The organism is Streptomyces sp. PA03-3a (genome assembly GCF_033792735.1).
Lineage (GTDB): Bacteria > Actinomycetota > Actinomycetes > Streptomycetales > Streptomycetaceae > Actinacidiphila.
This window is the reverse complement of sequence record NZ_JARAVM010000002.1, coordinates 343,339-395,024: the sequence shown is the minus strand read 5'-3', so window position 1 is coordinate 395,024 and position 51,686 is coordinate 343,339. Positions and strand designations below refer to the sequence as shown.

Annotated in this window: 44 protein-coding genes and 1 pseudogene; 32 read left to right on the top strand and 13 right to left on the bottom strand. The window is 72.2% G+C overall.

From position 1 onward, the window contains the following. Positions 1-861: serine/threonine kinase C-terminal domain-containing protein (locus PV342_RS03925; protein WP_500315798.1), on the top strand; the 861-nt coding region annotated here is incomplete at its 5' end. 4 nt (positions 862-865) lie between these two features. On the opposite strand, the gene PV342_RS03920 is transcribed toward PV342_RS03925, so the two are convergent. After that, on the bottom strand, positions 866-1,876 hold the full coding sequence (locus PV342_RS03920; protein ID WP_500315797.1) for a hypothetical protein: 1,011 nt from the start codon (positions 1,874-1,876) through the stop codon (positions 866-868). Positions 1,877-2,506: 630 nt separating this feature from the next. On the opposite strand from PV342_RS03920, the gene PV342_RS03915 reads away from it, so the two are divergent. Beyond that, positions 2,507-3,457 carry a helix-turn-helix transcriptional regulator gene (locus PV342_RS03915; RefSeq protein ID WP_500315796.1) on the top strand — a complete coding sequence of 317 codons (951 nt, stop codon included), beginning with the start codon at positions 2,507-2,509 and terminating at the stop codon, positions 3,455-3,457. Beyond that, positions 3,454-4,230: a GNAT family N-acetyltransferase gene (locus PV342_RS03910; RefSeq protein WP_386987433.1), complete on the top strand. Its 777-nt coding sequence runs from the start codon at positions 3,454-3,456 to the stop codon at positions 4,228-4,230. The genes PV342_RS03915 and PV342_RS03910 overlap by 4 nt, the downstream gene beginning before the upstream one ends. 105 nt (positions 4,231-4,335) lie before the next feature. On the opposite strand, the gene PV342_RS03905 is transcribed toward PV342_RS03910, so the two are convergent. Further along, complete coding sequence (locus PV342_RS03905) at positions 4,336-5,763, bottom strand: MFS transporter (RefSeq protein ID WP_500315802.1); 1,428 nt, start codon at positions 5,761-5,763, stop codon at positions 4,336-4,338. Positions 5,764-6,084: 321 nt separating this feature from the next. On the opposite strand from PV342_RS03905, the gene PV342_RS03900 reads away from it, so the two are divergent. Beyond that, a complete protein-coding gene (locus PV342_RS03900; protein WP_026251519.1) occupies positions 6,085-6,693 on the top strand; it encodes a YdbC family protein in 609 nt (202 codons plus the stop codon). Between the two features lie 42 nt (positions 6,694-6,735). Here PV342_RS03900 and PV342_RS03895 read toward each other — a convergent pair whose 3' ends face one another. Next, the gene (locus PV342_RS03895) at positions 6,736-7,527 is read right to left on the bottom strand and encodes a VOC family protein (protein ID WP_361008803.1); all 792 of its coding nucleotides are present in this window, start codon (positions 7,525-7,527) and stop codon (positions 6,736-6,738) included. Positions 7,528-7,678: 151 nt separating this feature from the next. Here PV342_RS03895 and PV342_RS03890 point away from each other — a divergent pair, with 151 nt between their 5' ends. From PV342_RS03890 to PV342_RS03880, 3 genes are all read left to right on the top strand, one after another. Then, positions 7,679-8,344: a phosphoglycerate mutase family protein gene (locus tag PV342_RS03890; protein ID WP_329185317.1), complete on the top strand. Its 666-nt coding sequence runs from the start codon at positions 7,679-7,681 to the stop codon at positions 8,342-8,344. A gap of 55 nt (positions 8,345-8,399) precedes the next feature. After that, the gene (locus PV342_RS03885; RefSeq protein WP_500315795.1) at positions 8,400-9,302 is read left to right on the top strand and encodes an ADP-ribosylglycohydrolase family protein; all 903 of its coding nucleotides are present in this window, start codon (positions 8,400-8,402) and stop codon (positions 9,300-9,302) included. A gap of 385 nt (positions 9,303-9,687) precedes the next feature. Continuing rightward, positions 9,688-11,181 (top strand): DUF4153 domain-containing protein, encoded by a 1,494-nt coding sequence (locus tag PV342_RS03880; protein WP_500315794.1) that lies wholly within the window; start codon positions 9,688-9,690, stop codon positions 11,179-11,181. 58 nt (positions 11,182-11,239) lie between these two features. Here the strand turns inward: PV342_RS03880 and PV342_RS03875 are convergent, their stop codons facing one another. Then, positions 11,240-12,787, bottom strand: coding sequence for an MFS transporter (locus tag PV342_RS03875; RefSeq protein WP_386987420.1), 1,548 nt, complete (start codon positions 12,785-12,787; stop codon positions 11,240-11,242). 110 nt (positions 12,788-12,897) lie between these two features. On the opposite strand from PV342_RS03875, the gene PV342_RS03870 reads away from it, so the two are divergent. From PV342_RS03870 to PV342_RS03860, 3 genes are all read left to right on the top strand, one after another. Continuing rightward, complete coding sequence (locus PV342_RS03870) at positions 12,898-13,491, top strand: TetR/AcrR family transcriptional regulator (protein WP_089223097.1); 594 nt, start codon at positions 12,898-12,900, stop codon at positions 13,489-13,491. A 106-nt stretch (positions 13,492-13,597) separates the two neighbouring features. Continuing rightward, the gene (rnhB, locus tag PV342_RS03865) at positions 13,598-14,293 is read left to right on the top strand and encodes a ribonuclease HII (protein WP_361008812.1); all 696 of its coding nucleotides are present in this window, start codon (positions 13,598-13,600) and stop codon (positions 14,291-14,293) included. A 59-nt stretch (positions 14,294-14,352) separates the two neighbouring features. Continuing rightward, positions 14,353-15,006: a hypothetical protein gene (locus PV342_RS03860; protein ID WP_391579677.1), complete on the top strand. Its 654-nt coding sequence runs from the start codon at positions 14,353-14,355 to the stop codon at positions 15,004-15,006. Here the strand turns inward: PV342_RS03860 and PV342_RS03855 are convergent, their stop codons facing one another. After that, positions 15,007-15,606 carry a hypothetical protein gene (locus tag PV342_RS03855; RefSeq protein WP_018561896.1) on the bottom strand — a complete coding sequence of 200 codons (600 nt, stop codon included), beginning with the start codon at positions 15,604-15,606 and terminating at the stop codon, positions 15,007-15,009. A gap of 197 nt (positions 15,607-15,803) precedes the next feature. Then, positions 15,804-17,963 (bottom strand): RecQ family ATP-dependent DNA helicase, encoded by a 2,160-nt coding sequence (locus tag PV342_RS03850; protein WP_400795501.1) that lies wholly within the window; start codon positions 17,961-17,963, stop codon positions 15,804-15,806. A gap of 154 nt (positions 17,964-18,117) precedes the next feature. Between PV342_RS03850 and PV342_RS03845 the strand changes: the two genes are divergently transcribed. Continuing rightward, positions 18,118-19,359, top strand: coding sequence for a DUF4192 domain-containing protein (locus PV342_RS03845; RefSeq protein ID WP_500315793.1), 1,242 nt, complete (start codon positions 18,118-18,120; stop codon positions 19,357-19,359). Here PV342_RS03845 and PV342_RS03840 read toward each other — a convergent pair. Further along, on the bottom strand, positions 19,271-20,581 hold the full coding sequence (locus PV342_RS03840) for an alpha/beta fold hydrolase (RefSeq protein ID WP_361008822.1): 1,311 nt from the start codon (positions 20,579-20,581) through the stop codon (positions 19,271-19,273). The two genes, PV342_RS03845 and PV342_RS03840, sit on opposite strands and share 89 nt — an antisense overlap. A 132-nt stretch (positions 20,582-20,713) precedes the next feature. Here PV342_RS03840 and PV342_RS03835 point away from each other — a divergent pair, with 132 nt between their 5' ends. The 6 genes from PV342_RS03835 to PV342_RS03810 all read left to right on the top strand — a co-directional run bounded on the left by PV342_RS03835 (position 20,714) and on the right by PV342_RS03810 (position 29,073). Then, positions 20,714-22,693 (top strand): glycogen debranching N-terminal domain-containing protein, encoded by a 1,980-nt coding sequence (locus PV342_RS03835; RefSeq protein ID WP_500315792.1) that lies wholly within the window; start codon positions 20,714-20,716, stop codon positions 22,691-22,693. 107 nt (positions 22,694-22,800) lie between these two features. Then, complete coding sequence (locus PV342_RS03830) at positions 22,801-23,529, top strand: NUDIX hydrolase (RefSeq protein WP_089223089.1); 729 nt, start codon at positions 22,801-22,803, stop codon at positions 23,527-23,529. Between the two features lie 29 nt (positions 23,530-23,558). Beyond that, complete coding sequence (locus tag PV342_RS03825) at positions 23,559-25,187, top strand: ATP-binding cassette domain-containing protein (RefSeq protein ID WP_500315791.1); 1,629 nt, start codon at positions 23,559-23,561, stop codon at positions 25,185-25,187. A gap of 92 nt (positions 25,188-25,279) precedes the next feature. Further along, positions 25,280-26,182 (top strand): FadR/GntR family transcriptional regulator, encoded by a 903-nt coding sequence (locus PV342_RS03820; protein WP_078620084.1) that lies wholly within the window; start codon positions 25,280-25,282, stop codon positions 26,180-26,182. 323 nt (positions 26,183-26,505) lie between these two features. After that, positions 26,506-28,071, top strand: coding sequence for an RNA polymerase sigma factor (locus PV342_RS03815; protein ID WP_400795520.1), 1,566 nt, complete (start codon positions 26,506-26,508; stop codon positions 28,069-28,071). Positions 28,072-28,212: 141 nt separating this feature from the next. Then, positions 28,213-29,073 carry a S1 family serine peptidase gene (locus PV342_RS03810; protein WP_400795523.1) on the top strand — a complete coding sequence of 287 codons (861 nt, stop codon included), beginning with the start codon at positions 28,213-28,215 and terminating at the stop codon, positions 29,071-29,073. A 75-nt stretch (positions 29,074-29,148) separates the two neighbouring features. On the opposite strand, the gene PV342_RS03805 is transcribed toward PV342_RS03810, so the two are convergent. Then, complete coding sequence (locus PV342_RS03805) at positions 29,149-29,379, bottom strand: DUF7455 domain-containing protein (protein ID WP_400795526.1); 231 nt, start codon at positions 29,377-29,379, stop codon at positions 29,149-29,151. A gap of 423 nt (positions 29,380-29,802) precedes the next feature. Here PV342_RS03805 and PV342_RS03800 point away from each other — a divergent pair, with 423 nt between their 5' ends. The 7 genes and pseudogenes from PV342_RS03800 to PV342_RS03770 all read left to right on the top strand — a co-directional run bounded on the left by PV342_RS03800 (position 29,803) and on the right by PV342_RS03770 (position 35,826). Continuing rightward, on the top strand, positions 29,803-31,932 hold the full coding sequence (locus PV342_RS03800) for a DNA gyrase/topoisomerase IV subunit B (protein ID WP_400795528.1): 2,130 nt from the start codon (positions 29,803-29,805) through the stop codon (positions 31,930-31,932). Positions 31,933-32,124: 192 nt separating this feature from the next. After that, positions 32,125-32,574 carry a DUF485 domain-containing protein gene (locus tag PV342_RS03795; RefSeq protein WP_018561884.1) on the top strand — a complete coding sequence of 150 codons (450 nt, stop codon included), beginning with the start codon at positions 32,125-32,127 and terminating at the stop codon, positions 32,572-32,574. Then, complete coding sequence (locus tag PV342_RS03790) at positions 32,571-34,178, top strand: monocarboxylic acid transporter (RefSeq protein WP_386987391.1); 1,608 nt, start codon at positions 32,571-32,573, stop codon at positions 34,176-34,178. Before PV342_RS03795 ends, PV342_RS03790 begins: the two co-directional genes overlap by 4 nt. Before the next feature lie 398 nt (positions 34,179-34,576). Continuing rightward, the gene (locus PV342_RS03785; protein ID WP_500315790.1) at positions 34,577-35,059 is read left to right on the top strand and encodes a thiamine pyrophosphate-dependent enzyme; all 483 of its coding nucleotides are present in this window, start codon (positions 34,577-34,579) and stop codon (positions 35,057-35,059) included. 90 nt (positions 35,060-35,149) lie between these two features. Beyond that, positions 35,150-35,197: pseudogene (locus PV342_RS03780) on the top strand (hypothetical protein); the annotation flags it as partial. After that, on the top strand, positions 35,198-35,635 hold the full coding sequence (locus PV342_RS03775; RefSeq protein ID WP_500315789.1) for an IclR family transcriptional regulator: 438 nt from the start codon (positions 35,198-35,200) through the stop codon (positions 35,633-35,635). Between the two features lie 23 nt (positions 35,636-35,658). After that, positions 35,659-35,826, top strand: a complete 168-nt coding sequence (locus PV342_RS03770; protein ID WP_500315788.1) for a hypothetical protein — start codon at positions 35,659-35,661, stop codon at positions 35,824-35,826. Positions 35,827-35,832: 6 nt separating this feature from the next. On the opposite strand, the gene PV342_RS03765 is transcribed toward PV342_RS03770, so the two are convergent. After that, the gene (locus PV342_RS03765) at positions 35,833-36,525 is read right to left on the bottom strand and encodes a response regulator (RefSeq protein ID WP_018561880.1); all 693 of its coding nucleotides are present in this window, start codon (positions 36,523-36,525) and stop codon (positions 35,833-35,835) included. Then, positions 36,522-38,159, bottom strand: a complete 1,638-nt coding sequence (locus tag PV342_RS03760; RefSeq protein WP_386987374.1) for an ATP-binding protein — start codon at positions 38,157-38,159, stop codon at positions 36,522-36,524. The genes PV342_RS03765 and PV342_RS03760 overlap by 4 nt, the downstream gene beginning before the upstream one ends. 231 nt (positions 38,160-38,390) lie before the next feature. Here PV342_RS03760 and PV342_RS03755 point away from each other — a divergent pair, with 231 nt between their 5' ends. Genes PV342_RS03755 through PV342_RS03745 form a run of 3 tightly spaced genes read left to right on the top strand, consistent with a single transcriptional unit; the run spans position 38,391 to position 41,179 of the window. Next, entirely contained in the window at positions 38,391-39,206 is an 816-nt protein-coding gene (locus PV342_RS03755; protein ID WP_500315787.1) for an ABC transporter ATP-binding protein, read from the top strand. After that, on the top strand, positions 39,196-40,101 hold the full coding sequence (locus PV342_RS03750) for an ABC transporter permease (protein WP_386987368.1): 906 nt from the start codon (positions 39,196-39,198) through the stop codon (positions 40,099-40,101). The genes PV342_RS03755 and PV342_RS03750 overlap by 11 nt, the downstream gene beginning before the upstream one ends. Positions 40,102-40,147: 46 nt before the next feature. Further along, positions 40,148-41,179 (top strand): ABC transporter substrate-binding protein, encoded by a 1,032-nt coding sequence (locus PV342_RS03745; protein WP_386987365.1) that lies wholly within the window; start codon positions 40,148-40,150, stop codon positions 41,177-41,179. On the opposite strand, the gene PV342_RS03740 is transcribed toward PV342_RS03745, so the two are convergent. Beyond that, positions 41,146-42,051 carry a ferredoxin family protein gene (locus PV342_RS03740; RefSeq protein WP_386987363.1) on the bottom strand — a complete coding sequence of 302 codons (906 nt, stop codon included), beginning with the start codon at positions 42,049-42,051 and terminating at the stop codon, positions 41,146-41,148. The two genes, PV342_RS03745 and PV342_RS03740, sit on opposite strands and share 34 nt — an antisense overlap. A gap of 112 nt (positions 42,052-42,163) precedes the next feature. After that, positions 42,164-42,559 carry a VOC family protein gene (locus PV342_RS03735; RefSeq protein WP_500315786.1) on the bottom strand — a complete coding sequence of 132 codons (396 nt, stop codon included), beginning with the start codon at positions 42,557-42,559 and terminating at the stop codon, positions 42,164-42,166. Positions 42,560-42,803: 244 nt separating this feature from the next. On the opposite strand from PV342_RS03735, the gene PV342_RS03730 reads away from it, so the two are divergent. The 5 genes from PV342_RS03730 (at position 42,804) to PV342_RS03710 (ending at position 49,043) form a co-directional block, all read left to right on the top strand. Continuing rightward, entirely contained in the window at positions 42,804-43,811 is a 1,008-nt protein-coding gene (locus tag PV342_RS03730) for a LacI family DNA-binding transcriptional regulator (RefSeq protein WP_386987358.1), read from the top strand. 249 nt (positions 43,812-44,060) lie between these two features. Next, positions 44,061-45,473 carry an extracellular solute-binding protein gene (locus tag PV342_RS03725; RefSeq protein ID WP_400795552.1) on the top strand — a complete coding sequence of 471 codons (1,413 nt, stop codon included), beginning with the start codon at positions 44,061-44,063 and terminating at the stop codon, positions 45,471-45,473. Between the two features lie 35 nt (positions 45,474-45,508). Continuing rightward, positions 45,509-46,432: a carbohydrate ABC transporter permease gene (locus PV342_RS03720; RefSeq protein ID WP_500315785.1), complete on the top strand. Its 924-nt coding sequence runs from the start codon at positions 45,509-45,511 to the stop codon at positions 46,430-46,432. A gap of 14 nt (positions 46,433-46,446) precedes the next feature. Beyond that, positions 46,447-47,325, top strand: coding sequence for a carbohydrate ABC transporter permease (locus PV342_RS03715; RefSeq protein WP_400795558.1), 879 nt, complete (start codon positions 46,447-46,449; stop codon positions 47,323-47,325). Between the two features lie 98 nt (positions 47,326-47,423). Then, on the top strand, positions 47,424-49,043 hold the full coding sequence (locus tag PV342_RS03710; RefSeq protein WP_386987350.1) for a glycoside hydrolase family 13 protein: 1,620 nt from the start codon (positions 47,424-47,426) through the stop codon (positions 49,041-49,043). Between the two features lie 99 nt (positions 49,044-49,142). Here PV342_RS03710 and PV342_RS03705 read toward each other — a convergent pair whose 3' ends face one another. Then, on the bottom strand, positions 49,143-51,593 hold the full coding sequence (locus tag PV342_RS03705; RefSeq protein WP_400795561.1) for a DNA gyrase/topoisomerase IV subunit A: 2,451 nt from the start codon (positions 51,591-51,593) through the stop codon (positions 49,143-49,145). Positions 51,594-51,686 lie beyond the last annotated feature (93 nt).

Genomic DNA, 51,686 nt, shown 5'->3' with positions numbered 1-51,686 from the left:
CGGGAGCCGCGGGGGCGGCTGTCGGCGGAGGAGGCCGAGCGGTTGCTGCGGGCCGGTGCCGCCGAGACCGAGACCGAGAGCGTCCCCCGCGACAGCCTCGCCTCCCTTGCCGGGCCGGCCCCCGCCGCGCGGTCGCGGGCCGGCGGTCCCGTGACCTCTCCCGTTCACGTGCCTGCCCCTCTCTCCCCGCCGCACGCCCGCCGGCGCCGTGCCTCGTTGTGGGCGGCCGCCCTCCTGGTGCCCGTCCTCGCCGGTGGCGGTTACTACGCGGTGCCGCTCCTCGGCGAGCCGCGCCACGGTGCGGCGGGCCAGTCCCCGTCCTCGTCCGGGGTGACCACGCCGCACCCGTCCGCCGCCTCCGCCTCGGCCGTGCCCTCCGCGTCGCCGACGCCCTTGTACACGCCGCCCCCGGTCCCCGACGGCTACCACCTCGCCGCGGAGCGGGAACGCGGCTTCTCCGTTCCCGTGCCGGACGGCTGGAAGCGCCAGGTGAGCGACGACGGGCGGCAGTTCGTCTACGTCGACCCCACGGGACTGGTGGGCCTGCGGGTCGCCGCGCTCGACTTCGCGGGACCCAGCCCGCTCCGGCACTTCGAGGACGTCGAGGCGCAGATGGTCCCGGACCTGGAGGGCTACGAGCGGCTGCGGATGCAGAGCACCCGCTGGCGCGGGCGGCCCGCCGCGATATGGGAGTTCACGTTCAAGGGGACGGCCCGCGACTTCCGGGCCGTCGACCTCGGCTTCGGGCGGCCCGGCGAGCAGGAGTTCACGGTCTACCTCTCCGCACCGTCCGACCGCTGGGGGTCCTACCGGGCGGTCTTCGACAACGCCGTCGCCGGGTTCCGGCCGGACGCGCGCTGAGTCGTCACCCGTCGCGGGACCCGTCGTCGTGCCCCGGGGCGACGCCGACCGGGTCCCCCGCGGACGGCACCGAGGGCACGGCGCCGTCCGCGAAACGGACGCCCGGACGGCGATCGCGGCGGACGTCCCCGGCGACGAGGGCGACCACGGCCGCCGAACCCACGAACTCCAGCAGGTCCTGGAAGGTGTCCAGCGGGGTCTGGGCTACCGCGCCCACCGCGTACGCCCACAGCTCCGTGAACGCCGACGGCATCATGAACAGCGCCAGGCCCACGGAGAACCCGGTCGCGACGGGGCGGCGCCGGGCGGCGAACAGCATCCCGGCCCCGCACAGCACCGTCAGGCAGGCCCACTGGTACGGGGCGGAGACGCCGAGGACCGCCCGTCCCGTGCCCTTGCCGACGAGCAGGTCGCCGAGCGTGCCGGGGCCGACCTGGAACGCCGTCACCGCGTTCCTGCCGATGTAGAAGACGTTCAGCACCGCGAGCAGCAGCCCCGAGGCGGTCGCCGTGACCTTCACCGGGCGGGTCCCGCCGCCGGACGCCGCCTCCGCGGCGGCGGCCTCGTACTCCATCCGCCGCGCCAGGAACAGCAGCGCGGCGAGGACGACGGCGAGCACCGCCGCGAGGACGGCGGTGCCGCCGACGGCCTTCACCGAAGGGCCTTCCAGGGTGCCGAACCAGGGGTCGGAGGGGGAGTCGAGGAGGACGTACCAGATCGCGGGCAGGCGGAAACCGAGCGTCGCCGCGCACGCGGCGAGAAGCAGCCCGCCGGCGCCACGGGTCCGGTGGAGCGCCGCCAGGCCGGCCGCTAGTTGCAGTGCCGCCAGCCCCAGGTCCAGGGAGGTCGTCGCCGCCAGGCCGGGTGCGTCACCGGTCGTCCACGCCGACCACGCGCCGGGCAGACCGCGAGCGGCGATGTCGTACAGGAGCCAGGACGCCGTCTGGACGAACAGCGCGAGGCTGAGCACGGCCAGGGCGACGCGCACCCGGTGGATCGACACAGCCGGATTCATCGCGTGCTGTCCCCTTCGACGTCAACCTGAACCAGGCGCTGATGCAAGCATTCTGAGGGATCCTCAGGCAAGTTCCGGTCGTGATTCCGTCGAATTGGCGCTCTCTTTCCATCCCGGGCACGGAATTTCCATCCCGGGAGGGCGGGTGCCCGGTTCCCGTGTGTTCCTTCGGCCGCGGAATCGCCGTCGGGCCGGACCGGCGGTGATGGAATCCGGGCGCCGCCCTTCTCGTACGGGACCTGGCACGGCCGTACTATTCGGGGGGCGTCGCATGGGCCATGATGTCGTGGGCCGCGCCGCGCCGCGCCGTGCCTTGCGTCGCCCCGATCGGGCCGCGGGCGCGGGCACGTGCGTCTCGGGCGCGGCGATCGCGGCCGTGGACGGACCCGGTGGGCAACGAGGCCCGGCTGATTCGTCGACCGCGATGGAACGTGGCATTTCATTCGGGATTCCGATGACCGACCGCGGGTGGTCCGCGCATTACCGATCCGGAATCGGATAACGTTGTCATCCGGGTGGCGGCCTCGGCGCGGACACCCGGTCGAGAGGGCGCAGGTGAAAGATCAGCGATTGGCGGGTGCGGTGGACTGCGCGCAGCATCGCGAGGGTTCCATAGATTACCGGGCCGACATGAGCTTGACGGCCGAGCAGGCCCAGGCCTCCGAACGGCATTTCCTGGACTGGGAGCGCGGCCCGTTCTCGCACCTCATTCGCCTTTCCGTCCCGCATTTCGCCGTCACCCGCGGTTTCCGCTTCGTCGCGAGCGGCCACCTCATCGACGGACTGCTCTCCGCCCAGGTCTACTGCGATTCACTGACCGGGGTGTCGGGGAACAACCTCGACCGCGACCCGATCGTCGCCGACCTGGTGACCTCGGGCTGGATCGAGTTCCAGGACGGGAAGACGAGGCATTCCGTCGGGCCCGGGCAGATATGCATCCGCGACACGAAGGCCTCCTGGGAGTTCTCGTGCGCGCCGGCGACGACCGCGCACGTCATATCCGTCCCCCGGGACCTCGTGATCCCCCGGATCGGGTCGCCCAGGGCGCTGGGCCAGGCGTACGTGTCGCACGCCGAGGTTCCCGAGGTCCGCTTCTTCCTCAACTTCCTGGAGGCGGTCAGGAGGAGCAGCGGCGAGCTGGAGAGGTCGGCGGCCGCGCGGAAGATGGCCCGTGACGCCTGTGCGACGTTGTTCTCCCGCATCATCTCCGAACGGCCGGGTTCGGGGCTGGGTGACCATCCGCAGGCCGTCGTGGCCGCCGCCAGGAACGTCATAGAGCGGAACCTCGAAAGCGGCGACCTGTCGCCCCCGATGGTCGCCCGCAGCGTCGGGGTGTCCCTGCGGACGCTGCACCGGTGCTTCTCGGCGTCGAACGACTCCGTCATGTCGTTCGCCCGGCGGCGCCGTCTGCAGCAGGCGCACGACGAGCTGGTGGCCCGCGGCAGCACGGCCGGAATGTCCGAGGTCGCGGCACGCTGGCACTTCTCGGACGCCAGCCACTTCATCAGGCACTTCAAATCCGTGTACGGGGCCACGCCGGCCGCCTATCTCAAGAACCAAAGGAAGGTCGGTTCCCCATGACCGATGCGCAAAACCCGCTGGGGCGGATCGCGACCGCCTACGCCGATCTCGTGGAAGGCCTGGCGACGGTCGCCACCGGACGTACCCGAAGGGGCCGGGGCGGCGCCGTGCTGGCCGTGTCCGGGGCGCCGGTCGCCTCGCTGAACGGCGTGTTCAGCCCCAGCCCCGAACCACTCGCGGACGACATCGCCGCGCTGGCGGAGTCCGAGCCGTGGGAGGTCCCGTGGAGCATCCAGGTCCGCGGGGTACCGGGACGCAGTGTCACGGACGAGGCGGCACGGCACGGTCTGACCCGCCTCGACCGCAGTCCGCTCATGGTCAGGCACCCCGACCGGGGGATGCCGGCCGAACCGGCCGACGACTCGCTGAAGGTGCGCCCGGTGAGCCCTGCCGAACTCGGCCTGTACGCGGCGGTCATGGCGGAGGGCTTCCAGGTGCCGCAGGAGGTGTTCGGGCTGTTCGCCGATCCGGCCATGGGCGGCCTGGAGGGGGTCACGTTCTACGTGGCGGAGGTGGAGGGCGTTCCGGTCGGGACGGGCATGACTGCGGTGCGCGGCGACCTCAACGGCATCTTCAACGTCTCCACGCTCCCCGGTCACCGGCGGCGCGGCCACGGGAGGGCGGTCACCATGGAGCTGGTGCGTGCGGGGCATGCCGCGGGCGCCCCCACGGCGTACCTCTACGCGAGCGCGATGGGCGAGCCCGTGTACGCGTCGGCCGGCTTCCGCACCGAGGAGTACCTGTCGGTGTTCTCGGCCCCTGCGCAGGAGTGACGGGCGGCGTCGTTCGCGCAGCCCTGTGAGGGGCGGGAACGAAAGCCCGGCGGCCGTGAAGGGACGACCGGCCGGACCCGCGGGGGCGGGCCCGGCCGCCCGCCGTCAGGCCTGCGCTGGGGCGTCCCGCCCGCGCCGCGGTCGCAGTATCACCAGCGCGAGCACGAAGGCCACCGCCAGGAGGACCGCGCCGGTGCCGAAGGCGAGGCGGAAGCCGCCCGTGAGGGCGGCCGCCGCGTCGTGCCCGTCGGCGACGAGGGTGCGGGTGCGGGAGCCGGCGAGGGTGGACAGGACGGCAACGCCGAGGGCGCCGCCCACCTGCTGGGTGGTGGTGAACAGGCCCGAGGCGACGCCCGCGTCCTCCGGGCCCGCGCCGGACATGCCGAGCACCGTCAGAGCCGAGACGGCGAGGCCGAAGCCGGACGCCAGCAGCATCGTGGGCAGCAGGTCGGCGGCGTAGCCGGCGTGCACCGGCAGCCGGGTGAGCAGGCCGAGCGCGGCCACCAGCAGGGCGAGCCCGCAGAGCAGGACGCGTCGCTCGCCGAAGCGCGCGCCCAGCCGGGCGGAGAGCAGCAGTGAGACGGTGCCGATGCTCAGCGCGGCGGGCAGCATCGCCAGTCCCGTCGCGGCGGCACCGTAGCCCCGGACGTTCTGCAGGTAGAGCGCCATCAGGATCTGGAAGCCGAAGAGGGCCGAGACCATCAGCATCTGGACGAGGTTGGCCCCGGAGACCTCGCGTGAGCGGAACATGCGCAGTGGCAGCAGTGGGGACGCCGCGGTCGCCTGGCGCAGCACGAACGCCGCGAGGAGCGCGAGGGTCAGGGCCGCGAGGAGGACGGTGCGCGTAGAGGCCCAGCCCTGGCCGCCTGTCTGGACGATCGCGTAGACCCCGGTCATCAGGCCGGTGGTGACCAGGAGCGCGCCGAGGGCGTCGGCGCCCCGGGCCGGGGGACGCGCCGGGTCGGGCTCCAGCACGCGCACGGCCAGCAGCACGGCCGCCAGCCCGATGGGCAGGTTGATGAAGAAGATCCAGTGCCAGCTGACGGCCTGGCTGAGGATTCCGCCGAGCACCTGGCCGATCGAGGCCCCGGCGGCGCCGACGAAGCTGAACGCACCGATGGCCCGGCCGCGTTCGCGGGGTTCGGGGAAGAGCGTGACCAGCAGGCCGAGACTGACGGCGGAGGTCATCGCGCCGCCGATGCCCTGGAGGAAGCGGGCGCCGATGAGCACGGCCTGGCCGGTGGCGACGCCGCAGAGGAGCGAGGCACCGGTGAAGACGGCCAGCCCTGCGACGAACATCCGCTTGCGCCCGAGAAGGTCGCCGAGTCGTCCGGACAGCAGGAGCAGCCCGCCGAAGGCGATCATGTACGCGTTGACGGTCCAGGTCAGGTCGGCCGGGGAGAAGCGCAGGTCGCGCTGGATGGCGGGGAGCGCCACGGTGACGATGCTGCCGTCCAGGATGATCATCAGCATTCCGGCGCACAGGACGGCGAGAGCCGGCCCGCGGGAGCGGCGGGCCGGGGTGGCCGGCATGGGCGCGGCCGTCGATGAGAGCTGCGGGTGCTGAAGGTGCCGCGGGCGTAAGGACATGGCGTCGTCTCCTGGTCGTCGGGGAGCCAGGTAAGACGCTAGCAGATGGTTTTGTTGAGGACTATTTGTTTCGGCCCTTCTTTTCGGTGTCCGGTGAGGACGGCCGAGCCGTGTACGCGGGCAGGGCGCCGGTGCCGGTGGCGAGGCCCTCGACGAGCGGGCGCGGTTCCGAGGAGTTCCTGTCGTGATCGATTTGTCTCCCGTTCAGGCGAGTTGGCACTTCGATAGAGCGGAAGGCCCGTCGGCGGGCCATAGGATGGCGCGGTGCTGGTGAAGTGGATTCGCTGCGGAATCGTCGATCGCGCCGGATTCGAGCGTGGGCAGCGGAAATGGGCCAACGGGCTCATGGGGGAGCCCGGGTTCCGGGGGCAGGGCGGCGGCTGGAGCCGCAGCCAGCCGGGTGTCGCGCACCTCTTCGCGTTCTGGGAGGACCGCGACTACTACGACGCCTTCATGGCCGGCCCCCATGACCGCCTCGCGGCCGCCCAGGCCGGAACCTACGAGAGCCTCGGCGTCAAGCTCTTCGAGCACCGCCTCGACGTCAAGGTCGGCTTCCGGCCCCGCTTCGCCGACAGCGACCTGCTGCGCCTGGCGCACTGCAAGGTGCGGCCGGACCGCGTCGAGCACTTCGTGCTGATGCAGGAGAAGGTGTGGAACCCGGCCATGGCCGGCTCCCCGGGCATGCTGCGCGGGGTCTTCGCGCAGGGACCCGAGTCCGACTTCCTGGTGCTGTCGATATGGGACTCGGCCTCCGAGCACGCCAAGTACCGGGACGGTTCCATCCTGCGGCTGTCCGAACGGGCCGAGCTCGACGCCGACGTGCTCACCGTCGCCGGTGACGTCGTCGACCTGGAGCAGTCCTGGTCGATATGACGGCACGGTGACCGGGGACGCGCCCGGTAGCCGTCCGGCGCATCAGCCCGACGCGCCCTGTGCGGGGCGGGTGATCACCGAGAAGTACGCGCCGTGCGGATCGTCGAGGACGGCGACCCGTCCGACGTGCTCGAGGTCGAACGGCGGCACGGAGACGCTCCCCCCGAGCTCGGTGGCCCGCGCGGCGGCCGCGTCGGTGTCGGCGACGGAGAAGTAGTGCATCCAGTGCTGGGGTATCTCCTGCGGCCAGGCGTCGTTCATCAGCAGGATGCCGCCGAACCTCCGGCCCGTGCCCTCCACCTCGAGCTCGGTGTAGGAGCTGTCCCCGGCGAACGGGTGGGTCTCGCCCGTCCAGCCGAAGACGTTCCGGTAGAAGGCGCGGGAGCCGTCCACGTCCCGGGTGTTGAGTTCGATCCAGCACAGCGCGCCCGGCTCGTCGAGCAGGCCCGCGCCGCCGAACCGGCCCGGCTGCCACGCGGCGAACTCCGCCCCGTGCGGGTCCGTGAACTGAGCGAAGCTGCCCTGGTCGAAGACGGCCATCGGCGGCACGGACACCGAGCCGCCCGCCGCCTCGACCGCCTTGGCGGTGTCCGCCACGTCGCTCGTGGCCATGTAGGTGATCCACCGGGGCCGGTCCCCCTCGGCCATCACCGGGCCGACGGCCGCCACCTGCTCGCCGCGCAGGCTGAAGAAGGTGTACCCGCCGGCCTCCGGCGGGCCCGCCTCGGAGTCCCAGCCGAACAGACCGCCGTAGAACGCGCGCGAGGCCTCGATGTCGGGACTGCTGAGATCGGTCCAGCAGGGTGTGCCGGGGACGAACGACGTGGTCTTCATGGCGGCCTCCAACCGTGGCGCGCGAAGGCGCCCCCCTCTTCATGCTGAGTCTGAGGTGCGCCACTGACAATCGGAGCGGGGGACGCCCGGCCTGTGGACGCGGCGGGCGCCCGCCGCGACCTCGCTCGCGCGCACGAATTACAGTGAGGCCATGGCCCGACCGCGTCGCATAGTGCTCATCAGGCACGGAGAGTCACAGGGCAATGCCGACGATACGATCTACGAGCGGGTGCCCGACCACGCGCTGACCCTCACGGGCAGGGGCGAGGAGCAGGCCCGCGCGGCCGGCCGGGAGCTGCGGGAGCTGTTCGGCGAAGAGCGGGTGCAGGCCTTCGTCTCGCCATATCGCCGGACGCATCAGACCTTCCACCTGCTCGGCCTGGAGCCCTGCCGTACCCGGGCCAAGGAGGAGCCCCGGCTGCGCGAGCAGGACTGGGGGAACTACCAGGACGCCGAGGACGTGCAGCGGCAGCGCAAGGCCAGGGACGCCTACGGCCACTTCTTCTACCGCTTCGCCCAGGGCGAGTCCGGGGCGGACGTCTACGACCGCGTCGGGTCCTTCCTGGAGACGCTCTACCGCGCCTTCGACAAGCCCGAGTTCCCGCCGAACGTGCTGCTGGTCACGCACGGGCTCACCATGCGGCTGTTCTGCATGCGGTGGTTCCACTGGACCGTCGACGAGTTCGAGTGCCTGTCGAACCCCGACAACGGCGAGACGCGGATGCTGCTCGCGGAGCCCGACGGCCGGTACCGGCTCGACCGGCCCTTCTCCCGCTGGCGGACCACCGACTCCGACCTGGCGCGATATCACGGGTGAGATTGCGCACAGGACGATTGACCCGGGTGGCACCGGATGTCAGAGTTCTCCCGCCATGACCGCTGACCCGCATGACCTTCCACGCCGCCGCGCACTGTCCAGCCTGCGCGGTCTCGCCCTGGGCGACGCCCTCGGCTCCCAGTTCTTCGTGCCGGCGCACTACCCGGCACTGCAGGGCCGCGCGCTGCCACCGGGAACCTGGCAGTGGACGGACGACACCGAGATGGCGTGCTCGGTCGTCGCGATCCTGGACTCGCACGGCTCGATCGACCAGGACGCCCTGGCCGCCTCCTTCGCGGCGCACCACGACTTCGACCGCGGTTACGGCCCCGGCGTCAACCGCATGCTGCGGCTGATCCGGCAGGAGGGCGCCGACTGGCGCACCCTCGCGGCCGAGATGTTCAACGGCCAGGGCTCGTGGGGCAACGGCGCCGCGATGCGCGTGGCGCCCCTGGGCGCCTGGTACGCGGGCGAGCCGGAGAAGGCGGCCGAGCAGGCCGAGCTGTCGGCGTACACCACCCACCAGCATCGCGAGGCCGTCGTCGGCGCGATGGCCGTCGCGGCCGCCGCCGCGCTCGCCGCGGACCCGGCGGGCCCCGGTGACCCGGCGGACCTCGTCACCCGCGTCGTGGCGCTGCTGCCGCGCAGCGCCGTGCACGCCGGGCTGCGCCGCGCCGTGGACATGCTCGACTACGACGACGTCGCCACCGTCGCGGCCGTGCTCGGCAACGGCCGGCGCACCAGCGCCCACGACACCGTCCCCTTCGCCCTGTGGTCGGCCGCCAGGGGCCTCGGCGACTATGAGGGCGCCTTCTGGACCACCGCCCGCGCGGGCGGCGACGTGGACACCACCTGCGCCATCGTCGGCGGAATCATCGCCGCCGGGGCCGGCGGCGAGCCTCCGCGCGCGTGGCAGGAGCGCTGCGAGCCGCTGCCGGAGTGGCTGCCCGGCCGCTGAGCCGCGCCCGTCGCCCCCGCCCGTGGGCTCGGCAACCCTCTCCATTGTCACGGCCCTGTCACAGACTGGGCCGGCGGGCCCGCCTCGCGTTCGCCGGGACGGCCGGCGCGCCTAGCCTGTCGGCCACGCCGTCCGGCTGATCTTCGCCGGACGCGCAGTCGAGTACCGGTCCCGCGCGCAGCCCCGGCCGCCGCACGACCGGCGGGGAGGGGTTCTCATGTCCGACACGCCGTCCGACGCCGCACCGGCGGCGCAGGCGCCCGCGCAGGCACATTCGCAGGCGCATCCGCAGGCGCCGCCGCGGAAGCACGGTCCACCCGTCCACCCGGCAGCGCCCTACACGCGTCAATGGACGCCCCCGCCGCCGCCTCCACCGCCGGCGTGGGTGACCGCGAGCCGGCCGCGGACCCCGCGCACCGTGCGGCCCGCCGTGCTCTGGACGGCGCTGCTCACCGGTGTGCTGACCGCGGCCCTGCTCCGCGGCGGCCTGGGGATCAACCTGCTGCTGGTCACCGTTCCGGCCGCCGTCGCGGCCGCCGTCGCCGCCCTCGACCACGGCCGGCGGCTCCGGCCCTGGTCCGCGGTCTGGGCGGTGGCCGGTCTGACGCTGCTGCTGATCCCGGCCCTGAGGGACGCGTGGTGGCCGTCGTTCCTGGCCGTCGTCGCGGCCGCCTTCCTGGGCTCGCTGGCCCTGCACGGCGGCCGCCGCTGGCCGGGCGTCCTGCTCGGTGGCGCGGGACTGTGGTTCGCTCCGGTGCCCGCGATCGGCTGGGCGCTGCGCGGGCTGCGCGAGCGGGCAGGCCGCGACCGCGGTCGGGTGCTGCCGATGCTGAAGACCGTCGGCGTGACCGTCGTGCTCCTGGTCGTCTTCGGCGCGCTTTTCGCAGGGGCCGACGCGGCGTTCGCGGATCTGCTGGCCGACCTCATGCCCGACGTGACCGTCACCGACGCACCGCTGCGCGTCCTGCTCCTCGTCGTCGGCACGCTCTTCGCTCTCTGCGCGGCGTGGACCGCCGCGGCGCCGCGCCGCTGGGACCGGATCAAGGTCAAGCCGGGGCGCGCCCGGCGGCGCGCCGAGTGGGCGCTGCCGCTGGTCGTCCTCGCGGTCCTGTTCGCCGCCTTCAACGCCGTCCAGCTCGCCGTGCTGTTCGGCGGTTACGAGAAGGTGCTCGCCAAGACGGGGCTGACCTACGCGGAATACGCCCGGCAGGGCTTCTGGCAGTTGCTCGTCGTCACCCTGCTCACCGTGGTGGTGATCGGCCTCGCCCTGCGGTGGGCGCCGCGCGGCTCCGACCGGGACGTGCTGCTCGTGCGCTCCGTCCTGGGCGCGATCTGCGTGCTGACCCTGGTCGTGGTCGCCTCCGCGCTGCGCCGCATGGACCTGTACGTCGACGCCTACGGGCTGACGCGGCTGCGGATCTCGGTGGCGGGGGTGGAGCTGTGGCTCGGGCTGCTGATCGTCCTCATCATGGCGGCCGGGGTGTTCGGCGCGCGCCGGCTGCCGCGCGCGGTGGTGGTGAGCGCGGCGGCGTCCGTCCTCGCCTTCGGGCTGGTCTCGCCCGACTCGCTCATCGCCGGCCAGCAGGTGAGCCGCTTCGGCAGCACCGGCAAGATCGACCTGGCGTATCTGCGGAACCTCTCCGCGGACGCCGTCCCGGAGCTGGACGAACTGCCGGAGCCGCAGCGCTCCTGCGCCCTGGAGAAGATCGTGGAGCACCTCTACGAGGACGGCACCGAGGCCTGGTACACCACCAGCCTGGGCGAGGTCCGGGCGAGGGCCCTGCTCGACGACCGTCCGCCGCGGACCGGCAACCGGCCGTGTGACGCGGCGGGGCTGGGGGGCTTCTACGACGAGTGGCGCGACCCCGTCTTCCCGTGACACGCGCGCCGTGTGCCGCCGTCCCGGCCTCCCCTCGGGCCGGGCGGCGGCGCCGGCGTCAGGCCGCGGGCGTGCCCGCGTTGCCGCTGAGCGCCTCCAGGTCGCTCTTGCGGACCCGGATCACGAACAACGCCGTGACCAGCGCCAGCGCGACCAGCCCCACGGCCGCGTAGAAGGCGGTCGAGATGCCGTGCGCCAGGACCTCGTGGCCCCACGGCGGCGGCAGTTCGTGGGTCTGCCGGAAGGCGGCCTGCTGCTCCGGCGTGGAGTGCGCGAGGAAGTCCGGGAGCAGACCGGTGGCCTTGTCGCGGCTCGCGGTGCCGAACACCGTCACCAGGATGGACAGTCCGAGCGAGCCGCCCACCTGCTGCATCGCGTTGAGCAGCCCGGACGCGGCCCCGGCCTCGTGCTGGGCGACGCCGGAGACGGCCGTCAGGGTCAGCGTGACGAAGTTCAGGCCCATGCCGAAGCCGAAGAGCAGCATCGGGCCGAGGACCCCGCCCACGTAGCTGCTGCCGGGGTCGACCTGGGTCAGCCACGCCATCCCGGAACCGGTCAGCGCGGAGCCGGCGACGAGGAACGGCTTCGGTCCGAGCACCGGCAGGAAGCGGGTCGACAGCCCGGCGCCGGTGACGATCGCCGCGGTGACCGGCAGGAAGGCGAAGCCCGCCGCGATGGGGCTGTAACCCAGCACGTTCTGAACGAAGATGACGATAAAGAAGAACATGCCGAACATGGCCGCGGCCAGGCTCAGCATCATCACATAGGTGCCCGAGCGGTTGCGGTCGGCGAACATCCGCAGCGGGGTGATCGGCTCCCGGGCCCGCCGCTCGATGACCACGAAGGCGCCGAGCAGCACGACGGCGGCGGCGAACGAGGGCAGGGTCAGCGCGTCCCGCCACCCGGAGTGGGCGGCGCGGATGAAGCCGTAGACGAGCGAGGCCATGCCGAGCGTCGAGGTGACGGCTCCGGCGATGTCGAACCGCCCCGGGTGCCGCTCCGACTCGCTGATGAAGCGGGGCGCCAGGAAGGCGATCAGCAGGCCGATGGGCACGTTGACGAAGAACACCCAGCGCCAGTCGAGCCAGTCGGTGAGCATGCCGCCCGCCAGCAGCCCCACGGCGCCGCCGCCCGCGGACACCGCGGCGAACACACCGAAGGCCCGGTTGCGTGCCGGGCCCTCGGGGAAGTTGGTGGTGATGAGTGCCAGCGAGGTCGGCGAGGCTATCGCGCCCCCGACGCCTTGCAGGGAGCGCGCGGCGAGCAGTTGCCACGGCTCCTGGGCGAAGCCCCCCAGCAGCGAGGCGAGGGAGAACAGCAGGATGCCGAAGACGAACACCCTGCGCCGTCCCAGGATGTCGCCCGCGCGCCCGCCGAGCAGCAGCAGGCCGCCGAAGGTGAGCGTGTAGGCGTTGAGCACCCAGGACAGGTCGGTGGTGGAGAAGGAGAGCGCGTCCTGGATGTGCGGGAGCGCGATGTTCACAATGGTGGCGTCCAGCACGACCATGAGCTGGCAGGCCGCGATCACCGCGAGTGCGATGCCGGGCCTGCCGTCGCGTCGCGCGGCTCCGGGCTTTCGTGGTGAGGTGAGTTGTCCGGTCGTCACGAGGTCCCCCAGTCGGTGACTTAGTGAACGATGGCGTTCACTGTGTACGACAGTAGGGTGATGGTTGTAGTGAACGCAAGCGTTCACTAGAGAGTGAATGAGAAGGTGGCATGGCCATGTCGCAGGGAGCGGGGACCCGTCGTCGCGGGCCCGTTCTGGAGCGGGCGATCCTCGGGGCCGCCCTGGAGCAGCTGAGCACGGTGGGCTGGCGAGGGCTGACCATGGAGGGCGTCGCCGCCGGTGCCCAGACCGGCAAGGCCGCCGTCTACCGCCGCTGGCCGTCCAAGCAGGCTCTGGTCGCGGACGCCCTGCAGACGGCCTTCCCCGAGGTCCCCGACGTCCCGGACCTGGGCGGGCTGCGGGAGGACCTGGTCTTCCTCGTACTGCGGATGCGCGAGGCGATGTACTCGCGCGGGGGGCTCGCCCTGCGCTCGGTGATCGACGAGTGCGACCAGGAGGCCGCCCACTGCTTCGTGCGGCTGATCATGGAGGGGGTCGTCGAGCCCACCAAGCAGCGCATCCTGGACGTGGTCCGGCGCGGCATCGGACGCGGCGAGGTGCGGCCCGACGCCACCGGCGACATCGTCGCCGACGTCGTGCCCGCGCTGATGATGTACCGGTCGAAGATCGGCGGCCGGGAGATCACCGAGGAGGACCTCATCGAGGTCGTCGACCAGGTGATGCTGCCCCTGCTGCGCCCCTGACGCGGCCGCCGGGACCGGCCCCCGGCCGTCACCGGCGCCGCCCCCCACCGGCTTCCCGGCCCTGCTCCGAGGCGGCCCAACGCGGGAGCGTAGGCTAAGCCCTGCCATGGTCCACGAACCCCCAACCCACACCGTCGAACGCTCGCTGCGCGCGACCCTCGGCGCCAAGGTCATCGCGGGTGTCGATGAGGTCGGACGGGGCGCCTGGGCCGGGCCCGTCACAGTGTGCGCCGCCGTCACCGGCCTGCGACGGCCCCCCGACGGGCTCACCGACTCCAAACTGCTCACCGTCAAGCGCCGCAACGAACTCGCCGCCGTGCTCAGCGGATGGGTGAACTCCTTCGCGCTCGGCCACGCCTCCCCGGAGGAGATCGACGAGCTCGGGATGACCGCCGCGCTGCGGCTGGCCGCCACACGCGCCCTGGACGTCCTGCCCGTGCGGCCCGACGCGGTGATACTCGACGGCAAGCACGACTACCTCGGGGGTCCCTGGCGCGTGCGCACGGTCATCAAGGGCGACCGCTCCTGCGTGGCAGTGGCGGCCGCCTCCGTGATCGCCAAGGTCCGGCGGGACGCGATGATGGCGGAACTGGGCGTGGACTATGCTCCGTTCGGCTTCGAGGCCAATGCCGGGTACCCTTCGCCGGTGCACCGGGCGGCACTGGAGGAGCTGGGGCCCACCCCCCTCCACCGGCTGTCCTGGGCATATCTCGATACGCTGCCGCGTTGGCAGCACTTGAAGAAGGTCCGGGAGACCGTGGAGGCGGGGGAGACGGGTGAGCAACTCGGGTTCGATTTCTGAGCCGAGTTGTGACCTACCCGCCGCTGCGTTGTTCCGGCGCATTTGATAGACATCAGCACATGCCTCTCACCCCCGAGGAGCCTCAGATTCACGAGAGTGTCCCGGGTCCCCGCGTAGCCCCGGCCGCCGGCCGGCCCGCGCCGACCCCCCGCCCCGTACCGGGCTCCGGCCCCCGCCCCGCGCCTCCGCGTCCCGCGCCGCCGCGTGGCGCTCCGGCGGCGAACGCCCGTCCCGGCCGTCCTGGTCCGGCCCGCGGGTCCGTCGTACCCCCGCAGCAGCGTTCGCCGCGGGACTCCGAGGCCGCGGCCTCCGTCTCCGCCGACCCGTCGGCGCAGATCCAGCTCATCCCCGCTTCGGTGGACGGCGCCCTGGACGCCGCCGACGAGGCCGTCGACCTGCTGCTGGACAGCGGGCGCGCTCCCGGTGAGGTCCTGGTGCTCACCACCGGCGAGCAGCACCCCTGGGCGGCGCACGAGCTGAGCTTCGGCGAGGCGTCCTACTGGGCCCAGCACGACGCCGGCGACGACGTGTTCTACGCCGCCCACGACGCCGACCGCGCCACGGGCCGGCCCGTCGTGGTCGTGGCCGTCAACGGCGGCTCCGACGAGACCGTGGCGCGTGTCCTGCCCTCCGCGATGGCGAAGGCCGGGAAGCTGCTGGTCCTCTGCGGCGACCAGCAGCGGATCAACGCGCTGCTCGGCGTCAACGCCTGATCAACGCGCCGCCGCGCGGCGCAGGGGCGGCGTCCCGCTGGGACGCAGGCTCGCTGCGCCGCGGCTCGTGGCCGCCGACCAGGAGGTGGCGTTCGGGGTACGTCCGGTACGGTCCTCGCCCTGCACCCGCCAGCCCTCGTCGGTCACGGTGATGTACGACCCGGGGCGCAGCCCGTACAGCGAGCAGGCGTCCCGCAGCCCCCACATCCAGGCCCCGTCCACCTCGGTCCAGCCCGCTCCGCCGTCCCGGCAGACGAGCAGGACCGCGGTGCGCACCGGTCTGCGCCGCCGAAGGTCGTCCGCCGTGATCCGGCGCAGGTGGGCGAGGATGGCGTTGCGCCGCTCCCAGCCGTCGACGACGTGGGGACGCTGCGCGAACGACGCGCTGGCCGTCAGCCGTTCGTCGGGGGAGTAGACCGCGACCACGGCGGTGCCGGGCGCCGGAAGGTGCCGCGTGTGGAGGTCGGTGACCACCTCGCGCGGGTTGATCAGCAGGGGGATGCCCGCGGCGGTCCATTCGGCAGGCTCGAGGGTGCGATGGCGTCCGGCGCGGCGGGAGGCATTCACGGATGCGGTTTCCGGAGCGAAGCCGATGGCCACGGTCCTCCCTTCGGGTATGCGTCCGCGACCGGGCGTGCGAGGGCATGCCGGTCGTGGGGCTCCAAGAGCCGATGCGGGGATCCAGACTCAATTGTTCCTGTCGCACACGCGGGCGGCAACGGTCATTTTGCCGACCTGTCTGTTATCTGGCCCTCCGCCGCTTAGATCCCTTCCCCGTCTCACATGGTGACTACGCGTCAGCCCTGCAACGCCAGGACCAGGGGAAACACTGCGGTAACCCCGGCACGGCGCAACAACCGCGCTGCTACGGCCACGGTCCACCCCGTCTCGGTGAAGTCGTCGACCAGCAGGACGGGTCCCTCGGCCGCGGCCAGGGCTTCGGAGAGGGCGGGTGGAAGGGCGAACGCCCCGTGCAGCGCCCGCAGTCGCTGTGCGCTGTTGCTGCGCGGGACCCGCGAGGGCTCCAGGTCACCGCTGTGCGCCACCTCCCCGAGCAGCGGCATGCGGCCGATCTCGGCGATGCGCGCGCCGAGTGACGCGATGAGCTGCGGCCGGGTGTGCGAGGCGATGGTGACGACGCCGGCCGGCCGCTGCGGGGCGTCGGGCTCGCCGCTCGCCCAGCCGCCCGGGCCCCTCGCCCAGTCGGCCAGCACCTGCACCACCGCCTGCGCCACGTCGTCCGGCACGGGCCCGTCCGCGGCGTTCTCCGCGAACAGCGGGCGGAGCCGGTTGCCCCAGCCGATGTCGGAGAGCCGTCCGAGGGCCCGTCCTGTCGCTGCCTGTTCGCCCGGCGGGATCTTCCCCTTCAGGTCGATGCCGATCGCGGGCAGGCCCGTCGGCCACATCCGGCGGGGCTCGACCTCGACCCCGGGGCGTCCGAGGGCGGCCCGCGCCGCCTCCAGGGCCTCGCGGGAGACCTCCGCGGTGAACCGGGCCCCGGCGCAGTTGTCGCAGCGGCCGCAGGGGGCGGCCTCCTCGTCGTCGAGCTGGCGGCGCAGGTACTCCATGCGGCACATCGAGGTCGTGGCGTACTCGCGCATCGCCTGCTGCTCGGCCTTGCGCTGCCGGTCCACCCACGCGTACCGCTCGGTGTCGTATGTCCAGGGCCGGCCCGTCGCCGTCCAGCCGCCCCGCACCCGGTGCACCGCGCCGTCCACGTCGAGGACCTTGAGCATGGTCTCCAACCGGTTGCGGCGCAGGTCCACCCGGGTTTCGAGCGCGGGGACCGACATCGGGCCCTCGGCGGCGGCCAGGGTCTCCAGGGTGCGCCGCACCTGTTCCTCACGCGGGAAGGCGAGCGAGGCGAAGTAGCGCCAGATCGCCTCGTCCTCGGGCCCGGGGAGCAGCAGCACCTCCGCGTGGTCGACACCGCGTCCGGCGCGGCCCACCTGCTGGTAGTAGGCGATGGGGGAGGAGGGCGAGCCCAGGTGCACCACGAAGCCCAGGTCCGGCTTGTCGAAGCCCATGCCGAGCGCCGAGGTGGCGACCAGCGCCTTGACCTCGTTGTTCAGCAGTGCGGCTTCCGCGGCCCGGCGGTCGGCGTCCTCGGTGCGCCCCGAGTAGGCGGCGACCCGGTGCCCGCGCTGCCGAAGGAAGGCGGTGACCTCCTCCGCGGCCGCCACCGTCAGGGTGTAGACGATGCCCGAGCCTGGGAGGTCGCCGATGTGGTCGGCGAGCCAGGCGAGCCGGTGGGCGGCGTCGGGCATGCGCAGCACGCCGAGGGACAGGCTCTCGCGCTCCAGCGGCCCGCGCAGCACCAGGGCGCCCTCGTGGTCGCCGGTCCCCAGTTGCTCGGCGACGTCGGCCGTCACGCGCGCGTTGGCGGTGGCGGTCGTGGCCAGTACGGGAACGCCCGGGGTGAGATCGGCGAGCATCGTCCGCAACCGGCGGTAGTCGGGCCGGAAGTCGTGGCCCCAGTCGGAGATGCAGTGGGCCTCGTCGACGACGAGCAGACCCGTGGTGGCGGCGAGTTTGGGCAGCACCTGGTCCCGGAAGTCGGGGTTGTTGAGCCTCTCCGGGCTCACCAGCAGGACGTCCACCTCTCCTGAGGCGACCTCGGCCTGCACCGTGTCCCATTCCTCGGGGTTGGCCGAGTTGATGGTGCGGGCGCGGATGCCGGCGCGGTCGGCGGCGTCGATCTGGTTCCGCATCAGCGCCAGCAACGGGGAGACGATCACCGTGGGACCGCTGCCGCGCTCGCGGAGCAGCGCGGTGGCCACGAAGTACACGGCCGACTTGCCCCAGCCCGTGCGCTGGACCACCAGGGCCCGGCGGCCGTGTGCGACCAGCGCCTCGACGGCACGCCACTGGTCCTCGCGCAGGCGGGCGGTGCCCGTCGGGTCCCCGACGAGCCGGCTGAGGATCGTGTCGGCGGCTGTGCGCAGTGCGGTGGTCATGCCCCCATGCAACCCGATGGCACCGACACCGCGCCAACCGCGCGGAGGCGGCCTGTGGATAACTCACCCCAGGTAATTGCGATGATATGCGCGAGTTATCCACAGGTTTTGGAGGGGTCTGGTGGAGATCCGCGGCGTACGGGACCTTCGGATCATGACTCAGCACATCGAATCCCCCCGCCCCTCGGACGACCCCAAGGTCACGCTGCGCAGCCCCGCCGAACTCGCCGCCGCGCTCCCGTACCTGTGCGGCTTCCACCCCGACGACAGCATTCTCATGATCGCGCTGCACGGCGAGCGCGGCCGTTTCGGCGGCCGGGCCCGGCTCGGCATCCCACGGGACGCCGCGGAGTGGCCCGGCGCCGCACAGCAGTTGGCGGAGTGCCTGGTGAACGGAAGCGAGCAGCGCGGCGCACGGCCGGACGCGATCGTGCTCTTCCTCGTCCAGGAACCCGCCCCCGGAGAAGACCCCCACCAGGTCGCGGAACGCCTGCGCCCGCTGGCTCAGCGGCTGCGGATCGCCTGCGGCACGCTAGACGTCCCCGTCGTCGAGGCGCTGTGCGTCTCCTCCGGCCGCTGGTGGTCCTACTGCTGCCCGGATTCGGAGCGGTTCCCGCGCGAGGGCATCGGGATCACGCAGTCCGGCGATTCCGTGATGACCGCGGCGGCCGCCTACGCGGGCCTGCGGATCACCGGCTCCCTCAAGGAGACGGAGGAGCGCCTCACCCCGCCGCCGCCCGGCACACCGGCGTCCGCGGCCCGCGCGGACGCCCTGGACGCGGCGGCCGCCGCCCTTGTGCCGCGCATGCTGGAGCGGGACGACTCCGACGAGGTGCGGCGCACCACCCTGCGCCTGCTGCGTGAGGCGCTCGAGCGCTTCCGGGCCGCCACACCCGTGGGGGAGGGGCCGGAGGCCGACAGCGATGACGACGCGCTGCTGGACGACGACGAGGCCGCCTCGATGATCCTCGGGCTGCAGGACCGCGCCACCCGCGACGAGGCGGCCGAGTGGATGGACCCGCCGCACACCGACCCCGCGGTGCGCCTGTGGCGGGCGCTCGCCCGGCGCTGCGTCGAGCCGTACCACGAGCACGCCGCCGCGCCCCTGACGCTCGCCGGCTGGGTCGCCTGGTCCGCCGGGGACGAGGCGACGGCACGCGTTGCCTTCGGCCGCGCCCTGCACCTCGCCCCCGACTACACCTTCGCCCGGCTGCTCCACGCCGCCGTCAACAACGGTCTCTCGCCGGAGCCGCTCCGCCGCTACCTGCGGCGGCAGAGCGTCGCACGTGCCCGCAGGGCGGCGCTGTTCACAGCTCGCCGCGGGCCAGCCGGATCAGCCGGTCGAGGACCCGGCCGCCGCTCACCCGGAGTCCGTCGTGCTCGTACTCGTCGGTGACCCAGGTGCGCAGGCCCCGGACGGAACGTGCGGTGGCGAGCGAATCGGCCGTGTCCACGTACATGTCGTCGTGGTAGACGGCCGCCGCCACCGGCACCTCGTTCCGCGCCAACTGACCCGGGTCGTACAGGTCGGGCCACTCCTCGTGCTGCGCCAGGTGGTGCGCCGTCTCGCGCAGCGGCGCCAGGGCCGGGTCCAGGGCGAACATCCAGGGGTAGATCATCTCGCCGGTCAGCAGCACCGGCGCGTCGTCCGCCAGCGGCTTGTCGACGTCGAACTGCGGGAACTCGGCCCGTACCGACTCGGCGGCCCAGCCGGTGGCCCTCGGCGAGACCGAGCGCTGGCCGTAGATCGACTCGTGGAGCACCGCGTAGAGCGGGTTGCCCGCGAACGACAGATGCCCCTGGACCTCGGCGAGGAAGGAGTCGGACAGCTGGAGGCCGGATCCCCCGGTCACGAAGGCGTCCTCGAGCAGGTAGTGCAGTGTGTGCGAGCCGGTTCCCGTGCCCAGCAGCATCCCGGTGACCTGGAAGGCCTCCGCGGTCAGCAGGCCGCCGCCCGGGAGCCTGACCTCGCGCTCGCGCAGGTGCCGCACGACCGCGCGGACCGTCTCGACGTCCTCGGGGTAACGCGCGTAGTGCGCCGCCGTCTTCCGCTCCACGCGGGGGTAGGCGGCCCGGTAGACGTCCTCGGCGGTGCTGCGCAGGCCGGCGAGCCCGCCGGTCACGAAGGCCTCGCGGACGCCCTCGGGGGCGAAGGACAGGTAAGTGAGCGTGCAGAAGCCGCCGTAGCTCTGGCCGAGCAGGCTCCACTGTCCGTCCTCGCCGAGCAGTTCACGGCGGATGAGCTCGCAGTCGCGGACGATCGAGTCGGCCCGGAAGTGCTCCAGATACCGGGCCTGGGCCGAGGCGTCCCCGCGCAGCGGCAGGGTCTGGCGGTTCGCAGGGGTGGAACGGCCGGTGCCCCGCTGGTCGAGCAGCAGCACGCGGTAGTCGTCCAGCGCCCGGGTGAGCCAGCCGTCGCGGCCCAGCGGCCGCGGCGACCGGCCGCCCGGCCCGCCCTGCAGGAAGAGCAGCCAGGGCAGCGGATCTCGTTCCCGCCCGGCGGCCACGACCTCCCGTGCGTACACCTCGATCCGCTCACCGCCCGGGTCCGCGTGGTCGAGCGGCACCTGGAAGGTGTGGTCGGTGATGACGGTTCCCGGCTGGCGGTAGACGGCCATGGCTCTCTTTCCGGTGATTCGGACAGCTTCCCGATCAGGAACGGTAGATGGCGCGTGACCCCAGTGCCCACACGGCCGTTCTCGTGGGTAGTGGCGCCAGCGCCCGAGCGACCGATTCGACGTGGAGGTGGCATGAGCCCGCAGCCGGTCAACTGGCCGCCCCGGCAGGACCGGGGGCCGCAGCCGGTGCACGACGCCGTGATGTGCGTCGCGGCCCCGGCCCTCGCGGTCTCGCCGGAGCACGGACAACTGGACGGAAGCGGCCTCGGCGGCTTCTACCAGGGCGGCCGCCGGGTACTGGCCCGCTGCGAGCTGCGCATCGCGGGGGTGCCTCCGGTCCCTGTGCAGGGCGGGCTGGTCACGGCGGGCCGGGCGCGGTTCACCTCCGTCGCCCGGGCCCCCGGCGACACGGCACCCGATCCGGCCCTCACCGTCGAGAGGCTCCGGACCGCCGGGGGCACCGAGCGCATCACGGTCCACAACACCGGATCCCGCGCCCTGCGCATCCCGTTCGAGGTGGCCCTGGCGACCGACCTCGCCGAACTGCCGGCCATCGCGGCCGGATCCTCCGGGCCGGAGCTGCAGCCCAGCGTGTGCGACGCGGGGCTGCTGTGGTCGGCGGAGGGCCTGCGGGCCCGGGTCACCGCCGTGCCGGCACCCGAGAGCGCGCTGGCCTCCGCCGGGTTGCTCTGCTGGGAGCTGGCGCTGCCCGCCGGGGCAACGCGAACGATCGAGCTGCGCGCGACGCTGGAGCCCGCCGTGGCCGGCGTGAACGGAGGGTCCGCCCCGGCGGTCCCCGTGCCCTGGTCGGCCCCGGAGATCCGCGGCGGCGACGGCCGGGCGGAGGCGCTGCTGCGGGCCGCCCTCGACGATCTGCGGGCGCTGCTGCTGCGCGACCCGGAGCACCCCCTGGACGTCCATGTGGCGGCCGGCGCCCCGTGGCGGCTCGGCCCCGCCCCGGCGGATGCCCTGTGGGCGGCCCGCATGCTGCTGCCGCTGGGCACCCGCCTCGCGGCCGGCACGCTGCGGGCGTTCGCCCGGCGCCAGGACCCGGAGACCGGCGGCCTGCCGGGCCCACTGCGCCATGCCGGTCCGCATCTGCCGCCCACCTGCTCCGGAGTGGAGGCTGGGCTGCTCTTCGTCACGCTGCTCGCCGAGGCACGCCGGTGGGGGCTTCCGGAACGGGAGACCGAACCACTGCTGCCGACCGTCGAGCGCAGTCTGTGGTGGCTGCGGTCCGTCGCGGGCGAGGGCGGCTACGTCCCCGACCCCGCGCCGGGCGGTCCCCTGCGCTGCGACGTACAGGCCCACGCCCACCGGGCCATGATGCACGGCGCCGATCTGCTCCAGGCCCACGGACGCCCGGGCGCACAGGAGTGGCGGGACCGGGCCGAGGCGCTGCGCCGCAGGTTCCGGGAGGACTTCTGGCTGGACGACCCGGCCGGCGGGAGCCCGGCCGCCGCGCTGACCCCTGACGGCAGACCCGTGCCCCATCTGGGATCGGCCGCCGCCCACCTGCTCGACACCGGCCTGCTGGGCGGCTGCGAGTTCGCCCCCGGCCTGCTGGACAAGGTGCAGACGGAACAGCTCGCCCGTCTCCTCGCCGCCCCGGAGCTCGACTCGGGATGGGGGCTGCGAACCCTGTCCGCCAGGGCGCCCGGCTACAACCCCTTCGGCCACCGCGGTGGAGCGGTACGGGTCCACGAGACGGCCGTCGCGGTCGCGGGGCTGACGGCGGCCGGCCACGAGCGCGAGGCCGTGGCGCTGCTGCTCGGCGTGCTGGACGCGGCAGGTGCGTTCGGACACCGGCTGCCCGAGATGTACGCGGGGGAGCAGCGGGAAGACTCCCGCCGTCCCGCCCCGCACCCGACGGCGTCACGGCCCGCCGCGGTGGCCGCCGCGGGAGCCGTCCACATGCTGCTGGCCCTCGCCGGGATCCGCCCCGACGCCCCCGAACGCCTGGTGGCCGTGCGCCCGCCGGCCGCCTCTCCGCTCGGAGATCTCGACATCGCCGGGCTGCGGGTGGCTGAAGAGCCCTTCGCCCTGCGGATCGGCGCGTCCGGTACGGCGGTGATCGAGGAGGCGGCTCCCGGGCTCCAGCTCGGCGCCTGAAGCGGCGGGCGGCAGCGGCCGGCGGGTGGCGCCGTGACGTCGAACAACAGGCCGACAGCGCGTTGCGTCATCCCGTCAACCTGCTGTTTATCGTCAGGCAGACGACTATGATCGCGGGCATGGCGCCCTACGACCCGTCAGCTTTCCCGCCCTTCGCCGTCACTGTCGATCTCGTCGTGCTCACAGTGCGCAGCCACGCCCTGTGTGCCCTCGCGGTCCGCCGCGGTGAACCGCCCTACCAGGGCCGGTGGGCGCTGCCCGGCGGCTTCGTGCGCGGCGACGAGGACCTCTCAGGGGCGGCCGCCCGAGAACTCGAGGAGGAGACCGGACTGCGCGCGGGCAGCGGAGTCCACCTCGAGCAGCTGGCCACCTACGGCGACCCCAAGCGCGACCCGCGTATGCGGGTGGTGAGCGTCGCCCACCTCGTGCTCGCCCCGGACCTGCCCGCGCCCCGCGCCGGGGGCGACGCGCGCAGTGCCCGCTGGGCCCCGGTCGAGGAGCTGCTGCGCAACGGCGAGGAGGGCGCCCTCGCCTTCGACCACGCGCGCATCCTGGCCGACGGCGTGGAGCGTGCCCGTTCCAAGCTCGAGTACTCGGCGCTGGCCACGGCCTTCTGCCCGCCCGAGTTCACCGTCGGCGAGCTGCGCCGGGTCTACGAGGCGGTGTGGGGTGTCGCCCTGGACCCGCGCAACTTCCATCGCAAGGTGACGGGGACGGTCGGCTTCCTCGTCCCCACCGGTGGCACGACGACCCGTCAGGGAGGCCGTCCCGCACAGCTGTTCCGCGCGGGTGGTGCAACCATCCTGAATCCACCCATGTTGCGACCAGAGGTGTAAATTCTGGGCTAATTGCGCGTTATGGTGCAATGGTGATCCAGGCCATCGGATTGACCAGTGCGTCCCGGGGTGAAGAGCCCCCTTCCGTCGACGACCTCTCCTTCGACGCCCGCCCCGGCGAGATCACCGTCCTGCTCGGCGACGGCGGCGCAGGCAAGTCCACCGTTCTGAGGCTGATGCTCGAACTCGAACCGGGCCGCGGCATCACGCTCTTCGGCGGGCGTCCCCTGCACCGCCACACCCATCCCGCCGGCGCGGTGGGCGTGCTCCTCGGCGACGTCCCCGGCCATCCCTCCCGGACGGCGCGCGGTCACCTGCGCATGCTCGCCGCCGCGGCCGGGGCCCCGGCCGAACGCGCAGACCAGGTCCTGGAGATCGTGGGCCTGCGCGAGACGGCAGGACGCCGCCTGTCGACCTTCTCCCTCGGCATGGACCGCCGCCTGGGCGTCGCCGCGGCGCTGCTCGGGGACCCGCCCGCGCTGCTCCTGGACGACCCCGCCCAGGGGCTTTCCCCGCACGACACCGCGTGGTTGTACGGCCTGCTGAAGGCGTATGCGGCGCGCGGCGGCGCCGTCGTCGTCACCTGCGCCGACCCCAAGGCGGCGGGCCGGCTCGGTGATCGCGTCGTCACCCTGGACAAGGGCCGGCTCGTCGCCGACCAGTCCGCCCACGAGTTCGGCCGGCGCCGTCTGCGGCCGTACGTGGCCGTCCATTCCCCGCAGGCCGAACGCCTGGGTCTGCTGCTGACCGACGACGGGACGGAGATCACCCACGAGAGCGGCAGCCGCATCCGCGTGCACGGCGCGACCACCGCCCAGGTCGGTGAAGCCGCCTTCCGGAACGGCATCCTCCTGCACCGCCTCGCGGACGAGGTCGCCGACACCGGCGTCCCGGAGACCCCGCACGGCGAGCGGCCCACCGTGCCCCTGGCGGCCGAGCGCGCGGCCGTGCCGCCCGCCGGCCCCGCCCGGCCCGTCCGCTACGAACTGCGCCGCCTCACGGGCGTCCGCGGCCCCTGGCTGATCGCGTTCGTCTCCGTCCTGGTGTCGGGCCTGGCCACCCTGGTGCTGCTGCGCACCGGGCACCACGCCTTCTCCCTGCGCCTGCTGACCGGCTGGTCGCACTCCCTGCCCCTGCCGGCTGCCGCGTTGGGCGGCGCGCTCCTGGGCGCCCTCGCCTACGGCCAGGAGTTCCGCTACCCCGCGCTGGCCCCCGCGCAGGCACCCGTGCCCCGCCAACTGCGTCTGCTGCTCGTCAAGCTCGTCGTCAACGGGGCCGCGGCGGTGCTGATCGCCCTCCTGGGGGCGGCTCTCGGCCTCGTCGCGCTGCGCCTCGAACTCGGGCCGGGCGGCCTGCCCTCGCCGTTCGCGCTGGCCTCCACCACGGCGGCCTCGGCGGCCCTCGCGCTCGTCTGCTGCTGGGCCGGGGTGCTGGCGGCCGGGGTGTTCCGGACCACGGCGCTCGGTCTGGCCGGCGTCCTCGCGGTCCCGCTGCTGGTGGCCCCGGTGGTGCGGCGCGCGGCTTCGGCGCCGGCGATCGACGTGGCCCGGCTGGCGACCCAACCGGTCCGCTATTCCTTCGTTTTGTCGCTCTTCGCTCTGTTGTGTGCCTATCTGGCAACGGTCTTGCGCCGGAGAAACCCCATTTCCTTCCGATAAAGCGTCAATTATCAGGTGATGAGTGCTCACCCTTTCGTGTGCTTTTCAGGAAAGCCCTCAAGGCTTCCCGCGCCATCGCCGACAAATGATGCGTGAGTACCCTTGCGCACACCATGATGACCGCGGCCCGCCCCGCCGACCCGAGTCTCGGCGGCGGGGACATCGACCGCTATCCGTACGCCGACGCACCCGCCGGCCTCGACCGCCCGGGCGGCGCACCGTCCTGGGACGGCGGCGAAACCGACATGGGCCGGGTCGGCCGTCGCCCCGCCGGGAGCCGTGGCCGCGGGCTGCACGGCCAACTCGTCCAGCAACTCGGCCAGATGATCGTCTCCGGCGATCTCGGGGCCGACCGCCCGCTCGTCCCCGAGGAGATCGGCCAGCGTTTCGAGGTCTCCCGCACCGTCGTCCGCGAGTCGCTGCGGGTGCTGGAGGCCAAGGGCCTCGTCAGCGCCCGGCCCAACGTCGGCACCCGGGTCCGCCCGGTCAGCGACTGGAACCTGCTCGACCCCGACATCATCGAATGGCGGGCCTTCGGCCCGCAGCGCGACGACCAGCGTCGCGAGCTGTTCGAACTGCGCTGGACGATCGAGCCCCTCGCCGCCCGCCTCGCGGCGGGTCACGGCCGCGAGGACGTCCAGCAGCGGCTCATCGACATGACCGACATCATGACCCACGCCGTGGGCCAGGGTGACGGCCTCACCTTCTCCCGGGCGGACGCGGAGTTCCACGCCCTGCTGCTGCAGGTCGCGGGCAACCGGATGCTGGAGCACCTGTCCGGCATCGTCACCTCCGCCCTGCAGGTCTCCGGCGGCCCCGTCACCGGCTGCGAGCGCCCCGGTGAGCACTCGGTGGCCCTGCACACGCGGGTCGTCGAGGCGCTGGCCGCCTCCGACGGTGCCGAGGCGGAGACCGCGATGCGTCAGCTCCTCGCCGTCCACGCGGACACCGGCGGCTCGCCGGACCACGTCGTCCCCGCCCCGCGCGAGCACTGACCGGTCCCGCACGGCACGAGACGGCACCGACTTCCGCCGCCGGCCCACACCCTCCGGGCCCGGCGGCGGAGCCGTCCGCGATGTTTGGCGCACGCTCCCGACCGGGCATGGTCGAGGCGTGCACGGGGAGTGTCCCGCTATCGACGGTTTGGCGCCGAGCTGGGGTGTGACTCGGACCACGTACGGCCGGGCGTAACGCTCTCGGCGGCAGCGCGATGAGCTTAGAGGTGGCGGCCGTGCGAGGAATATCCGCGACGAACATGACGCTGAGTTGCCGAGCGGGTCCCACCGTAGTCGTTTTCCATCGTTCCGAGAGGTTGTTCGTGTCGGCCAGCACATCCCGTACGCTCCCGCCGGAGATCGCCGAGTCCGAGTCTCTGATGGCGCTCATCGAGCGGGGTAAGGCTCAGGGTCAGATCGCCGGCGACGACGTGCGCCGAGCCTTCGAAGCGGACCAGATCCCGGCAACCCAGTGGAAGAACGTTCTGCGCAGCCTCAACCAGGTCCTCGACGAGGAGGGTGTGACGCTGATGGTGAGTGCCGCCGAGGCGCCCAAGCGCACCCGTAAGAGCGTCGCAGCCAAGAGCCCGGCGAAGCGTACTGCCACCAAGACCGTCGCCACCAAGGCCGCCCCGGTCAAGAAGACCGTCGCCGCCAAGGCCACCGCGGCCCCCGCCCCCAGCGGGGCGGAGCCCGTGGCGGAGTCGGAGGACGAGGTCGTGGCACCCGCGAAGAAGGCCGTCGCCAAGAAGACTGCGGCGAAGAAGACCACCGCGACCGCCAAGAAGACCGCCGCCAAGAAGACCACCGCCACCAAGGGCAAGAAGGACGACGAACTCGCCGAGGGCGAGGAGCTCCTCGAGGACGCCGCCCCCGGCAAGGACGAGGACGTCCCCGCCGCCGAGACCGAGGCGGAGAGCTTTGTGCTGTCCGACGAGGACGAGGACGACGCGCCCGCGCAGCAGGTCGCCGCGGCCGGCGCCACCGCCGACCCGGTGAAGGACTACCTCAAGCAGATCGGCAAGGTCCCGCTGCTCAACGCCGAGCAGGAGGTGGAGCTCGCCAAGCGCATCGAGGCAGGTCTGTTCGCCGAGGACAAGCTGGCCCAGGCCGACAAGCTCGCCCCCAAGCTCAAGCGCGAGCTGGAGATCATCGCCGAGGACGGCCGCTGGGCCAAGAACCACCTCCTGGAGGCCAACCTCCGTCTGGTGGTCTCGCTGGCCAAGCGCTACACCGGCCGCGGCATGCTCTTCCTGGACCTGATCCAGGAGGGCAACCTCGGTCTGATCCGTGCCGTCGAGAAGTTCGACTACACCAAGGGCTTCAAGTTCTCGACGTACGCGACCTGGTGGATCCGCCAGGCGATCACCCGCGCGATGGCCGACCAGGCCCGCACCATCCGCATCCCGGTGCACATGGTCGAGGTCATCAACAAGCTGGCCCGCGTCCAGCGCCAGATGCTCCAGGACCTGGGCCGCGAGCCCACCCCGGAGGAGCTGGCCAAGGAACTCGACATGACCCCCGAGAAGGTCATCGAGGTCCAGAAGTACGGCCGCGAGCCCATCTCGCTGCACACCCCGCTCGGCGAGGACGGCGACAGCGAGTTCGGTGACCTCATCGAGGACTCCGAGGCGGTCGTGCCCGCCGACGCGGTCAGCTTCACGCTGCTGCAGGAGCAGCTGCACTCGGTGCTCGACACGCTCAGTGAGCGCGAGGCGGGCGTGGTCTCCATGCGCTTCGGCCTCACCGACGGCCAGCCGAAGACGCTGGACGAGATCGGCAAGGTGTACGGGGTCACCCGTGAGCGCATCCGCCAGATCGAGTCCAAGACCATGTCCAAGCTGCGTCACCCGTCGCGTTCCCAGGTGCTCCGCGACTACCTGGACTGATCGGCAGGACGCCCCGACGGGCCCGCGACCGCCACGGCGGCCGCGGGCCCGTCGGCGTTTCCGGACAGTTCTCCGGATGCGGCCCTGGTCCCGTCAGGTCACTGTGGGTGCTCAGGGCATTCCGGACGGTGAGGAGAATGCATGCGTTCCTCGACCCGCACGCTGATCGGCGGGCTCATAGCCGGGTCCGCGCTCGCGCTGTCGCTACCGGCTTCCGCCACCGCCGTCGCGGTGGAGTACGCCCCCGGCGCCCCGGGCGCCGACAACGGTGTCATAGGGGGCACGCCGGTCACCACGGAGCAGTACCCGTGGGCGGTGGTCCTGTCGAGCCGGTCCCGGTACGGAACGGGCCGCTCGGGGCAGTTCTGCGGTGGAGCGCTGGTCGGGCCGAACACCGTGGTCAGCGCGGCGCACTGCTTCAGTCCGACCGCACTGGGCGGGGACTGGAACCAGGTGCCCGACCTGCGCATCATCGCCGGGCGGACGGATCTCGCCGGCTCCGCCGGCAAGGAGGTGGCGGTTCGCAAGGTCTGGGTCAACCCCGCCTACGACCCCACGACGAACAGCGGCGACGTGGCCGTCGTCACGACCGCGGAGCCGTTTCCCGCGGGAAGCGCGATACGCATGGCGGCACCGGGGGACGTGAACTCCTACGAGGCGGGCACGCCGGCGCAGGTGTTCGGCTGGGGGGACACGGCGGGTCTGGGGACCTACTCGAACGTCCTGATGGCCGCGAACGTCTCGGTGCTCGCCGACTCGGTCTGTGAGCAGGCGTATCCGGGCAGTACGGAAGGCAAGTACCAGAAGAACGGCATGGTCTGTGCCGGCGACCTCGCCGGCGGGCACGACTCGTGCCAGGGGGACAGCGGCGGTCCGCTGGTGGCGGAGGGGCGGCTGATAGGGCTGGTGTCATGGGGCGCGGGATGCGCCCAGGCGGGACATCCCGGTGTGTACACCCGGGTCTCGGCGGTCGCGGGACTGGTCGGCCAGCACGCTTCGTGACGCGCGGCGGACAAGCCGACGGGCGGCCTCCCCTGCGGGAGGCCGCCCGTCGTGAGCTCGTCGCAGTGCTACGCGTCAGCGTTGGTCATCGGCCACGACGGTCGGGGTGGCGGTGAGCCGACCGGTCTCGTCCTGTATTTCCGCAGCGATCTTCTTCAATTCGGGCTCGAACTTACGCCCGTGGTGCGCGCAGAAGAGCAGCTCGCCGCCACTGATGAGTACGACGCGCAGGTAGGCCTGGGCGCCGCAACGGTCGCAGCGGTCCGCCGCCGTCAGCGGGCTCGCGGGGGTCAGAACTGTAGTCACGTCGCCTCTTCTCTAGCTCGACGAGCTGTCGTACCAGGGTCAACATCCAACCAGGCCCAAACTGTTCCCGCGCAGGTCTTTTCCTTGGAAACTGTCGTTGTAGCGGCCGGATGCTACCGATTGGCGGCGAATGATCCTCTGGCGTCTTATCTGTCGGCTTCGGGTCGTTCTGGCAGATCTGGTCAGATTGTTCGGTTGTGTCCCCCCGGCCCTGCGGCCGGTTGTTGAGGAGGACGTGCCCCGAGCCTAAATGGTTCATGCCTCCAGGGGAACGTGACATGTGTATCACTCAAACGAGGGATCGAACACGCCTTCGAAATCGGGCTAGCATGGTGCCCATATCGGGTCGCGGCGAAACGGCCGTGCGTGACCTCGGTACCCTCTCACCGATACGGCTGAAGAACTTCATGAGGAGACGTTCGCGTGACCGCCGAAACATCCGTGCCGTCCACCGCGTTGCTGACCGGTGCAGATCGTGACGGCTCCAACTACACCGCGCGACACTTGCTGGTGCTCGAGGGCCTCGAAGCGGTCCGCAAGCGCCCCGGCATGTACATCGGTTCCACCGACAGTCGCGGCCTCATGCACTGTCTGTGGGAGATCATCGACAACTCGGTGGACGAGGCCCTGGGCGGGCACTGCGACCACATCGAGGTCGTCCTCCACGACGACGCCTCCGTCGAGGTGCGGGACAACGGCCGCGGCATCCCCGTCGACGTCGAGCCCAAGACCGGCCTGTCCGGCGTCGAAGTCGTCATGACCAAGCTGCACGCCGGCGGCAAGTTCGGCGGCGGCTCCTACGCGGCCTCCGGCGGTCTGCACGGTGTCGGCGCCTCCGTCGTCAACGCGCTCTCCGCCCGGCTGGACGTCGAGGTGGACCGCGGCGGCCACACGCACGCGATCAGCTTCCGCCGCGGCGTTCCCGGCCGCTTCGCCAAGGCCGGCGCCGAGGCGCCGTTCGAGCCGGGCAACGGGCTGGACAAGGTCAAGAAGGTGCCGCGGGCCCGCACCGGCACCCGCGTCCGCTACTGGGCGGATCGTCAGATCTTCCTCAAGGACGCCAAGCTCGCCCTGGAGACGCTGCACCAGCGCGCCCGTCAGACCGCGTTCCTGGTGCCCGGTCTGACGATCGTCGTCCGCGACGAGCGGCCAGACAACGGCTCCGAGGACGGGAAGCCGGTCGAGGAGACCTTCCACTTCGACGGCGGCATCAGCGAGTTCGCCGAGTACCTCACCCCTGACAAGCCGATCTGCGACGTGCTGCGGCTGACCGGCACCGGCACCTTCAAGGAGACTGTCCCGGTCCTCGACGACCGCGGCCACATGACCCCCACCGAGGTCACCCGTGAGCTCGGTGTCGACGTCGCCCTGCGCTGGGGCACCGGCTACGACAGCACGCTGCGCTCCTTCGTGAACATCATCGCCACCCCCAAGGGCGGCACCCATGTGCGCGGGTTCGAGGGCGCCGTCACCAGGACGTTCAACGAGGTGCTGCGCGCCACCAAGCTGCTGCGCGTCGCCGAGGACGACATCGTCAAGGACGACGCCCTGGAGGGGCTGACGGCGGTCGTCACGGTCCGGCTCGCCGAACCGCAGTTCGAGGGCCAGACCAAGGAGGTGCTGGGCACCTCGGCGGCCAACCGCATCGTGGCCAACGTGGTGTCCCGCGAGCTCAAGGCGTTCCTCACCTCCACCAAGCGGGACGACAAGCAGCAGGCCCGCGCCGTCCTGGAGAAGGCCGTCGCCGCGGCCCGCACCCGGATCGCCGCCCGGCAGCACAAGGACGCGCAGCGCCGCAAGACCGCGCTGGAGTCGTCGTCGCTGCCCGCCAAGCTGGCCGACTGCCGCAGCGACGACGTCGACCGCAGCGAACTCTTCATCGTCGAGGGCGACTCGGCGCTGGGCACCGCGAAGCTCGCGCGCAACTCGGAGTTCCAGGCGCTGCTCCCGATCCGGGGCAAGATCCTCAACGTCCAGAAGTCCTCGGTCACGGACATGCTGAAGAACGCCGAGTGCGGCGCCATCATCCAAGTCATAGGAGCCGGCTCGGGTCGCACCTTCGATATCGACCAGGCCCGCTACGGCAAGATCATCATGATGACGGACGCCGACGTCGACGGCAGCCACATCCGCTGTCTGCTGCTGACGCTCTTCCAGCGCTACATGCGGCCCATGGTCGAGGCAGGCCGGGTCTTCGCCGCCGTTCCGCCGCTGCACCGGGTCGAGCTCAGCAACCCGCGCAAGGGCCAGGACAAGTACGTCTACACGTACTCCGACCGGGAGCTGCGCGAGACGCTGCTGGAATTCGAGCGCAAGGGCATCCGCTACAAGGAGTCCATCCAGCGCTACAAGGGCCTCGGTGAGATGGACGCCGACCAGCTGGCCGAGACCACGATGGACCCGCGCCACCGCACCCTGCGCCGGATCAACATCAGCGACCTGGAGGGCGCGGAGCTCGCCTTCGACCTGCTGATGGGCAACGAGGTCGCGCCGCGCCGCGAGTTCATCGCCAACTCCGCCGCCACGCTCGACCGTTCGCGGATCGACGCCTGACGGACCGGGCTCCCGCACCGGCGCCCTCCCGCGGTCTCACCCGCCCGCGGAGGGCGCCGGCGCTTCCCCACCCCCAGGAGTGGGGCACCATCACCCGATGAGGTGAAGGTTTCTGCTTGGAGGCTCCCGGATCTTCCCGCAATGTCCATGCTTGGGCGCACGGCCGATCGGCCCGTGAAGCGAGGAGAGTTCGTGAACGAGCACGACCAGGCGGAAACCGGAGGGCTGCGGGTGGACGACCCCTGGTACGACGTCCTGGCCGCGGGGGAGTGGGAGGGTCCCGAGCCACCGCCCGTCTCCCTCCCGTCGCAGGCCCGCCCGGCCGACGACCACGCCCGGGTCTACCGGGAGGTGCAGGCCAGCGGCCCCTTCCAGGAAGTGCGTTCCCGGTACCGGCGGTTCGTCTTCCCGGCGGCCGCCGCCTTCCTCGCCTGGTACCTGCTCTACGTCGTCCTGGCGACGGCCGCGCCGCGGCTGATGGCCCGGCCTCTGGTCGGCGAGCTCAACGTGGCCATGGTCCTCGGCCTCGCCCAGTTCGCCTCGACCTTCCTCCTGACCTGGGCCTACGCCCGGCACGCCCGGCTCCGCCGGGACCGGGCCGCCCTCGACCTGCGCTGGGACACCCAGGAGCGGATGCGGTGACCGGCAACCACCAGGGCCTGGCGCTGGTCCTCTTCACCCTCTTCGTCTCCGTCACCCTGGCGATCACCGCCTGGGCGGGCCGGCGGCGCAGCTCGTCCGTGGAGTTCTTCGCGGGCGGCCGTCTCTTCTCCCCCCTGGAGAACGGATTCGCCATCGCCGGCGACTACATGTCCGCCGCCTCCTTCCTCGGCATCTCCGGGCTCATCGCGCTCTTCGGCTACGACGGCATGCTCTACTCCGTCGGCTTCCTCGTCGCCTGGCTCCTCGTGCTGCTGCTCGTCGCCGAGCTGGTCCGCAATTGCGGCCGCTACACACTCGCCGACGTCCTCACCGCACGCATGCGCCGGCGCCCGGTCCGGATCGCGGCGGGCACCTCCTCGGTCATCGTCTCCGTGCTCTACCTCGTCGCGCAGATGGTCGGGGCCGGAAGCCTGGTCTCCCTCCTGCTCGGTGGCCAGGGATCGGCCGCGCGCACCTGGACCGTCATCGGCGTCGGCGCGCTCATGGTCTTCTACGTCGCCTTCGGCGGCATGCGCGCCACGACCTGGATCCAGATCGTCAAGACCGTGCTGCTCATGGGCGGCACCATCACCCTGACCGTGCTGGTGCTCGTCCGCTTCCACGGTGACCTCGGGGCACTGCTGCGCTCGGCGGCCGACGGCAGCGGCCACGGCCGCGAGTTCCTCGGCCCCGGCATGCTCTACGGGCAGAGCTGGACCGACCGGCTGGACTTCATCAGCCTCGGCCTGGCCCTCGTCCTGGGCACCGCCGGACTGCCGCACATCCTGTCGCGCTTCTACACCGTGCCCACCGCGCGGTCGGCGCGGCGGTCGGTGGTCTGGGCGATCGGCCTCATCGGCGGCTTCTACCTGATGACGATCGTGCTCGGCTTCGGTGCCGCGGCGTTGGTCGGCTCCCACACCGTGCGCGACTCCAACGCCGCCGGGAACACGGCGGTGCCGCTGCTCGCCCTCGATCTGGGCGGCGGAGCGGGCTCCACCGGTGGAACGGTCCTGTTCGCGGTCGTCGGGGCGGTCGCCTTCGCCACCATCCTGGCCGTCGTCGCCGGGATCACCCTCGCCTCGTCCGCCTCCGTCGCGCACGACCTCCACGCGACGCTGCGCCGTCGCAAGGACGCACCCGGCGGCAAACGACGGGAGAACCAGGACGTACGGGTGGCCCGGGTGGCCGCGGTCTGCATCGGCGGCGTGGCCATCGCGCTGAGCCTGTTCGCGCAGGGCCAGAACGTGGCCTTCCTCGTCGGGCTCGCGTTCGCGGTGGCGGCGTCCGCCAACCTGCCCGCGCTGCTCTTCACGCTGTTCTGGCGGAGGTTCACGACCCGCGGCACGGTGTGGGCGATCTACGGCGGCCTCGTCCCCGCGCTCGCGCTGGTGGTGCTGTCCCCGGTGGTGTCGGGCAGCCCGCAGTCGCTCTTCCCGGGGGTGGACTTCCAGTACTTCCCGCTGGAGAACCCGGGCCTGGTCTCCATCCCGCTGGGCTTCGCCTCGGGCTGGCTGGGCACGGTCCTGTCCCGCGAGCGCGCCGACGAGGACAAGTTCGCCGAGGTCGAGGTCCGCTCGCTCACCGGGGCCGGGGCGGTGTGACATCCGTTCCGCCTGACGGAACGCTCTGATTGCCGCAGGCCCGCGGCGCCTCCACGCTGTGCGGCATACCGTCGAGCCGTATGCGCGGCTGCTGTGCGACGAGACGGGCGTGGCAGCGGTCCTGGTCCCGCTGGTGCTCGGCGTGGGTATCGCCGAGCCTACGTTCGTCGTCACCCTCGCCACCGCCTTGCTGTTCCGCGGCATCGGCCTGGCCCTGGCCGACGGCGGGCAGACAGCGGGATGCCGCAGGACCACGCCGTCCTCTGGGTCGTCGGTGCCTTCCTCCTGGTCGAGCACACGCTGCCACACCTGGGAGCCGGCGGTCCGCCCGGGCCGGCGCCCCGCTGGACCCGCTCGCCGCCGCGCACGCCCTGGCCGGTGCGCTGCCGGACGAGGCGGTGCTCGTCGAGGAGTCGATCACCGTCGGGGTGCACCTGCGCGGCGTGCTGCGCCGGGACCGGCCGGGCGGTTTCGTCCACACGGTCGGCGGGGGCCTCGGCTGGGGGATCGGTGCCGCCGTCGGCCACCGGCTCGGCGCGCCGGAACGCCCGGTGGTGGCCGTGCTGGGGGACGGCTGCGCGATGTTCGGGCTGCAGGGGCTGTGGAGCGCGGCGCACCACCGGGTGCCCGTCCTGTTCGTCGTGATGGCCAACGGTGAGTACCGCACCCTGAAGGACACCCTCGGCGCCCGCGGCGCCAACCCTGACGTCCCCCGTCCCGGCCTCGACCTCGGCGAGCTCGACTGGCGCCTTGCCGCCCGGTTCTTCGGCATCCCCGCCGTCCGCGTGGACGGCACGGGGAAACTGGCGCGGACCGTCGCGGCGGTACGCGGCCTCGACGGTCCGCTGCTGGTCGAGGTGCCCCTGCGGGGGCACTCGTGAGCGCCGAGGACGCCGTCGTGCCGGGGAGCCGGTCGATGCCGGCCCGCGGGGCCGCGCTGCTCGGCACCTTCGCCGCGGGGCGAGGACGGGATCCCGCTCGGCGAACTCGCCGCCCGCACGGGCCTGCCCAAGTCGACCGTGCACCTGCTGCTCGCCGAACTGACCAGCGTCGGCCTCGTCGAGCGGGGGACGGACGGCTACCGGCTCGGCCTCGCCCTCTTCGAACTGGGCCGGCGCGTACCGCACCGGGGGCTGTGGGAGGCGGCGCCGCCGTTCATCGAGAAGCTGTACGAGGCCACCCACGAGAACGTGCACCTCGCCGTCGTCGACGGCGCCGACACCGTCTTCCTGGAGAAGCTCACAGGCCGCTGCTCGACGCGGATCACCTCCCGAGTCGGCGGCCGCCTTCCCGCGTACTGCACCGCCACCGGCAAGGCGCTGCTCGCCCACCGGACCCCGCCTGGCATGGCCGCGGTGCTCGGTGTGGGGCTGCGCCGCCGCACCCCGCGCACCATCGTCGTGCCGCGGCTGCTCCTGCAGGACCTCGTGCGCACCCTCGCCCGCAGCTCGCCGTGAACTGGGAGGAGGCCGAGGTCGGCGTGTCCGCTTTCGCGGCCCGCGTCTACGGGCCGCGGCTCGGCCCGCGCCGCTTCCCCGTCGCCGCCGTCTCCGTCACGGGCGCCACGCGGGGTCTGCGGCCGGACCGCGGCGCGCCGGTGGTGTGCGCGGCGGCACGGGCGCTGAGCCACGAACTCGCCCGCCGGTGAAGGCGATCAGCCGCTCCGCGCCCACGCGTAGCGGTGCTCGGGGCGGCCGGTGTCGCCGTACTTGAGGGTGAGGCTGATCCTGCCCTCGCGCTCCAGGAACTTCAGGTAGCGCTGCGCGGTGGAGCGGCTGATGCCCGCGCGTTCGGCGACCTCGTGGGCGGAGAGCGGCCGCGCGGCCTCGGTGAGGACCTTGCGCACCAGGTCGGCGGTGGGCGCCGAGTGCCCCTTGGGCAGTTCCGCCGGCGCCGCACCGGCGGTGCGCAGCGCGCCGAAGATGCGGTCCACCTGCTCCTGGCCGGCCTCGCCGCGCCCGCCGACGCCGTCGAGCGTGCGGCGCAGCGCCGCGTAGGCGTCCAGCTTGCCTCGCAGTCCGGCGAAGCTGAACGGCTTGACCAGGTACTGCAGCGCGCCGAAGCGCATCGCCGCCTGCACGGTCGCCACGTCGCGGGCGGCCGTCACCATGATGACGTCCGCGGTGTGGCCGAGCTGGCGCATGCGCCGCACCAGGGTGAGGCCGGTCTCGTCCGGCAGGTAGTGGTCGAGCAGGACGAGGTCGACGTGCATGCGCTCCAGCGTCGCCAGCGCCTGGGCCGCGGTGTGGGCTCGGGCGGTCACCCGGAATCCGGGGACCTTGGCGACGTACGCCGCGTTGATCTCGACGACGCGGAAATCGTCGTCCACGACCATGACGTCGATCATCGTGCTCCCCCCGCGGTTCCTGCGGACGCCGCGGAGGCCGCGGACACCGCCGTGGTCAGTTCCGCCCCCGCCAGCGCCTCCGGCAGGACGACGGTGAAGACCGCGCCGCCGCCCGCGCGGGCGGTCACCCGGGCCATGCCGCCGTACCGTTCGGCGAGCCGCCGTACGAGGGCGAGACCGAGCCCGCGGCCGCGGTGCGCGGGGGACCGCTTCGTCGTCCAGCCCTCGGCGAAGATCCGCTCACGGGCCTCGGGAGGCACCCCGGGACCGTCGTCGGACACCCGCAGCACGACGGTCGTGCCCTCGGCGCGCAGCTCGACCTCGACGAGCGAACGGGCCGCGTCCAGGGCGTTGTCGATGAGGTTGCCGAGCACGGTGACCAGGTCGCGCGGGTCCACGACCCGGTCGGGCAGCAAGGTGGCGGCGGAGACCGACAGGCTCGCGCCCCGCTCCGCGGCGATCGCCGACTTGCCGACCAGCAGGGCGGACACCAGCGGGTCCCTGACCCGTTCCGCGACCTGTTCCGCGGAGGCCCGATGGGCGTCGGCGACCTCGCTGACGAAATCCACCGCCTCGTCGTACAGGCCGAGTTCGAGCAGCCCGAGCAGGGTGTGCAGCCGGTTGGCGTGCTCGTGGTCCTGGGCGCGCAGCGCGTCCAGCAGCCCGTGCGTACTGTCCAGTTCGCGCCCCAGCCGCTCCAGTTCGGTGCGGTCCCGCAGGGTGGCCACCGCCCCGCCGTCCCCGGTGGGCATACGGTTGGCGACCAGCACCCGCGACCCGCTGACGGTGAGCAGGTCGGTGCCCGCGACCCGCCCGGTCAGCACGTCGGTCGTCCGCCCGGGCGGCAGCACCTCGTCCAGCGCGCGGCCCGAGGCGTCCGGGCCGAGGCCCAGCAGCCGCTGCGCCTCGTCGTTGAGCAGCCGCACCCTGCCCTGGGCGTCCAGGGCGATGACGCCCTCCCGGATGCCGTGCAGCATCGCCTCGCGCTCGTCGAGCAGCGCGGAGATGTCGGCGAAGGCGAGACCGTGCGTCCTGCGCTGCAGCCGCCGCGACACCAGCAGCGCCGCGACGACGCCCACCCCGAGCGCGGCGCCCGCGGACAGCAGCAGCACCGGCACCGTGGCCAGCAGCCGCTCCCGCACGCTGTCGTACGCGATGCCCACCGACACGGCGCCCACGATTCTGCCGTCGGGCCCGTGCAGCGGCACCTTGGCCCGCGCGGAGCGCCCGAGGGTGCCCCGGTCGATCTGCATGATCTCGCGCCCCGCGAGGGCCACGCTGGGGTCGGTGGAGACGTGCCGGCCGATCTGGGTGACGTCCGTGTGCGACCAGCGGACACCGCGGGTGTCCATGACGACGATGTAGAGGGCGCCGGTGGCGCGGCGGATCCGCTCGGCCTCCTCCTGCACCGGGCCGGTGACGCTCGGCCGGGTGCTGACCAGGTCCTGGGCCAGCCCCGGGGTCGCGGCGGTGGTCTGGGCGATCGACAGCGCCTGCCGCATCGCCTGCTGGTCGAGCTGGGAGCTGAGCGGGGCGAGGAACAGCACGGTCGCCAGGGTGATCACACCGGTGGTGAGGACGACCTGGACGAGCAGCACCTGGGCGAAGACACGGCGGGGCCAGCGGATCCGCATCGACGTCACCCCCGCCCTTCCCGGTGTTCCGCGCCCTTGCGGAATTCGCTCGTCCGTTTGCCCGGCTGTGAACGCAACGTAAACGCGGCCGGGGCCCGCTGCCCAGCCCCCGTGGCCCTTTCGTTGCTGTAGCGCGAGCAAAACGAGCAGAACAGACGGTTGTGGGCACAAGGCGGAGTTGTGACCGCAAGGGTCCCGCCGTGGCCCGGGCCGCACCTACCGTCCCGGCGCATGAGCACACACACCAGCCCCGCCATCGAACTGCGGGGTGCGAGCAAAGCGTTCCGGACCCCGTCCGGGGCCCTGCACACGGCCGTCCGCGACCTCGACCTGACCATCGGGCGCGGGGAGTTCGTGGCCGTCGTGGGCCCGACCGGTTGCGGCAAGTCCACGACGCTGACCCTGGTCAGCGGGCTGGAGGAGCCCACCGAGGGCGAGGTGCTGGTCACCGGCGAGCCGGTGCGCGGCATCGGCGACAAGGTCGGCTTCGTCTTCCAGCAGGACGCCGTCTTCCCCTGGCGGACGGTGCTGTCCAACGTGATGGCCGGCCCCCGCTTCCGCGGCGTGCCCAAGACCGAGGCCAGGGAGCGGGCCCGCGAGTGGCTCGCCCGCGTCGGCCTGTCCGCCTTCGAGGACCGCTATCCGCACCAGTTGTCGGGCGGCCAGCGCAAGCGCGTCGCGCTCGCCGCCACCTTCGTCAACGACCCCGAGATCCTGCTTATGGACGAGCCCTTCTCCGCGCTCGACGTGCAGACCCGCGCTCTGATGTCGGACGAACTGCTGGAGCTGTGGTCCGGCACGGGCGCCTCGGTCGTCTTCGTCACCCACGACCTGGAGGAGTCCATCGCGCTCGCCGACAAGGTCGTCGTCATGACCGCCGGGCCCGCCACGGTCAAGGAGGTCTTCGAGATCGACCTGCCGCGCCCGCGCCGGGTCGAGTCCGTGCGGCTGGAGCCGCGGTTCATCGAGATCTACCGGGAGATCTGGGCCTCGCTCGGCGAAGAGGTCCGCATCACCCGCGAGAGGAGCGCGGCCGATGTCGCCTGAGACCGTGGCGGCCGGCTCGGCCGCCACCACCGACCCCGCCACCACCGACCCCGCTACCACAGACCCCGCGGGCACCGACCGCGCGCGCACCCGCGCCCGCGCCGCCCGCAACCGGAGCCATCTCGTCCACGGCAGCCGCGTGCTGCTGCTGGTCGCCGTCCTCGGGCTGTGGGAGTGGCTGGCCAGGGCCGGGGCCGTCGACCCCTTCCACTTCTCGATGCCGTCGAGGATCTGGGAGCAGATCCGCACCTGGGCCGTGGACGGCACCGCGCAGGGCACCTTGTGGGAGCAGATCTGGTACACGCTCTACGAGGCCCTGCTCGGCTGGATCATCGGCGTCGTCGCGGGCGTGGTGCTCGGCATCGCCCTCGGGCGGATCCGCTTCCTCGCCGATGTGCTCGGCCCGTACATCAAGGTGCTCAACGCGCTGCCGCGGATCGTGCTCGCGCCGATCTTCCTGATCTGGTTCGGACTCGGTCCGGCCTCCAAGGTGGCCTCCGCCGTCGTCCTGGTCTTCTTCCCGGTCTTCTTCAACGCCTTCCAGGGCGCCCGCGAGGTCGACCGCAACCTGGTCGCCAACTCCCGGATCCTGGGCGCCCGCGACCGGCAGGTCACCTTCCAGGTCGTCATCCCCTCGGCCACCTCCTGGATCTTCACCAGCCTCCATGTGAGCTTCGGGTTCGCCCTCATCGGCGCCATCGTCGGCGAGTACATCGGCGCCACCAAGGGCCTCGGCCTGCTGGTCGCCGCCTCGCAGGGCACCTTCAACTCCGCCGGCGTGTACGCCGCGATGGCGATCCTCGCGGTCGTCGCGCTGCTCGCCGAGGGCCTGCTGACCTTCCTGGAGAAGCGGCTGTTCCGCTGGAAGCCGGCCGAGGCCGGTTCCGACCGCTGACCCACCCCCACCGCCTTTCCCTCCCCTTCACAAGGACGTGAACCAGATGCGCACGCCCCTCAAGGCCGCGGCCGCGGTCGCCGCCTCCGCCCTCGCCCTCACCACGCTCACCGCCTGCGGCGGGGACTCCGCCTCCGGCTCGGGCGGCGACAAGGTCAAGATCATGGTCGGCGGCCTGGACAAGGTCATCTACCTGCCCGCGATGCTCACCGAGCGGCTCGGCTACTTCAAGGCCGAGGGCCTGGACGTCGAACTGCTCACCGAGCCGGCCGGCGTACAGGCCGAGACCGCGCTCGTCTCCGGCGACGTGCAGGGCACCGTGGGCTTCTACGACCACACGCTCGACCTTCAGGTGAAGGGCAAGCAGGTGGAGTCCGTCGTGCAGTTCTCGCAGGCGCCCGGCGAGGTGGAGATCGTCTCCGACGCGGCGGCCGGCGACCTCACGAGCGCCAAGGACTTCAAGGGCAGGAAGTTGGGCGTGACCGGCATCGGCTCGTCCACGGACTTCCTGACCAAGTACCTCGCCGTCAGCAACGGCGTGAAGACCAGCGAGTTCACCCCGGTCGCGGTCGGCGCCGGCCAGACCTTCATCTCCGCGATGGAGCAGGGCTCGATCCAGGGCGGCATGACCACGGACCCGACCGTGGCCACGATCCTGGACAAGGGGCTCGGCAAGGTGCTCATCGACATGCGCACCCCGGAGGGCTCCCGGCAGGCGCTCGGCGGGCTGTACCCGTCCTCCAGCCTCTACATGCAGACGGAGTGGGTGAACGGCCACAAGGAGACCGTCCAGAAGCTCGCCAACGCCTTCGTGAAGACGCTGCGCTGGATGTCCACGCACAGCGCCGCGGAGATCGCCGCGAAGATGCCCTCCGACTACGCGCAGGGAGGCGGGCACGACCTGTACGTCAAGGCGATCGAGAGCACGCTGCCGATGTTCACCAAGGACGGAGTGATGCCCGAGGGCGGACCCGAGACGGTGGAGCGGGTCCTCAAGGCGTTCAACCCCAACCTGCAGAACGCCGAGGTGGACCTCGGCAAGACCTACACGACGGAGTTCGTCAAGAGCGCCGGCTGAATGCCGCTGACCTCCATGCGCAGCGGCGCTCCCAGGGCCGCCCCGCAGCTCTCGGGCCGGGGCGGCTCCGCCGCGACCGGGGTGACCTCGACGTCCCAGGCCCGGCCGTCGAGGTGACGCACGCGGGTGCCGTGCTCGCCGTCCACGGTCAGCGCCTCGGCGCGCACTTCGCCGGTCAGCCGCCGCACCGCCAGTTCGGCGGCCTGGCCCGGACGCTCCCACGCGGAACGCCCGCGGCAGCCCTCCAGCACCATGTCGCCCTCGCGGGCGGCCGCCAGCACCTGGCGGGCCAACTCGGCGTCGACGCGGCCGTAGGCGTAGCCGTACGGCAGCACCAGCATCGTCGGCGAGAACCGGTGGCCGCCCAGGTGGGTCACCTCCCAGACCTCGCCGAGCCCCGAGGCGGCCAGCTCCGCGGCGAGCGGCCGGCCCTTGAGGGCGCAGCAGCGGTCCCGCTTGCCGTTGGTGCAGACGAGGGCGAGCGGGTCTCCCTCGTACGGCATCCCGAAGCCGCGGTGGTCGCCGCGGCCCAGCGCCCCGAAGTCGAGGCCCAGCAGCGCGCCCGGGTCCTCGACGACCGCCTCCCGCACCCACGTGCCGCCCGGCACGGTGTGCGCCACGTACGCGGTGCGCCGCCGTACGTCGTGCCGGTCCGCGTGCCGCCCGGGCCGCCGAATCAGCCCGACCCGCACCCCCGTGCCGGCCGCGGCGCGTTCCAGCGCCCGGCCCACCCGCGGATCCAGATGGCTCCCGGTCAGCGCCTTGGGGCCCCACGGCCCCGGCTGCTCCAGCAGCAGCCAGGTCCGCGCGGTGGCCGCGGTGGCGGCGACGGGCTCCGCCAGCGAGCTGGACGCGGAGGTGCAGGTGCTCATGAAGGTAAGCCTAACCTTCCGCATCGCCCGCGGTCCTCCGGCCCCTCCCGTACTGCGCGAGGCGTGGTGCGGAGGCGGTCGCGGTGCGCGGGTGGCGGTGCCCGGTCGCGGACTAGTGCTGCGGTGCCAGGGTGCGCAGGACGTCGAACTCGTTGCCCTCGGGGTCCGCCATGACCACCCAGCTCCGGTCCGGGCCCTGCCCCGCATCCGTCCTGGTGGCGCCCAGGCCGAGCAGCCTGGTCACCTCGTCCTCGGTACTGCCGTCGATCGGGCTGACGTCGAAGTGGAGGCGGTTCTTCACGGCCTTGCCCTCGGGCACCCGGACGAACAGCAGGGTCGGCGGCATCTGACGGGCCCGGACCTCCTCGACGGTCGGCACCCAGGAGCCGATCTCGACCTTGCCCTCGCTCCGGTCGATGACCTCGAAGCCCAGGACCTCGCACCAGAAGGCCGCGAGCCTCTCCGGATCGTGGCAGTCGACGGTGAGCTCCGTGAACCTGCTCGTCATGACTCTCCCGGAACGTTCGGACGGGACCACAGAGTATGGTCCACCGCCGCTGCAACCGGGCAGGGATACAGGCAAGTTCGCGGCAGGCCGGTGCCACCCGCCCCGAGGGCGGCGGTGACCCCGACGACCAGCGGAGCCGCGCTTTCGCCCCGCCGGCACCGGCGGTACGGGCCCGTCTCCTGCGTCTCGCTGGACTTGCGCAAGAGCGCAAACCACTTGCAGGTCATGTCGTATGCTTGCGCTCATGACGCGACGGCTTGCCGAAGTAGCGAAGAAGGTCGGGGTCAGTGAGGCCACCGTCAGCCGTGTGCTGAACGGGAAGCCGGGGGTGTCCGAGGGCACCCGGCAGGCGGTGCTCACGGCGCTCGACGTGCTGGGGTACGAGCGGCCGACGCAGTTGCGGGGGAACCGCGCCCGGCTGGTCGGGCTGGTGCTGCCGGAGCTGCAGAACCCGATCTTCCCGGCCTTCGCCGACATCGTCGGCGCCGCCCTCGCCCAGCAGGGGCTGACGCCGGTGCTGTGCACCCAGACCGCGGGCGGGGTGTCGGAGGCGGACTACGTCTCGCTCCTGCTCCAGCAGCACGTCTCCGGCGTCGTCTTCGCCGGCGGCCTGTACGCGCAGGCGGAGGCGCCGCACGACCACTACCGCCTGCTGGCGGAGCGGAACCTGCCGGTGGTGCTGATCAACGCCGCCATCGAGGACCTCGGCTTCCCGAGGGTGTCGTGCGACGACGCGGTCGCCGTGGAGCAGGCCTGGCGGCACCTGTCCTCGCTCGGCCACGAGCGGATCGGGCTGCTGCTCGGGCCCACCGACCACATGCCCTCGCGGCGCAAGCTGATCGCGGCACGGGCGGCCGCGGCCGCGGGCGGCGGGTCGCTGCCGGACGAGCACGTGGGGCGGGCGATGTTCACCCTGGAGGGCGGCCAGGCCGCGGCCGCCAAGCTCTGGGAGCGCGGGGTCACCGGGATCATCTGCGCCAACGACCCGATGGCGCTGGGCGCCGTGCGGGCGGCGCGCCGGCTGGGGCTGTCCGTCCCCGGTGACGTGTCCGTGGTCGGCTACGACGACTCGGCGTTCATGACCTGCACGGACCCGCCGCTGACCACGGTGCGGCAGCCGATCGAGGCGATGGGCCGTACCGCCGTGGAGCTGCTCGCGCTGAAGATCGCGGGCAAGCAGGTGGCCTCCGACGAACTGCTCTACGAGCCGGAGCTGGTCGTCCGCGGGACGACGGGGCCCGTGCGCGGCTGAGCGTCGCCGCGTCCGGCGGACCGGGCGGTTCCGACATCGTCGGAACCGCCCGGTCCGCGTTTGCGGCCTCGGGGTTCCCGCCGCGTGCCCGGTGTTCGCGGCCTTCGTTGGTGAGCTGCGCAAGGCGGTCGATGTTTTGCGAAATCTGCGCGAGATATTGCGGACATCTGTTTGTGGTGCTTGAGTGTGCGACGCCCCCGCTGCGTGTGGTCGGGGGTCTTCCACGCTCATGCCCGAAGGGGACCACCGATGAGAAGCTCCTGGTTCCGCCCCGCCCGCCGTGCCACCGCGGCCACGCTCGTCTCCGCGCTGGCCCTGGCCGCCCTGACCGCCTGCGGTACCAGCAGCAGCGCGGACAACGACAACAACGCGGGCGGCGGTTCGTCCGACCCCACCGCCCCGCTGGACCCCAAGGCCAAGGTCACGCTGACCATCGACTGCATGCCGCCGGCCGCGAAGAAGGCGGAGCTCAAGGAGTGGAAGGAGGACGTCGCCACCTTCAACAAGAAGTACCCGAACGTGACGATCGACGGTAAGTCGACGCCCGGTCAGTGCGAGGAGCCGGCCCGGTTCACGGCCGCGCTGAAGGCCAAGTCGCAACCGGACGTGTTCTACACGTACTTCACCGACCTGCAGCAGGTGCTCGACAACGACGGCGCCGCGGACATCAGCGCGTACGTCACCGACAAGACCGTCCCGGCGCTGGCGGACATCGACTCCAACGTGCTCGACGTGTTGAAGAAGGACGGCAAGCTCTACGGCCTGCCCACCAGCAACTACCGGATGGGCCTGCTGATCAACCGCAAGCTCTTCACCCAGGCCGGCCTCGACCCCAACAAGCCCCCGACCACCTGGGACGATGTGCGTACCGCGGCCAAGGCCATCGCGGGCCTCGGCAAGGGCGTGTCCGGCTACGGCGAGTACAGCGCGCAGAACACCGGCGGCTGGCACTACACCGCGACGATGTACGGCATGGGCGGCGAGGTCGTGTCCGCCGACGGCACCAAGGCGGCCTTCAACACCGACCTCGGCAAGCAGATCGTGCAGAACCTGCACGACATGCGCTGGACCGACAACAGCATGGGCCAGACCCAGCTGCTGAAGTGGGGCGACCTGCAGAAGCAGATGGCCGCCGACAAGCTCGGCATGTTCCTGGCCGCGCCCGACGACATCACGTACATGGTCCAGCAACTCGGCGCCGACTATGCCAACTTCGGCATGGGCCCGATCCCCGGCGGCAAGGCCACCCTCTTCGGCGGCAACGACTACATGATCAAGAAGGGCAGCTCGCCCGACAAGATCAAGGCCGCCATCGCCTGGCTGAACTTCAAGACGCTCACCCCCGGCAAGGGCCAGTTCGACTACGCCCGCAGCAAGGCGGACGGCCTCCCCGTCGGTCTGCCCCAGCCGGCCTTCTTCACCGGTGCCAGCAAGACCGAGGACGACCAGCTGAAGGCCGCCAGCGCCACCATGCCGGTCGAGAACTTCCGCGCCTTCATGGACAACCCGGTCCCCGGCAAGGCCGAGCCGCCGAAGGCACAGGAGATCTACAAGGTCCTGGACAACGTGATGTCCGGAGTCCTGACGAACAAGGACGCGGACGCCGCCAAGCTGCTGTCCACCGCGGAGACCCAGGTCAACCAGGTCCTCGCCAACCAGTAGCCCAGGCCCCCGGCACCCGGCACCCAGGAGCGACGATGTCGGCCCCCAGCGCCCCCACCCTGCCCGCCAGCACTCCCGCCAAGAGCCGGTCGCGCCGTACGGTGCGCCGCAACCTCGCCGCACACGCGTTCCTGATCGGCGCCGTGCTGTGCTTCGCGTTCTTCTCGTGGTACCCGATGGTGCGGGAGTTCCTGCTGGCCTTCCAGAAGACCGAGGGCGGGCAGACCACCTGGGTCGGCTGGTCCAACCTGAACTACGTCTTCCACGACCCCGCGTTCTGGCAGGCCTGGCGCAACACCCTGCTCTTCACCGGCCTGGCCCTGCTGCTGGGCTTCGCGGTGCCCTTCTTCGTGGCACTGCTGCTCAACGAGTTGCGGCACACACGGGGTTATCTACGGCTGCTGGTGTACCTGCCGGTCATGCTGCCGCCGGTCGCCTCCGTGCTGATCTTCAAGAACCTCTACAACCCCGAGTACGGCCTGTTCAACCGCATCCTGGCGACGCTGCACCTGCCCACCCAGCAGTGGCTGCAGTCCACCGACACCGCCATGCTCTCGGTGGTCATCGCCTCCACCTGGATGAACATGGGCGGCGCCACCCTGATCTACCTGGCCGCCCTCCAGGGCATCCCCGGCGAGCTGTACGAGGCCGCCGAGCTCGACGGCGCCGGACTGCTCCGCAAGATCTGGCATGTGACGGTCCCGCAGACCCGGCTCATCCTGTCGCTGATGCTGCTGATGCAGATCATCGCCACGATGCAGGTCTTCACCGAACCCTTCCTGCTGACCGGCGGCTCGGGCCCGGAGGGGTCCACGACCACCGTCGTCTACCTGATCTACCAGTACGCCTTCAACTTCAACAACTACGGCGGTGCCGCGGCGCTCGGCCTGGTGCTGCTCGTACTGCTGGCGATCTTCTCCGCCGGCTACGTGCGGCTCAGCCGCGCAGCGGACGAGTAGGACGGGACACACCGATGAGCAGCACGAGAACGCTGATATCGCCGACGCAGCTGGCGAGCCGGCGCGGCCGGATCCTCTACCGGACCGTCCTCACCCTGGTGGTCACCACCTTCACGCTGGTCTTCCTCGGCCCGCTGTACTGGATGGCCTCCAACGGCCTGAAGAGCACCGAGGAGTTCGCGCGGATCCCGCCCACCACCTTCCCGCAGGCGCTGCACCCGGAGAACTACACGAGCGCCTGGGAGGTGATGGACCTGTCCCACCTCCTGATCAACACCCTCTGGTACGCCTTCGGGGCGCTCGCCTTCCAGCTGGTCCTCGACGTCGCCGCCGCCTACTCGCTGTCCAAGCTCCGCCCGGTGTTCGGCAAGGCGATCCTCGGGATGATGCTGGCCACGCTGATGATCCCGGCGACGGTCCTGGTCGTACCGCAGTACCTGACCGTGCTGGACGTACCGATCTTCCAGCGCAACCTGCTCAACTCGCCCTGGGTGATCTGGCTCCCGTCCGTGACCAACGCGTTCAACATCTTCCTGCTCAAGCGGTTCTTCGACTCGGTGCCGCAGGAGCTGCTCGACGCCTCCGCGATCGACGGGGCCTCACAGATGCGGACCCTGTGGTCGGTGGTCCTGCCGATCTCCCGGCCGATCCTCGGAGTGGTCTCCATCTTCGCGGTGGTCGGGGTCTGGAAGGACTTCCTCTGGCCGATGCTCACCCTGAACGACCCGACCAAGCAGACCCTCAACGTCGGCATCTACTCGCTCGCCAGCGGGGTGCCGGAGAACTGGCTCCTCGCGGCCATCGCGATGGCCTCCGTGCCCACCCTGCTGATCTTCCTCGTCTTCCAGCGCAACATCATGAGCGGCCTCACCGCCGGCGGCCTCAAGGGCTGAGGCCCGGCCCCGACGGCCTCCGGCCGCACCCGTCCAGTACCACGCCGCCCGCCACGGGGCGGGCGGCGCGGTCCCAGCTGCCCGAAAGGACCAGTCACGTGGCAGACACCCACCCGGCCGAGGCCACCGACGCGTGGTGGCGCGGCGCCGCCATCTACCAGGTGTACGCACGCAGCTTCGCCGACGGAGACGCGGACGGCACCGGCGACCTCGCCGGGGTGCGGTCCAGACTGCCGTACCTGGCCGCGCTGGGCGTGGACGCGCTCTGGTTCAACCCCTGGTACCCCTCGCCGATGGCCGACGGCGGCTACGACGTCGCTGACTACCGGGCCATCGACCCGGCGTTCGGCACCCTGGCCGATGCCGAGAAGCTCATCGCCGAGGCACGCGCCCTGGGCATCCGCACCATCGTCGACATCGTCCCCAACCACGTCTCCGACCGGCACGTCTGGTTCCGGGCGGCACTGGAGGCGGGGCCGGGCAGCGCCGAGCGCAAGCTGTTCCACTTCCGCACCGGCCGCGGCGAGGACGGTGAACTGCCGCCCAACGGCTGGCGTTCCCAGTTCGGCGGCTCCGCCTGGACCCGGCTCCCGGACGGCGACTGGTACCTGCACCTGTTCGCCCCGGAGCAGCCCGACCTCAACTGGTCGCACCCCGCTGTGCGGCAGGAGCACGAGGACGTGCTGCGCTTCTGGTTCGACCGCGGCGTGGCGGGGGTGCGCATCGACTCCGCCGCCATGGTCGCCAAGGACCCGGACCTGCCCGACTTCGTGGAGGGCACCGACCCGCACCCCTACATCGACCGCGACGAGCTGCACGACATCTACCGCTCGTGGCGGGCCGTCGCCGACCCGTACGACGGCGTGCTGATCGGCGAGGTGTGGCTGCCGGACACCGAGCGCTTCGCCCGCTACCTGCGTCCCGACGAGCTGCACACCGCCTTCAACTTCGACTTCCTGGCCTGCCCCTGGGAACCGGAGCGGCTGCGCGCCTCCATCGACGGGACCCTCGCCGCGCACGCCCCGGTCGGCGCGCCGGCCACCTGGGTGCTGGCCAACCACGACGTCACCCGGACCGTCACCCGCTACGGACGCAGCGACACCGGCTTCGCCTTCGCCGCCAAGGCGCACGGCATCCCCACGGACCTGGAGCTCGGCACCCGGCGGGCCCGCGCCGCCGCCCTGCTGACCCTGGCCCTGCCCGGTTCGGTCTACCTCTTCCAGGGCGAGGAGCTGGGGCTGCCCGAGGTCGAGGACATCCCGGCCGAGCGGCTGCAGGACCCGATGTACTTCCGCTCCGGCGGCACCGACCCGGGCCGTGACGGCTGCCGGGTGCCGCTGCCCTGGTCGGGGGAGGCGCCGCCGTACGGCTTCGGGGGCGACCGTCCCTGGCTGCCGCAGCCGGCGGACTGGGCGCGCTACACGGCCGAGGCGCAGGAGAGCGACCCCGGCTCCATGCTGAGCCTGTACCGGACGGCGCTGGAGCTCCGCCGCGCCGAACCCGGCCTCGGCGAGGGCCCGATGGACTGGCTCGACGGTCCCGGGGACGTGCTCGCCTTCCGCCGTGAGGGCGGCTTCGGCTGCGTGCTCAACCTGTCCGCGGACCCCGTCGCCCTCCCCGCGCACCTGCGGCTCCTGCTGGCCAGCGGCCCGCTCGCCGAGGACGGCCGGCTGCCCAGGGACACCTGCGTGTGGCTGCGCCTGGAGGACCCGGCCTGATCCGGCGGGACGCAGACGTACGCGTCCTGACACCGCGTACGCCGAGGGGCGCGGCACCCGCACCGGGTGCCGCGCCCCTCATCGCTGTGGGCCCGCCAGTCACACCGGGCCGGCGACCACCGAGACCCGCTTGGTGAGGGCCACGCCCGAGCCGTCGCGGCGCGGGTCCTTCGGCGGGAGGTCGGCCGGCGCGCCCGTCGAGGTGGCGGCACGTGCGGGGGTGCCACCAGCCCAGGCGAGCAGCAGCATGTCCTCGCCCTTCAGGAAGCGCTGGCAGCGCACACCGCCGGTCGCCCGTCCCTTGCGCGGGTACTGGTCGAACGGCGTGAGCTTGGCCGTGCCCTCCTCGGCCCCGGCGAGCGTCTCCCGGGCCCCGGCGAGGGTGAACACCACCGCGTCGGCCGACGGGTCGACCGCGGTGAAGGAGATCACCTTCGCGCCGTCCGTCAGCTTGACGCCGGCCATACCGCCCGCCGCGCGGCCCTGCGGGCGCACCTGACCCGCCGGGTAGCGCAGCAACTGGGCGTCGTCGGTGATGAAGACCAGGTCCTCCTCACCGGTGCGCAGCTCGACGGCGCCGACGATGCGGTCGCCCTCCTTGAGCGCGATGACCTCCAGGTCGTCCTTGTTCGCCGGGTAGTCCGGCACGACGCGCTTGACCACACCCTGCTCGGTGCCGAGCGCCAGGCCTGGGGAGGACTCGTCGAGCGTGGTCAGGCAGAGCACCTGCTCGTCCGGCTCCAGCGTCAGGAACTCCGCGAGCGGCGCCCCGCCCGCCAGGTTCGGCGCGCCGGAGGCCTCCGGCAGGATCGGCAGGTCGATGACGGCGATCCGCAGCAGGCGCCCGGTCGAGGTGACCAGGCCGACGTCGGCCCGGGCCGTCGTCGGGACCGCCGAGACGATCACGTCGTGCTTGACCCGCTTGCCGTCGCCCGGCGTCAGGGCCTCGCCGTTCGCCGTACGGGCCAGCAGCCCGGTCGAGGAGATCAGCACACGGCACGGGTCGTCGGCGACCTCCAGCGGCACGGCCGCGACGGGCGCCACACCCGGTTCCATCAGCAGGGTGCGGCGCTCGGTCGCGTACTTCTTGGCGACCACCGCCAGCTCGGCGCTGACCAGCTTGCGCAGCTCGGCGTCGGACTCCAGGATCTGTGTCAGCTCCTCGATCTCCGCGGTCAGCCGGTCCCGCTCGGACTCCAGTTCCATCCGGTCGAAGCGGGTCAGCCGGCGCAGCGGCGTGTCGAGGATGTACTGGGTCTGGATCTCCGACAGCGTGAAGCGCTCGATGAGCCGCTCCTTGGCCTGGGCGGCGTTGTCGCTGGAGCGGATGATCGAGATGACCTCGTCGATGTCGACCAGGGCGACCAGCAGACCCTCCACCAGGTGGAGACGGTCCCGGCGCTTGCCGCGGCGGAACTCGCTGCGCCGCCGGACGACCTCGAAACGGTGGTCGAGGTAGACCTCCAGCAGCTCCTTCAGGCCCAGCGTGAGCGGCTGGCCGTCGACCAGCGCCACGTTGTTGATGCCGAAGGACTCCTCCATGGGGGTCAGCTTGTAGAGCTGCTCCAGTACGGCCTCGGGGTGGAAGCCGTTCTTCACCTCGATGACCAGCCGCAGCCCGTGCTCGCGGTCGGTCAGGTCCTTGACGTCCGCGATGCCCTGCAGCTTCTTCGAGCCGACCAGGTCCTTGATCTTGGAGATGACCTTCTCCGGGCCGACCGTGAACGGCAGCTCGGTCACCACCAGGCCCTTGCGGCGGGCCGTGACGTCCTCCACGGAGACCGTGGCGCGGATCTTGAAGGTGCCGCGGCCGGTCTCGTACGCGTCCCGGACGCCGTCCAGGCCCACGATCCGGCCGCCGGTCGGCAGGTCCGGGCCGGGGACGTGGCGCATCAGGGTCTCGAGGTCCGCGTTCGGGTAGCGGATCAGGTGGCGGGCGGCGGCGATGACCTCGCCGAGGTTGTGCGGCGGCATATTGGTGGCCATGCCGACCGCGATGCCGGAGGCGCCGTTGACCAGCAGGTTCGGGTAGGCGGCCGGCAGGGCCACCGGCTCCCGCTCCTGGCCGTCGTAGTTGGGCGTGAAGTCGACGGTGTCCTCGTCGATCGACTCGACCATCAGCGCCGCGGCGGGAGTGGTGCGGCACTCCGTGTAACGCATCGCGGCCGGAGGGTCGTCGTTGCCGAGCGAGCCGAAGTTGCCGTGGCCGTCGACCAGCGGCACACGCATCGAGAACGGCTGGGCCATGCGCACCAGCGCGTCGTAGATCGAGGCGTCGCCGTGCGGGTGGAGCTTGCCCATCACCTCGCCGACGACACGGGCGCACTTCACGAAGCCGCGCTCGGGGCGCAGCCCCATCTCGTTCATCTGGTACACGATCCGGCGGTGCACCGGCTTGAGCCCGTCGCGGGCGTCCGGGAGCGCGCGCGAGTAGATGACCGAGTAGGCGTACTCGAGGAAGGACCCCTGCATCTCGTCGACGACGTCGATGTCGAGGATGCGCTCCTCGAAATCGTCCGGCGGCGGGGTCTTCGTGGTGCGGCGGGCCATCAGGGCGCTGCTCCTTCGGCTGGACCTCATCGGATAAGGACACGGGACTGACGCGGACCATTGTGGACCGCCCCACCGACAGCCCGGACCACC

Excerpts from the sequence above, each read along its gene's own strand:
- PV342_RS03920 (WP_500315797.1), bottom strand. The coding sequence starts at position 1,876 with ATGAATCCGGCTGTGTCGATCCACCGGGTGCGCGTCGCCCTGGCCGTG.
- PV342_RS03915 (WP_500315796.1), top strand. The coding sequence starts at position 2,507 with ATGAGCTTGACGGCCGAGCAGGCCCAGGCCTCCGAACGGCATTTCCTG.
- PV342_RS03910 (WP_386987433.1), top strand. The coding sequence starts at position 3,454 with ATGACCGATGCGCAAAACCCGCTGGGGCGGATCGCGACCGCCTACGCC.
- PV342_RS03905 (WP_500315802.1), bottom strand. The coding sequence starts at position 5,763 with ATGCCGGCCACCCCGGCCCGCCGCTCCCGCGGGCCGGCTCTCGCCGTC.
- PV342_RS03895 (WP_361008803.1), bottom strand. The coding sequence starts at position 7,527 with ATGAAGACCACGTCGTTCGTCCCCGGCACACCCTGCTGGACCGATCTC.
- PV342_RS03890 (WP_329185317.1), top strand. The coding sequence starts at position 7,679 with ATGGCCCGACCGCGTCGCATAGTGCTCATCAGGCACGGAGAGTCACAG.
- PV342_RS03885 (WP_500315795.1), top strand. The coding sequence starts at position 8,400 with ATGACCGCTGACCCGCATGACCTTCCACGCCGCCGCGCACTGTCCAGC.
- PV342_RS03870 (WP_089223097.1), top strand. The coding sequence starts at position 12,898 with ATGGCCATGTCGCAGGGAGCGGGGACCCGTCGTCGCGGGCCCGTTCTG.
- rnhB (WP_361008812.1), top strand. The coding sequence starts at position 13,598 with ATGGTCCACGAACCCCCAACCCACACCGTCGAACGCTCGCTGCGCGCG.
- PV342_RS03860 (WP_391579677.1), top strand. The coding sequence starts at position 14,353 with ATGCCTCTCACCCCCGAGGAGCCTCAGATTCACGAGAGTGTCCCGGGT.
- PV342_RS03850 (WP_400795501.1), bottom strand. The coding sequence starts at position 17,963 with ATGACCACCGCACTGCGCACAGCCGCCGACACGATCCTCAGCCGGCTC.
- PV342_RS03845 (WP_500315793.1), top strand. The coding sequence starts at position 18,118 with ATGACTCAGCACATCGAATCCCCCCGCCCCTCGGACGACCCCAAGGTC.
- PV342_RS03840 (WP_361008822.1), bottom strand. The coding sequence starts at position 20,581 with ATGGCCGTCTACCGCCAGCCGGGAACCGTCATCACCGACCACACCTTC.
- PV342_RS03835 (WP_500315792.1), top strand. The coding sequence starts at position 20,714 with ATGAGCCCGCAGCCGGTCAACTGGCCGCCCCGGCAGGACCGGGGGCCG.
- PV342_RS03830 (WP_089223089.1), top strand. The coding sequence starts at position 22,801 with ATGATCGCGGGCATGGCGCCCTACGACCCGTCAGCTTTCCCGCCCTTC.
- PV342_RS03825 (WP_500315791.1), top strand. The coding sequence starts at position 23,559 with ATGGTGATCCAGGCCATCGGATTGACCAGTGCGTCCCGGGGTGAAGAG.
- PV342_RS03810 (WP_400795523.1), top strand. The coding sequence starts at position 28,213 with ATGCGTTCCTCGACCCGCACGCTGATCGGCGGGCTCATAGCCGGGTCC.
- PV342_RS03765 (WP_018561880.1), bottom strand. The coding sequence starts at position 36,525 with ATGATCGACGTCATGGTCGTGGACGACGATTTCCGCGTCGTCGAGATC.
- PV342_RS03760 (WP_386987374.1), bottom strand. The coding sequence starts at position 38,159 with ATGCGGATCCGCTGGCCCCGCCGTGTCTTCGCCCAGGTGCTGCTCGTC.
- PV342_RS03755 (WP_500315787.1), top strand. The coding sequence starts at position 38,391 with ATGAGCACACACACCAGCCCCGCCATCGAACTGCGGGGTGCGAGCAAA.
- PV342_RS03750 (WP_386987368.1), top strand. The coding sequence starts at position 39,196 with ATGTCGCCTGAGACCGTGGCGGCCGGCTCGGCCGCCACCACCGACCCC.
- PV342_RS03745 (WP_386987365.1), top strand. The coding sequence starts at position 40,148 with ATGCGCACGCCCCTCAAGGCCGCGGCCGCGGTCGCCGCCTCCGCCCTC.
- PV342_RS03740 (WP_386987363.1), bottom strand. The coding sequence starts at position 42,051 with ATGAGCACCTGCACCTCCGCGTCCAGCTCGCTGGCGGAGCCCGTCGCC.
- PV342_RS03735 (WP_500315786.1), bottom strand. The coding sequence starts at position 42,559 with ATGACGAGCAGGTTCACGGAGCTCACCGTCGACTGCCACGATCCGGAG.
- PV342_RS03730 (WP_386987358.1), top strand. The coding sequence starts at position 42,804 with ATGACGCGACGGCTTGCCGAAGTAGCGAAGAAGGTCGGGGTCAGTGAG.
- PV342_RS03725 (WP_400795552.1), top strand. The coding sequence starts at position 44,061 with ATGAGAAGCTCCTGGTTCCGCCCCGCCCGCCGTGCCACCGCGGCCACG.
- PV342_RS03720 (WP_500315785.1), top strand. The coding sequence starts at position 45,509 with ATGTCGGCCCCCAGCGCCCCCACCCTGCCCGCCAGCACTCCCGCCAAG.
- PV342_RS03715 (WP_400795558.1), top strand. The coding sequence starts at position 46,447 with ATGAGCAGCACGAGAACGCTGATATCGCCGACGCAGCTGGCGAGCCGG.
- PV342_RS03705 (WP_400795561.1), bottom strand. The coding sequence starts at position 51,593 with ATGGCCCGCCGCACCACGAAGACCCCGCCGCCGGACGATTTCGAGGAG.